The sequence below is a fragment of the Winogradskyella sp. 4-2091 genome, from assembly GCF_045765065.1.
GTDB lineage: Bacteria > Bacteroidota > Bacteroidia > Flavobacteriales > Flavobacteriaceae > Winogradskyella.
Window position 1 is genome coordinate 1 of record NZ_JBJKOD010000016.1, and the last position, 57,671, is coordinate 57,671.

Consider the following 57,671-nt stretch of genomic DNA (forward strand, 5'->3'; position numbering starts at 1 on the left):
AAAAAAAAAAAAAAAAACCTCCATCTTAAAATAAAAGGTTTTAAATTTATAAAACAAGAGTGGGTTTATGAATATTTAGAAGACACTAAAAGTGATTTACTAAATCAACCTCGATTTGATAACAAATAGCATTTTGTTAAATAATGATTGTTATCACTGTATTTACAATAGTTTTTATAATCTTATTTTTCAAATGTCCTAAACGTAGTTTTGAAACACCAGCTTGATAAAGGGCATTTAAGATTAATACATCTTTTTGACTCTCTAACAGCCACTTATAGTCATCTACCGTGAGCTCGCCTGCTTGCAGCAACTTGGTCCAGCGTTCAATTTTAACTTTAGACAGCGTTAAAAACGCTTCCACATCTGCTTTGGTTTCTTTTTTAAAATCACCATAACTTTCTCCCAATACTAAAAGTAATTCGTCCTTTAAAAGCTTTAAAAGTTCTTCTATATCCATTTTATACGATGTATTTGTTTTGGTAACTAGTTTAAAAAGTTAAGAATCTTAGTTTCGTTGGTTTTATTCTTTTGACCCTCATATTTAATAATAAGATCAATAGATTCAGAAACTTGAATTTTTGCCTCATCTATAAATACCTGAGATAATTGATTCTTTTCTTTCCAGCGCTTAAGAAATCCAGCTAATAAGTTTCGCTCTTCATTTGCAATTGATTTCCACATTGCATAACTCACTTCATTGTCTGGCTTGTTCTTTTCATATTCCATAATTTTTTGAAGATCTAATCGTAGTGTTTTAACTTCAGCCGCATGTTGCGTAAAATCATTTACAGCCTCATCCATTAAGTTAAGACCTTCCACTTTTAATGAGATGGCTTGTTGGTAAGAATATTGATCAAAAACTGCTGTTTTAAGACTTTGGCAAGACACTAAAACCATTGCTACGAAAGCAATTCCCACAAAAGATTTTATGGAAATAGATTTCAATACTGTTTTATACTGAAATGATTTGAGGAACTTCATAGGCATCAATTTATTTGACTTAAAGTTATGAAAAGATTTTTACTCAAGGAAGCCCATTCACAAAATCCAAAGCACGTTTTTCGTTATAATACACATTTCCTTTGTCTATAAAACCAACATGACCTCCATGTTTTGGCATTTCTAAATACAAATTAGAATTGTGTTTAGCTTCCTTAACAGGAAAACATTCAGGCGATAAAAACGAATCGTTGAGTGCATTAATAATTAAAGAAGGTACTTTAATATCTGGAAGAAATTGCAAACAACTGGCCTTGTCATAATAATCTAAAGCGCCATTGAATCCATGTGCTTTTGACGTATAGACATCATCAAAATCAATTAAAGTTTTAATTGAATTAAAATCCTTAATTGTAATATTTTGAGGAAATTGCTCTAATTTCGGTTTTAGCTTTTCTTTTAGATGTGCTAAAAACCGAATAGCATAATGTTTATTTCTTAAACTTAGTAAAGCCTCGCAAGATCCTTTTAAATAACATGGTGTTGAAACTGCAATTACAGCTTTTAATTCTTTTGGTAAATCAACTTTTTCTCCTGCATATTTTAAAGCCATATTAGCACCAAGACTAATACCTTTTATATAAATTTCATCGTATTTACTCTTAGATAAAACATGCTGAATAACAGCTTCTAAATCTTCAGTTGCACCAGAATGATAACTTCTAAACAACCGATTTGGTTCACCACTGCAACCTCGAAAATTCACACCAACAGCGTCAATATTATTTTCATTAAATAGTTTTGCTGTTCCTTGAATATATGGTCGCTGAGCACTTCCTTCTAAACCATGTAATAGAACAATTACCTTATTTGATTTTTGTTTAGCGTAGCTCCAATCTAAATCTAAAAAATCTGTATCTGGTAATGTAATTCGTTCCCTTATTTGCTCAACACCTTCAACTCTGCGTGCTAAACCAGAAAACACAGTAGATGTAAAACTCGTTTTTGCCCAAAAGGGTGGTTTATAAGTTGGCTCTATTATTGGCATTATTTATTTGTTCTATTACAACCTTTCAACTGGGCTCGAGGAAACAATTTTATGTTATTTTAAAACAGTAAACTCAATAGCAGAATCATTATAAACCTTATGTGTTTGCTTCTGAAAATCAGATTCCTTTGCTTCAAAAATATTATCGACATACGTTTGTGGATTCGCATCTATATAAGGGAAAAATGTGCTTTGCACTTGTACTTGAATTTTATGTCCTTTTTTAAATGTATGAAACACATCTTGAAGCTTCAAATTAACCGCAGTTTTCTCATTTGGTACAAACGGTTCTGGCTTAGACATACTGTTTCTGAAACGTCCACGCAACACTTCACTCCTTACCATCATATGATAGTTACTCAGTTTTAAATGATCTTGTACGTCTTCTGTGTTTTCCATATCCGACGGAAAAACATCAACTACCTTAACAATCCAGTCGGCTGCTGTTCCTGTTGTAGACACATTCAACTTCGCTAAAATATCACCAGCAAGCGTAATATCGTTTTCTAAAATTTCAGTTTCAAAGGTTAAAACATCTGGTCGTCTCGATGCAAAACGCTGATCGTCTGTCATGAATTTACGTGGTGTAAACCCAACTTTTATATCTTCCGTATAAGGCACAGGCTTTTTAGGATCGCTAATAAAGTCTGAAGTCGCCATCATACGATTAGCGCGTTGCGTTAAACGCTCATTTGGTTGCAAAAAATAACTTTCCTTAACTGTGTTTTCTGGAGGCCAAGACGCAAATGATTCCCATTGCTTTGTACCAGTATTAAACATGCTAGCTTCCGGCAAATCTGTTTTACCATTAGCTTCACCTTTTAGAAAGTGATTAAAAAATTTTGTTTCAACATTTTTTTGAAAACGATCTGAGATACTATCTCCAAAGTGAATGTTTCCAATTACTTGTCGTTCTTTAGTTCTTGACCAATCACCATGACTCCAAGGCCCAAAAACAACGGTGTTATAGTTTTCGCTGTTGTTTTCAATACTTTTATAGGTATTAAATGGCCCATATAAATCTTCAGCATCAAACAAACCACCTACAATCATCGTAGCTGGTTTAATTTCTTTTAAATGCTGAATAATGCCACGCGCTTTCCAAAAATCATCGTACGTGACATGGGTTTTTATTTGCTCCATAAACACATTGTCTTCTCCATAAAAATGATTCAACTTACTTAGTGGCACATGATCTAAAAAGAATTGATGTTGGTCTTCCGTGCCTATATCTGGAAAATTATACCATGGCTCTGTTGTTGGCTGATCTTTCATATAACCAAAAACCGAAGTTACTCTCCAATAGCTTAACAAAAATGCACCATTATGAATAAAATCATCAAAAAAGAAATCTCCAATACAAGCTTGTGGCGAAACCGCTTTTAACGCAGGATGCGAGTCTAACAATGAATATGTTGCATAAAACCCTGGATAAGAAATACCATAAGTACCAACATTGCCATTATTATTATCAACATTATTTACTAACCATTCAATAGTATCATAGGTATCACTAGCTTCATCAAATTGCTTGCCTGTTTTATTAGGTATGTACGCTCGCATATTATCGTAAACACCTTCACTATTCCAACGACCTCTCACATCTTGATACACCATAATATTACCTTCTTCCATAAGATATTTATTTGGTCCAACCTTACTAGGAAATTCATTTTCTCCGTAAGGTCTACAACTGTATGGCGTGCGCTTCATTAAAATCGGATATGTTTTAGACATATCTTTTGGCGAGTAAATGGTTGTATGTAATTTTATACCATCTCGCATTTCTATCATCACCTCTTTCTTAGTATAGTGATCCATTGGACTGTAACGTTCTTCAGCTACAGCCTTAACCTCATTAACTACTTCGTTTGCAGTTTCTAAATTATTATCAGTCGTTTTCAAATTGGATTTACATCCTAATACTGTTAAAAATAAAAGAAGAATTGATATTGTTTTTCTAATAAACATAGTGGTTGTTTTTTATTAAGTGTATTAGGTTAGTTTTTAATAAATTTATACGTCTGTAATTTATTATTTGCAGAAATTTCAGCAAAATATAGTCCTGAATTATAGTCGGAAATATTCAAGGAAGCACTATTACCAATTGACTTAAACGAGTTTAACATTCTTCCGTTTGAATCTAAAATTTTTATATCACTATTATTTTGAAGCCCTTCCAGAAACAACTCAGATGAAGCAGGATTAGGATATAACTTAACTAAAAGTCTGTCTTCTTCAGTCACAGACAACGCATTACCTGTAAAAGCGATTCTATTGATCAATGTACCATCTCCACCAATTGGCGTTAGTGAAAAATAATCTTTAGTACGACCAACGTGTTGCAACTCAAAAACAATATCATCTCCTATGTATGCATCTAAATCTATACTTATCGCAGTAACTGGATCTTGATATCTCGTTATTGGGTTATAACTTGGTCCATATTGCACGCCATTAATTAATATTCTAAACCATGAATTTGCAGGTGTAGAACTATAATGATGTAATTGTCTAAATTCTATATCTACATTACCATCAACTAAAGATGCACCATCAATCTTAAATTTTAAAGCCGTTAAGAAATCCTTATTTTCATTCCAAGCTTGTGATTCTGTTGTTGTCTCTCCTCCAACCCATTCTGCATTAGAATCGCGTTGATGAAGCACCAACCTATCGTACACAGAATAATTCACAAACTCTATCTTAGAGGATTCGCTATGCAATACAGAAAACAAGTCGGTATTAAGCGATGATTCGTCGCTAAAGTAATTATCATAACCTAGTTCTAAATATTCAGGATCTGTAGATGCATAGATTTTTTTCCATGGTGACAGTGAGACTGAACAACTATTTCGAACAAAAAGTTTATATGATGTTGCTGGCGTTAAATTTGAAAACGTATGACTACTATTATCTGAGGAAATATAATCAACTCCAAGAATGTCGTCAAACTCAGCAGCTATGACTTCGTAGTCGTCATCAGCTGTCGCGTCCCAATTTAATGCAATACTATCTAATGCACTAAGTGCTGAGATATTTGCAATGTTCTCACAATCATTTTCTAATAATTGAATATTATCTAAGTACGTTCTATTATTGTTAGATCGACTAACGTTTTCTAATTTTATAGTCACGAGATTACCTACAAATTGCGATAAATCTATAGAAACGGTTTTAAAACTATTATCGTCATACGCTGCATTGAAAACAAAGTCTTCAGCAACACCTGTATACACATTATCATCTGCATAAGCTTTTATTTTAACACGCAAATAAGCACTAGATGTCTGACTAATATCAAATCTTAATACTGGCTCAGTTGTATTTTGAGATAAATCTGCATCAATAGTCACAGTTCTTATAAAATCTAAATTTTCTTCAAACGGATCTCCATACTCATTATAACCAAGGTATTGAGGATAACCAGGACCGTTGAGCATTAAACCATATGCACTTGCATTTGCTGCTTCTCCATTTATTTCCACACCGTAATTTGGCACAGCGTAATCTCTCTCAAATTCAGATTCAAAATCAATGGTATAAGGCACACTTAAAACTTCTGGTCTAGTTTTAAAATAAAAGCTACGATAACCAGATGTAACACCAAAGGCATCACAATCTGTTTTTACATTGACATAATAGTCTTGTGAAGGCAATAGACCAGACACAGAGAATGTTTGATTGTTTGTTATAGTGTAAGTTTCAGGAATATCTTCACCAGCTTCGGTAATGACATATCTGTAATGGTTTGCATCAGGAATATCGCTAAGCGTAAACTCTGCTGTTGTATCTGTTATGTTGTCCATACTGATAACAGAAACAGTTTGACAAATTTGCAAATTGCCATCAAAACGTGTTTTCGCATAAGAATTCTGCAATAACACTGACGTTGAAGTAGAACCATCATCAAATTCCTCTGTTATACTTACACGACTCCTTGTTGGTGGATTATTAAAGTTCTCTGTGCCTTCCCATCCAAACAAAGCACTAGTTGTGTGGCCAGGATTAATATCTTCTACATCGATTACCAAATTATCGGTTCCATTATATGTAAAAGATTCATCAAAAATTAAAATAAACTCATACGCATTTGCATAATATGTTGTGATTCCAATTTCGGTTAAATCCTCATCAGGTATAAAACCATCGCCAGATACAAATTCCTCTTTAGTAGTATGTCCTATTTTAAAAATTAAGCTTGTATTTGGAGTTGGAGATGTTGTACTATTAGAAAATGCCGTAAAAAATCTTAGGCCAGTAATCTCACCATTAAATTTAATTTGCTCAGGATAATAAATGGTTTGTGTACGCGAAAATTTAGCTTGTGGCACATATGGTTGATTTGTATAGTCACCTGCTCCTCCAACTGTCACGCTACTTGTAGACACTAATTGCGCACTACCAATTGCTGTGAACAAAAAAGCCACAGCTAATAGTATATTTTTCATGATTGATGATTTTGTTGCAATTTAATAATTTAATTGCCTAAACATTGTTAAAATTTAAGACACCTCGACAGACGTAAATTCAAATTTCCCACCATTAAAAAGGCCTTTATCGCTTAGTTTTAGCACAGGAATAACCAATAAAGCCATAAAAGACAAACTCATATAAGGCGCATGAAGTTTACTACCTAATTCCTTTGCCATTTTATCTAATTCGGAATAATGCTTACCTATAATTTCTGCATTTTGGTCGCTCATAATACCAGCAACTGGCAACGGAATTACTTTTTCTTCCGTGTCTGAAATCGCACAAATACCACCTTCATTTTCAATTAAAAGGTTAACTGCTTTGCAAATAGCTTCGTCCGAAACACCAATAGCGATTATATTATGCGAATCGTGACCAACAGAACTCGCAATAGCACCTTCTTTTAGTCCGTAGTTTTTAATAAAGGCAATAGCAGGCGCATCATTATTATAACGATTTACAACCGTCATCTTTAAAATATCAGTATCTATATTAGAGACTAAATTTCCCTCTTTAATTGTAGATGCTGCGATAATCTCATTGGTAATTAATTCGCCATCTAAGCATTCTATCACTCTAATTTCCTTAGCCTTTGATGCTAATCTAAAATCTGAAACTTCTTTTTTAGTAGTGTTGAAATTATTAAGGTTTTCAAACTCTACATGTTTCACTTTTGAAACACCATTATCTGAAACCAGTTTGCCATTAATATATGTTTGAAGCGTTTTAAAGCCCTTTAAATCTTCCACAACAATACAATCCGCATTGTCGTCAATATTGAGCAACCCGACATCTAAATTGTAATGCTTAACAGGATTTACACACGCTGCTTGCAAAACTTTAAAAACATCATTGCCTTTAGCTACAGCTCTTGCACATATTTGATTGATATGACCTAATAACAAATCATCTGGATGCTTATCATCACTGCAAAACATCATATTTTTATAATGTTCGTCTAGCAAATCGATTAAAGCTTCAAAATTTTTAGCAGCACTACCTTCTCTAATAATAACTTTCATGCCTTTTTGAAGCTTCTCTAAACCTTCATCAAAAGAGAAACACTCGTGGTCAGTTGAAATTCCTGCAGAGATATACTTTGTTAAATCGTCGCCTCGCAATCCTGGCGCATGTCCATCAATAGGCTTATTATAATGTTTTGCCCATTCTATTTTCTTCAGCACTTCCGCATCATCATAAATAACGCCTGGATAATTCATCATTTCGGCCAAATATTTAATGTCTGGATTTTCCATTAAGGTTTTAATATCATCAGAATCTATAATAGCTCCTGCGGATTCAAAACTTGTTGCTGGCACACAAGAAGGTGCTCCAAAGTTGAATTTAAAAGGGGTTTGTTTTCCGTTTTCTATCATAAACTCCACACCTTTTACACCAAGCACATTGGCAATTTCGTGTGGATCAGAAACGGTAGCAACGGTTCCGTGATTTACCGCAATTTTTGCAAATTCGCTTGGCACTAACATTGAGCTTTCAATATGAATATGTGCATCTATAAAACCTGGTAAAATGAAATGATTCTCTTCACAGTCTTTCTTTTCTACAGCCGCAATCTTTCCATCTTTAATCGTGATTTCTCCTTTGAAGATGTTACGATTCTCAATGTCTACAATGTTTCCTTTTAATTTCAAATTGTTTAATTTATTTCTATTATTTAAATAGACTAATTTTATATCTATTCTATTCTATTACAATCACTTAAGTTTAAAAAACTAAATAATCACTTTAAGTATTGCTTTTGTATTGGTTCTTACTTTAAACCGTTCATCTGCACGTTTACCAACGACCCAAATTACTTTATTTTCTGAAGTTAACACCCAAGTATTTTCCTTTTCTACTAATGATGCTTTTTCGTCTTTTAGGTATTTGCTAATTTTCTTTTTACCTGACATTCCTAACGGTTGAAATGTGTCTCCTTCTTTCCAAAGTCTTAATTCTAACGGAAATTTTAAAAGGTCTTTATCAACGTAAATAATGTGGTTTGAGGTTTCTGAAATTGCTTCAACATTATTAAAATTTATTCTGCCAAAAGGTGTGTTTACATTACTATCACTTTCTTCTATAAAAAGAGATGTTTCACTTTCCTCAAAATCCTTTAATTCTGTTAGAATTAAAAACTCACGATGTTTGATTAAACGATGTGAGTTAGATTTTACCAATTTACCAGATTGCGCATCTAATAAATCCGCTACATCATTCCACTCAGTGAATCCATAATTTTTAAATAGCTCAAATAAATAAGCTTTTGGATTTTTAACGGCTTTAAATTCTGAAATCTTATAGGTAGTTCCTAAATCATCTTCCGAAATAATAGCTCGCTTTTTAAAATCCATTAATTGGTCTTCAACAATCAGTTGTGTATCGTTAAGATGACTCAGCGTATTTTGAAAACTGTCTAATAATTGCGGATTGATTTCTTTTAAAATTGGCACTACTTCGTGCCTTAACTTATTCCTCAGATATTTTCTAGATGCATTACTGGCATCTTCTCGCCAGGTAATTTGATGCGCTTTTGCGAAGGCTTCAATTTGAATTCTAGAAAATGGCAACAATGGTCTTACCACATTATCATTTATCATTGGGATTCCGGTTAAACCATTCAGCCCAGTTCCTCTTGTAAAGTTGATAAGAAAGGTTTCTAGATTATCATCTGCATGATGCGCTGTAAGAATATAATCGAAATTTAGCTGTTCTGCCAATTCCTTAAACCAATCGTAACGCAACTCTCGAGCTGCCATTTGTATAGAACGCTTATGTTCTGTGGCATAAGCTTCTGTATTAAAATTCTGAACAAAAACTTCAACATCAAAATCTTCTGCCATTTCCACAACAAAGGCTTCGTCTTTATCACTTTCCTCTGCTCTTAAATTAAAATTGCAGTGTGCTAGTGAGAAATTCAAATTCAAGTTTTGACATAAATGCGCTAATACCACACTGTCTATTCCACCCGAAATAGCAATGAGTAGTTTGCAGTCATTCAACATGGAAAGCTTATCAATTATATGATTTTTGAAGTCTATTAGCACAGCTCAAAGATATTGAAATTATTCAATCCAAATGAGCCTCTAATCAGCAAAGTTTAATGTTATTTAAGCCAAAATGACTGCTGTTAAAATGACATTTATCATATTGATGTATTTACTTTTTATTTAACTTTAAATGAATTTAAAAATAACAGGTCATGAGTGTATCAGAAGAATTAACATCAGAAACAGCACGAAATGCCTTTGAAAAAAAGGTGCTTTCTGCCATACCACATTTACATCCTTATGTAAAACACAGAATTTATATTGCTGAATCTACAGGCATTTTACCAAAAAATATGTTTTCCTCAAACGGAATTATTGACGAGAGTATTATTGAACTCTATGATAAAGATTTTGACATTGAAGCAGAACCTTTAGCTGTAAAACTTGAGCTATTTAAAATAGTTGATAATTATATGAATGTACTTTTTAAAAACGAAGCGCACCATAAAGAAACGATTAGCACAGATGCTTTGCTAAAAAAAGAACTATCGAAACTTAGTGAAGATTACACTATTGATGGCGATTTTGATTTTATTTTAAACACAGAGCTCAACGATATATCTTACAACCAAAACGAAGGCGAATTATTACAACTGTATTCTGATAAAGAAACCTCTATTTTAAACGCTTTTGAAGTTAAAGATTTATCCACTAAACAATCGCCTAGAGCATTTGATAAACTTTACAACTGGTTACCATTTAATGTCTCTAACATAATGGATTTATACATTTTTGGAAAATTAGATTTTGAATCTATTGCTAAAATTAAAAAAATTGAACAAAAACGTATTGAAGCTATTTTTGATAAGGTTAAGCGCACGTTTAGAAGACATATTGAGTAGCAAATCGTTAATTTCTCTCGCAAAGACGCAGAGTCGCAAAAGAAAGAATCAGTCGCACATGTATTTCTCGTGTATTAGTTTTCCCCCTTTGGGGAATTAAAGGGGCTTCTCCAAGACTTCACGCATCGCTTTGGCTTTAACCAAACATTCTTCATATTCTTTAAGAGGGTCGCTTTTTGCTGTGATGGCTCCTCCTACTGAATATGAAATGTATTTTTTTGATTCGTTATAAAGGATACTTCTAATAATAACATTAAAATCGAAATCGCCATTTGGTGTAAAATAACCAACTGAACCAGAGTATAAACCGCGTTTGGTTTCTTCTAGGTTTTCAATAATTTGCATTGCCGATAATTTTGGAACACCTGTCATGCTTCCCATTGGAAACGTAGTTTTAATAATATCTACTGGATTTGTATCTGATTCTACTTGAGATTGAACCGTAGAAATCATTTGGTGGACTTGCAAAAAGGAATATACTTTGCACAGCTCCTTCACTTCTACACTTCCTTTTATGGCTGTATGCGATAAATCATTTCTTACCAAATCTACAATCATAATGTTTTCGCTTCGCTCTTTTAAATCTTTAGATAAATCGTCTGCGAGTTTTAGGTCTTCTGTTTTATTTGTAGAACGTTTCGCTGTACCTTTTATAGGCTGCGAAATTACTGTTATGCTTTCTTTTTTAATGTAGCGTTCTGGCGAAGCAGACATCATATATTTATCCTCAAACTTTAAAAAACTTGCAAATGGTGGTTTTGAGATTTCGTTAAGTTTCTTAAAGGTTTCAAGTGGATTTATTTCGCTGTTTTCCGCATAGAATTCTTGGCAAAAATTGGCTTCGTAAATATCGCCTCTTTGAATGTGTGCTAGCATTTTAGTGACCTTTTCGAAATAATCGTCTTTATGAATTCTTAGTTTAATTTTTACTGGATTATGAGGATTCTCGACTACGTTAGAAATGACAATAGACTCAATTAATCTTATATCATCTTCAATCTCATCATCAACCATTCTTAAATATTGAATTTCAACTTGATTATCTTTAAACAAAAACAGTTTTTTAGGTTGAAAGAAATACAAATCAGGAAACTCTAAACCATCAAAATTTTGAGACTTTAGGCGTTCTGTGGTATTTTTTAAATCGTAGGTTAAATAGCCAAATATCCAGTCTTTTGTTGATGTTTGATATTCTTTTAAACGTTCAAAGGCATCAAAAAAATCTGTACGAAGAGTTGTAAACGCATCAACTACCAAAACGGCATCGTAATTAGTGTATTGGTCAGTATGGTTGTTAGAATCTAACCACAAAACATCATCGAATTGTTGCGACCAAAGCAATAGATTTTGCTTAAAGCTTTCTAAATTTTTAGGCTGATGAATTTGTGTTGTTCTCAATAGGAAAATAATTGCTGCAAGTTACTGAATTAATATGATTTTCTTAATTGCCATTTTAATGTTTGAGGTATGGAAAAATATTTATTTATTCTGATTTTACACCCCTAAAGTCCCCTCAAGAGGACAATTCTAAATATTTCTTTAAGCACAACAATGAGACTGTCCCCTTGAGGGGACTTTAGGGTTATTTTAAAAGATTAATTTGTATTAATCTGAAGACTAAAGCTAATAATTGTAATTGAAAATTTTGAAGGATAAATATTAATTTTACTAGCGAAAAAATATCAAGAATTGTATATTTCAGAAAAAATAAGAAGATATGTATAGTTTAAAAAATGACTTATTACAAATCAACATAAAATCTAAAGGTGCCGAATTATGTAATATTACTTCAGCAAAAAATGACACTGAATTTTTATGGCAAGCAAACCCTGAATTTTGGGGAAGTCATGCACCAAACTTATTTCCTATAATAGGTTGCATGAAAGACGACAACTATACTTATAATAACAAAACATACCACATGCCTAAGCATGGATTTGTAAGACATAACGATAATTTTGTAGTTAAAAGTCAATCCGATTCTAGTATCACATTTAGTTTATCATCTAATGATAAGCTTTATGAGCTATATCCATTTTTGTTTGAGTTTGAAATTACCTATACACTTACAGAAAATATATTAACCATTAATCATACAGTTACAAATCGTGATAAAAAGACGCTTTATTTCTCCTTAGGCGGACATCCTGCTTTTAATTGTCCATTGACGAAAGATGAAGATTACACTGATTATTTTTTAGATTTTGAACACAACGAAGACAGCGAAACTTATCTATTAAATATGGATAATGGGCTATTAACCAACGAAACAAGACCTGCGTTTTCTGATGGACATAAAATTAATTTAAGACCCGATTTATTTAATGCTGATGCTTTAATTTTTAAAGATTTAAAATCTAGGGTTGTAAGCTTAACACACAAAATAAAAGGCAAAGTTTTAACCGTTAACTTCAGAGGTTTTAAGCAATTAGGTATTTGGGCAAAACCAAATGCACCTTACGTTTGTATTGAGCCTTGGTTGGGTATTGCTGATAATGAAACTACAGACCAAAAACTTGAAAACAAAGAAGGGGTTTTGAGTTTAAAATCTGGTGCCATTTTTGAAGCCGACTATAGCATTGAAATAGAAAAAAACCTTTTATCTTAAGTTGAATAATAAAATGGTAGCTTTGCACAAAACTTTGCAACGTGACTTTTCAAGACCTAAATTTAAACACACCTTTATATAACGCCTTAGATGATTTAGGGTTTACCACACCTACTCCAATTCAGGAAGAATCATTTAGTGTGGTAGCATCTGGTAAAGATGTTGTTGGTATTGCACAAACTGGTACTGGTAAAACATTGGCCTATATGCTACCTATTTTAAGGAATCTAAAATATTCTAGACAAGATAATCCTAGAGTTTTGGTTTTAGTACCAACCAGAGAATTAGTGGTACAAGTGGTTAGTGAGATTGAAAAATTCTCTAAATACATTAACAACCGAGTTTTGGGTGTTTATGGTGGCACCAATATAAATACACAAAAACAAGCTGTTGCACAAGGCCAAGATATTATTGTAGCGACACCAGGACGCTTATACGATTTAGCTGTAAGCAGAGTGTTGCAACTAAAATCTATTCAGAAATTAGTGATTGATGAAGTTGATGTGATGCTAGACTTAGGTTTTAGGCATCAACTGATGAACATTTTTGATATTCTTCCACAACGCAGACAAAACATCATGTTTTCGGCAACGATGACTAAAGATGTTGATGAATTAATTACTGATTTTTTCACTAATCCTACTAAAATATCAATTGCCGTTTCGGGTACACCTTTAGAAAACATTAAACAAGAACGTTATGATGTGCCTAACTTTTACACCAAAGTAAATTTGTTAGAATATTTACTTCATGATAAAGAAGAATTTTCAAGAGTTTTAATCTTTGTGGCTTATAAGAAAATGGCTGACCGATTATTTAATCAACTCGAAGAATTATTCCCAAGTGAATCTTGTGTTATTCACTCTAATAAAACACAAAATTACCGATTACGTAGTATTGAACAATTTAGAGAGGGCGAAAACCGATTGCTTGTTGCCACAGATGTTATGGCAAGAGGTTTAGATATAGAAGGTGTTTCTCATGTTATTAATTTTGATACACCAGATTATCCAGAGAACTACATGCATAGAATTGGTAGAACCGGAAGAGCCGAAAAGCAAGGTCATACCATTTTAATGTCTACTGATAAAGAAAAAGAAGGTTTAGAACGTATTGAGGAATTAATGCAAATGAAAATTGAAACGCTTGAGATTCCTGAAAGTGTTGAAGTTTCTACCGAACTTATTGAAGAAGAACGTCCACAAATTAGAGAGCGTAACAATCCTATAAAACGAAGTGATGCTGATGCTCCAGGACCAGCTTTTCATGAAAAGTCTGAAAAGAATTCAAAAGAAAATTTAGGTGGTTCTTATAAGTTTAAGATAGCAGCAAAATACAAGAAGCCAAAAACACGAGGCGACAAGAATTATAATCGTCGTAATAAAAAGTAGTTGTTGGCTACAGTTTTGTTAACAGAATTTCATTCTACTTTTATTGAAAAATCATCTACAAATAATTCTATATTTCCAGCTGTAGGATTAGCGGTTACACCTACTTGAACACGTTCGTAAGAAGCAGGTTCTTGTAGGGTAAAATCAATACCTTGATTTAGAAAGACATCTATAAAAACTTGTGCATTTGGCATATTCATTCCGGCTTCATTGATAACTTCAGTACCATTAATTGTTAATCGGTTAAGTCCATCTTCATTATCTGACATAGTCATTTCCCATAGTACAGTAACCCATTGATTTCTTGGAAAAGCTAACGTTGTTTGTTGCATTGTAGTTCCAGAAATTTTTCCTCTTTCAATTGACAAATAATCATTACCACCAGACATCATTAATCTAACACCAGGACATTGGTTTTCAGAACCATAATTACTGCCAACATTTGGGTCCCAACAAGAACAACACTCTAAATCAAGGAGCAATAGATTTTCGATAGGTTCAGTGCCAACGATATAAAAGTTAGCGCTTATTTTAACTATATCTCCTACAACAATATTTAACCCATTCTTTTCTATATCTATTTTTGACAAGTCCGAATCTGATTGATAAGCAAGAACACGTAGTGCATTTTGCCCTTCATTGAATTGAGTATTTGAAATTGAAATTTCGTTAGTTGCGTCTGTTGGATCTGTCTGTTGAATTGTGGCCCATCGCATACCATTAGTAGGAAACAACTCCTCCAATAGGTCATTTTGAGTTTCAAACCCATCTTCAAATAAGTAACTCTCTTCTATTGCTTCTTGTGGGTTATTTTCATCATTTTCACAACCCATCAATGTGAAAGCAATAATTACAAAAATTATAAATCCATGAATTTTCATAGTGTTAACGTTTGATCCTCTTTCTCGGATAGTTAATATAAGGATATTCTTAGATGTATTGTTTCTTTTTACACACGTTACATCATAAAAAAAACCCTTATCAAATAAATGAAAAGGGCTTTATAATCTCAAGTACTAGCAGGATCGTATCCCGTGTAAACACAGAATCCATGACCCTAACCTCATAGTTAATCCTGCAATTGTACTTGATTTTCTACTATATCTTTTATAGGAACAATAAGTTTACCTTCTTTATTTTTTAAAATTACAGAAATGCTTTGCACAGCATCAATTGAATATGTTTCATTATTGAAAATAATTTTTTGCCCAACCTCATAGGTTTTACGCGCATAAAAAGTATTTAACAACTTACCTACTACTTCTCTCGCACCTAAACCAAAAGCAATGGCAAAAGCTAATAAAAAAGCAGCAATAATCATATTAATATTGTTAGTAATTATCTCAGTATCAATACCTGCTTGATTTAAAGCTGTAACAGAAATAAAAGTTAACAATAAGAAAAACACAACCTGACTAATCATTTTACCACCAGACAAATCCATAGATTCAAAAAGTGATTTAAGGCCATTCTTAACGAAATTAGCAAATAAAAGACCTACAATAAATACAATAAGTGCGGCAAAAAGTTTTGGCAAGTAAGAAATTAAATCACTAATCTGTTGTGTTATAATATCTAAGCCCATTATATCTGATGCTGTTACCAGCAACACAATATACATTATATACTTTACAGCCTTAGAAACAACTTTTACTGTATTAAAATTAAGCTCCTTACCTTCAATGATTTCTATTTCATTAATCTTTTCATCAAGTTTATGTGTTTTGGCTAATTTTAAAACTTTTTTAATTACTTTTACAATTAACTTAGTAACAATCCAACCTATAATTAACACAATAAGTGCTCCAATAATATTTGGAAATATTTTGGTAATCTCTAACCAAATATTTGTTAGAGACTTCATTGCTACATCTGAAAATTCATTCATTTTTTCCATACTAATAATTTTTTGTTAGGGTTTATTAAGTATCCTATTTTACGCGTTTACTAGTTACACTATCAATGACATGCCCAATATTATACGAAAATAATTCAGCTATTTCCATAAAAAGCTTAGCCATTGCAATATCATGCATAACTTTCCCTTTCAGTTCCGCAGGAACTTCCTTTAAAGGCTGATCTATTTTACTAAATGGATTTTCCATCTTTTGTATAATTTGTGTACTTCTGTACTAGTTTTTCTTTCGCTCTTTTTAATCGCATTTTAACTGCGCTTTCTCCTATATCTAAAGCCGCAGATAATTCTTTTATTGATAAATTATCTTGATATTTTAATAATAAAATCATTTTTTCATCTGGAGATATCAACTCCATAACTTTCTTCAATTGTTCTACTCTCATGTCCGCAAACTCGAGTGTAGAATCAATATCTTCTCCTATATTTTCAATGTCAATAACTTCAGAACTAATAGATTTTTTCTCTAATTTTTTAGCCGTGTTTCTCGTGACATAATTTACACAATGATTATATGTAAATGCATATAACCATGTAGAAAATTTAGAACGTCCTTTAAAACTTGCTAATTTCACAAAGACCCTTAAAAAAACATCTTGTGTTAAATCCTTAGCTTCATCTACTCCATTGGCAAAACCATAACATTTATTATAAACCATACTCGCATATCTGTCGTACAGCACCTCGAACAACATAGTGTCATTGGTTTTCACGATAGCTTCTACAAGCGCTTCATCGGTTAGGCTATGAATAGCGTCTTTTGTCAAGGGAATTTTTGATAAAATTAGTTAGTTATTAGTATTAAGACACCTCTTTATTTAAGACGTCACAATTTATTTATATTTTTTTTTAATTTATTAAATGATCTTCAATATCTACTAAATGATGTTGTAAAGCCTTAGCAGAGATCTGTATTTCCCAAATTAGAAATAACAGTGAAACTATAAGTAGCAATAAGCCTAAACCAAACGCCCAAATAGCTATAACATTAAAATCTATATAAATTAAAAACATGGTAAGCACACAGAATAACAAACTACTTATGCCTGTAATTTGCATATACCTTGTTAATTTTACCCGCAATTTTAAATTATTTATTTGCCTTAAAATAGAAGCACTTTTATGCTCAATATACTTTTCACTTAAATTTCTTATAATAGCAGCATATGCTAAAAATCGATTTGTATAGGCCAGCATAATTAAAGAAATTGCTGAGAACAAAAGCGCTGGTGTTGTGAGGGTTAGTTCTTCCATATTATAATTACAAAATTAATGAAATAATATATGAGATTAAAAAAATAAGAACTGTTTTATAATAGATTAATGCACTCTTAATAGAGTAACGAATATCTATATATTGTAATCCTATCATTACTTTCCCTAGAAGGTAATTTAAATAAATTACCGCAAGTAACTTTAAAGCTGCAGGCATTTAATGATTAATTAAGTTAATACAATTGATAACAAAAGATTTACCATTAATCGAAGTTATTGCTGAGAAGTTTTAAAACAATAATAAAATTATTAACTTTAGATAATTAAAGTCCTAAACCTAACGTTATTATAGCAAATGCTATTGATTGAATAACCTATTAATGAACAAATACCTTCACGAAACAATACCAAATTTAAAACCGTTTAATTATGAGCGTCATCACGATACTTATTTTATAAATCAGCAATGGGTTTTAGTTAATGGAATTTCTAAGAAGAAATCTATTTACACATTTAAGGAAGATAATATTCTTGAAATCTCAAGAAAAGACGATGTCATAAAAACCTCTTGGACTTTAAATATTCTAAATAATTTTACGATTGAAACTGAAGATGGTTTAATTACAGTAGAAGCTTATTTTAAGGACGATGATATTTTGGTTCTTAATAACCAAGAAAAAGAAGAGTTTGCTATGTATATTAATTCTACAAATTACGATGACGAATTAAATTCTGTTGAAGATATACAGACATTCTTAAAGGAAAAATATAAGAAAAAAGTAAGTTCTATTATCTATGATCACGAATTCTATTACATTGAACAATCTAAAGAATTTGGGCCATTTAAAGTTGAAGAATTAGCTGAGAAAGTCAAATCTGGCGAAATAAGCGCATATTGTTTTGTAAAAGATGTTAATGAATATGATTACAGTAAACGCATGCGAATTGAAGATTTAATTCAAGAATTATAATCCTTCTGTGGTTTTTAGTTTATTTTGAATCCTTTTCCATACTAGCAATTCATCTGCACCTAATCTATCTAAATTGTTGCTGACAAAATTGAAAAATTTTTGAGCCTTTTTATTTGAATTTAGAACGGTATGTCCATAATATAAAAAAATAGCGTCAGTTACGGTTTGGCTGTTGGGATATTTAAAATCAACTAAAGGAGTTAACATTTTAATTCCGGCTTCTGTTTTACCTAATTCAATAAGAACAGCACCTCTTGTCCCTTTAAAATAGTAAAAACTAGGCTTAATTGAATAGGCTGTTTTAGACAAAATATCAATCTGACTTGTATCCCCTTTTACCAATTTTAACCAAGCCAATCCATTATTAATGTGGGCAAACATCATTTTATCTTTTTCTTTATCAACTAGATTTAAACAAGACTCTAGCCATGACATCCCTTCATCAATATCTCCTTTCTTAGAATACATTATTCCTGTATTGTAATGAGCTAATACCTTAGTCTCTTCAATATTTATATATTTTTTATAAAGTTGAATTGCCGCATCAAATTCTTTTTCTTCAAACTTTTCTTGGGCTTCAAAAAAGGCATTAAAGTCAACATTACTCGCATTATTTTTTTTAAATGGCAACCTTAATAAAGTTAAACCATCTGTAGGCACTTTTACACCTTGGTATTCAACATGATAAGGAATTAAACTAATTATAGCAATTAGAGAATTGGCAAATATAAATGCTGATGTAAACTGAAATCCATTATCACTAGAAAGAAAAGAAAAACTAAAGTCTATGCACAACAATAATAATCCAGCAACAATCAAATTGGTTAAGCAGCCTCCTGAGCTCAGCAAAAACTGATTGATCTTAGTGTTTTTTTCTGGAGGAAATTCAACAAAAGCAAATCCGCCATTAAAATCCTTATTCAATATAATTTTAATATTAAAAACAGTAAACCGTTTTACTTCATGACTTTTACCTAGTACAATACGTTTAGGATTGCCACCTGCTAATTTACCGAATATTAAATGGCCAAACTCATGGATTACAACTCCTACTTTTATTGAAAATAAAAAAGCAACAAGGTTAAGTAATAAGTATGCAATTTCTACATTAACATTATTAACGAAAACTACAATTCCTATTAATAAGATAAGCCAAAAATAAATTGGAAATATGGCATTTAATATTTTGAACAAGCTAGTAATTTTAAAAATTGAAAAATAAAAAAAGCGAACCCAACTTTAAATTAATGAAGTAATGCGGTTCGCTTTTGTGAATATTATTATGGATTACTCTTGCAATCCAGGTACTGCAACCATTTCATTTACGTCTTTATCGTAATCTATACCTTCAACATTAAAACCAAAAAGGTTGAAAAAATCCGTTTTATAACCTTCTAAATCACCAATATTTGGCAATGTTTCTGTTGTAGCTTGTTTCCAAAGTTCTAACACTTTAGCTTGAATGTCATCTCGCATTTCCCAATCGTCAATACGTATTCTTCCTGCGTCATCTAATTGTAAATCTTCAGCATATAAGCGTTCGTTGAATAATCTTTCAATTTGCTCTATACAACCTTCATGTACACCTTCTTCTTTCATCACTTTATATAGTAATGAAATATATAACGGAATTACAGGAATAGCAGAACTCGCTTGCGTTACTAACGCTTTGTTTACTGAAACGTAGCCTTTACCATTAATATCTTTTAAAGCTTCTGTAATTTTAAATGCAGTAGCTTCTAAATGATCTTTTGCTCTACCAATGGTACCTTTTCTATAAACAGCTTCCGTTAAGGAAGGGCCAATATAAGAATAGGCTACGGTTTTAAAATCTTCTGACAATACGTTTTCTGACTTTAACAAATCAATCCACATTTGCCAATCTTCGCCTCCCATTACAGCTATTGTATTATCAATATCATCTCCAGAACATGGCTCAATAGAAATTTCTTTCACAATACCTGAGTGAAAATCTACCGTATTATTTGTAAATGTATCACCTATGGGTTTCAAAACCGATTTATAACGCTTTCCAGAATCTGGATGCGTTCGCACTGGAGAAGCCAAACTATAGATTAACATATCAATTTTCCCTAAATCGTTTTTAATTAAATTTACGGTTTGTGATTTTACTTCATGAGAAAATGCATCACCATTGATACTTTTAGCATACAAACCATCTTTGTGAGCCTGAGTTTCAAAAGCAGCACTATTGTACCAACCTGGTGAAGCCGGACGACCTTCTGATGGCGGCTTTTCAAAAAACACACCAATTGTTGATGCATTAGATCCGTAAGCACTTGTTATTCTCGATGCCAAACCAAAACCTGTAGATGCACCTATAACTAGCACATTTTTAGGACCATTTTGGGTCGGTTTTGATTTTATATATTCAATCTGATTTAATACATTTTGCTCACAACCTTTTGGATGAGATGTTAAACATATAAATCCTCTTGTTTTTGGTTCTATTATCATATTTAAAATCTAAACGTGTAAAGCTCTGTCGTCTGTTGCGGCTAATGCGGCTTCCTTAATAGCTTCAGCAAATGTTGGATGTGCGTGAGACATACGAGAAATATCTTCTGCAGATGCTCTAAATTCCATAGCTGTTACAGCTTCTGCAATTAAATCCGCGCAACGTGCGCCAATCATATGTACACCTAAAACTTCATCTGTGGTTTTATCAGCTAAGATTTTCACAAAACCGTCTGTATCTCCACTTGCTCTTGCTCTTCCTAAGGCTTTAAAAGGAAATTGTCCCACTTTATAAGCTACATTATCTGCTTTTAATTCTTCTTCTGTTTTCCCAACAGCAGCTACTTCTGGCCACGTGTAAACGACACCAGGAATTAAATTATAATCAATATGTGGTTTTTGTCCTGCAATTGTTTCGGCTACAAAAACACCTTCTTCTTCAGCTTTATGCGCTAACATCGCTCCTTTTACAACATCACCAATTCCATAGATATTAGACACGTTAGTCTGTAAGTGCTCATTGACTTCTACTTGTCCTCTATCTGTCATTTTTACACCTGCAGCTTCAAGATTTAAACCATCTGTATAAGGACGTCTACCAACAGAAACTAAACAATAATCGCCTTTAAACTCAACGAGTTCTCCTTTTTTATTTTCAGCCTTTACAATAACTTCATCGCCATTACGCTCAACAGATTGAACTTTATGAGACAACATCATTTTACATTTTGCTTTCTTAAATACTTTGTTTAATTCTTTTGATAAACCAGCGTCCATTGTAGGTAAGATTCTGTCCATGTATTCTATAACAGTAACCTCTGCTCCTAGACGACGATACACTTGCCCAAGCTCTAAACCAATAACTCCTCCTCCAATGATAATCATATGTTTTGGAATTTCTTTAAGTTTTAAAGCTTCTGTAGATGTAATAATTCGTTCTTTATCTAAGGTAATAAATGGTAAAGTTGATGGCTTAGACCCTGTGGCTATAATGATTTTTTTAGCTTCAATTTCTTGAGCATCTTTACCTTCTATTGTAATATGCGTTGCATCTTTAAAAGATCCTAAACCTTCAAAAACATCGATGTTATTTTTCTTCATTAAGAAATCAATACCTCCTGTAGTTTGATCTACAACAGCCTGCTTACGACCTATCATTTTTTCTAAATTAACTTTGATGTCGCCAGGAATTTCGATGCCATGTTCGCTAAAATGTTTAGTTGCTTCTTCATAATGATGAGAAGAACTCAATAAGGCTTTACTAGGAATACAACCTACGTTTAAGCAAGTTCCTCCAAGAGTAGAATATTTTTCAATAATGGCTGTTTTCATGCCTAATTGTGCGCAACGAATTGCTGCTACATATCCTCCAGGTCCAGAACCTATTACTGCTACGTCGTATGATTTCATGAGTTTGTTTTTTGTGTAATTATTTATATACAAACAAAAATACGACTTAGATTATAATTTACGAACTTTAAATCTAATTATTAGAAAAGTAAATGAATTACTTTTTTTCCTCTATATCCTTTAAAACCCACTCTAATTCAGGGTCAATATTATTTAAACGATCTTGATATGTTGGAATAATTTCAATATCTGGTTTTACACCATAACCTTCTGGTGTTGTTTTGTATGGCGCATCTATAAATGCTAAGCCAATTCTCGCTTTAACTTTGGTATTAGGCAGTTCATATAACTTGTAAAACCCTGCCACTGTTCCGTTATAAGCTCCTCCTGTTTCTTCTCCTACAAAAGTGGCGCGTTTACTACCTTGCAATTGTGTAGATATCAATGATGACGCAGAAAACGAGTTTCCATTAATGAGGACATAAATTTTTCCTTTAAAGTTTAATGGTTGTGCTTCTTTTTCTTTTGCCGAATTAAACCTGTAATATAATTTTCCATCTGTTTTCTTTACCTTTAAGATATCAATCGTTGCAAAAACTGGCGTCAAAACTCCTCCTAATACTTTTAGTCCATTTGGTGTTGTATTACTCATTAAACTTTTTAGTATCGGAAATTTAGTATTTACCTCACTAGTATTTATCATTGTATAATTATTGTCTGTTAAATAACCATACAAATAGGTAATTTCCTTTAATCTACCACCAAAATTATTTCTTAGATCAATAATTAGTGCATCCGTTTTAAGTGAGTCTAATGTTTTGAAGGTTTGGTCATAAAAATCTTCATACTTATTTCTAGAGAATCCTCTTATTTTCAGCAATGCAACAGTACTATCTTTACCTACAAAATTTAAGTTACGTGTGTATTCTTTTCTTAAGTAATTATAACCATGATCACGATTATATTTTCGTTTTGCCTTGCTTTCTAATTTTTTAGCTTTTCGTTCTTCTTTCGTTAATTTTATCTTTTTCTTCAACTTAAGAGAATCTACTTTAATAGAATCTTTTTTTGCAGTGGTTGAATCTTTTCTAAGAACACGTTTGTACTGTTTCACAAAAGTTGAATCTGAATTCTTTAATGTAAAACTGATACTATCAAAACGTCCTTTATCATATACATAGTAAGATAAAAAACGGTTTCCCGATACGCGTTGATGAAATGTTGTATTATATCCATCTGAAGCTATTCGTTTTTTGAATTTATCGAGTAAATCTTGCGTTTTTTCGCCTTCAACCTCTAACACTTGCGCATTGATTAAAACACTATCTTTCCCTCTTGCATTTGCAATAAAAAGTTTGTCTTCTAAATATTCAAAATCCAAATTATTGATATCAAACTTCATTTTATAAAGAGCCTTTCGCTCTTTTCTTTTAAACTGTTTACCTGGTGGCGAAACAGACATATGACCTTGACCTACATATTTAGTGACTTGTGACAACTGCTTGTAAAACGCACGACTATCCATTGGGTTCTGAATAGCACTTTTTAAGCTATCGAACTTAAAATCTAAAACGTCTTTAGATGTAAATTCATATAAGTGTGGATGGTTGCGCTTTAGTTGGGTATATAATTTATCTACGTCCTCTCGTAAATCTGCAACAGAATGTAATTTTGTGACTTGTAAATTGTGTTTTTCAACACTTCCGCAAGATGCCAATAGAACTATAACGCTAAACGTGAGTAGTATTTTTTTGATCATATTCTAAATTTTATATTTATAAATTTTACCATTATACAGATGGTTCTATTTAGATAGACGTAAAAATATTAAGAATGGTTGCTTTATAATTATTTTGAATTAAAAATTTTTAAAATTATGGCATAAAAAAAGTCCAAACCCAAAGTTTATCAATTAAACTCTAAGTATGGACATATTTTCCCTAAGTTGCTAATAGCATGTCAAATATCAATAAACATTTAGTATTCAACAATACTCAATTTGAGTATTTTATATACTTATAACCAATGTTGTTTTGTTTTCAGCATACCTACAAGCTCACCAGTAGAGGATACATTTAGCTTTTTTAATATATTTCTTCGGTGTGTATCTACTGTGTGTGAGCTTATGTTTAGCTTTTCAGAAATTTCTTTACTTGTATGGTTTAAAACTAAGAGCCTAATAATATCGCGTTCTCTATTGCTTATGCCTTCACTGAGTAATTTTTGAGAAAAATTATTAAAATATATGGTTTCATACTCTTGTTTATCATTTAACAATTTTGCAGAAGCCGTAATTTCCATTTTAATATTAGGACTTAAAACCGTGTAATGTGCTAAACCAATAATTGGTTTTTCGGTAGAATCAAAGACTAAAGGTGTTGTGTTTTGTACTATATTAACATAGACACCATCTGCATTTTTAATTCTAAAATTCCATGTGTAATTAGCATCTTTTCTTTTGTTTTCAGGAATTTCACTAAGTGTATATTCCATTAAACCATTTAAGGCTTCTAACCACGCATCTACATCATCTGGATGAATTCTACTCCAAAAATAACGCATGCCTTTTGTTTTTAATTCATTAGGATCAAGACCTAAACAAGCTTTATAATTTTTACTGATATATTCAAAAGACAACTCTTGAGTATTAGTAACACAAAAAAAAGTTGAACTATAAGGAAGAAAAGAATCTAATTCCATAATCTTATTGATATGTTCTTGTAGATATGGCTTGTCGTAAGATTTAAATATAAACTTATATAAGTCCTTTATGTGCGCTGTTCTCATACCCTAATATAATCAATTTAAAGAAATTGCCGTTGTATGTTTTACTTCGTTAATCATAAACATACTGTGTGTACTACCTATATGATCTATTTTGGTAAGTTTTTCAACCATAAATTCCCTAAAAGCTTTCATGTCTTTAACTAAAACCTTTAACAAATAATCATAATCACCACTAAGATGATAACACTCTAACACTTCGTGTAACTGATTAACTTCACGTTCAAATTTAACCACATAATCTTGAGAATGTTGCACCAATTTAACATGGCAAAATGCTACAAAATCCTTCTGAACCTTATTCTTATCGACTAAAGCAACGTATTGCTTAACAATGCCGCTTTTTTCGAGTTTTTTTATACGTTCATAAACAGCAGTTACAGATAAGTTTAACTGCGTAGACAAAGCTTTGTTCGTTTGTTTACTATCAGTTTGAAGCAAATGAAGGAGCTTCCTATCGGTTTCATCAAATATCATACTTGCAATTTTTCGGAATAAATCATATTCAATATAAAAATAATGATTTTAAAACTATAATTAAAACATTTAGCTGATATATTTTCTAAGTTTACATCTATCAGTTGATTATTGTTCTTTTTTTATCGAGATTTGATGAACTTAAACAAATCAAAAAATTATGGCTTATAAACCTGCAAACAATATTCAAGATTTACAATACTTCGGAGAATTCGGAGGCGTAAACCCTTCTATTTCAGACTCATCTACTTACACCTTTTTATCAGCAAAAACCATGTTCGATACTTTTGAAGGCAATGCTGATGGTTGTTATTTATACTCACGTCATTCATCACCTTCTAATTTATATTTAGGTGAAGCTTTAGCAGCTATGGAAGGTACAGAAACCGCAACAGTTACAGCTTCTGGTATGGGAGCAATAACACCAGTTTTGCTTCAACTCTGTGGTTCTGGTGATCATATAGTAAGCAGTAGAACTATTTATGGTGGTACGTATGCATTTCTTAAAAATTTTACACCACGTTTGGGTATAAATACCACGTTTGTAGATATAACGAAATTAGATGTTGTTGAAGCGGCAATTACGCCAAACACAAAAGTTTTGTATTGTGAGTCTGTTAGTAATCCGCTTTTAGAAGTAGCAGATATCAAAGGTTTAGCGGCAATAGCAAAAAAACACAATTTAAAACTTGTAGTAGATAATACGTTTTCTCCACTATCGATTTCTCCTATAAAATTAGGTGCTGATGTCGTTGCCCATAGTTTAACTAAATTTATTAATGGTTCTTCAGATACTGTTGGAGGTGTTGTTTGTGGAACGCAAGAGTTAATTGACGATCTTAGAAACGTTAACAGTGGTGCTGCAATGTTACTAGGCTCTACAATGGATAGTTTACGTTCTGCATCTGTTCTAAAAAACCTAAGAACACTGCACATTAGAATGATGCAACATAGCCACAACGCGACCTTTTTGGCTGAAAAATTTGAAAACGACGGTTTAAAAACAGTGTATCCAGGTTTAGCATCTCATCCATCTCATGAATTATTTAAATCCATGATGAATGAAAAATACGGTTTTGGAGGCATGTTAACCATTGATGTTGGCTCTTTAGATAAAGCCAATGCACTTATGGAATTAATGCAAGAAAGAAACTTAGGTTATCTTGCTGTTAGCTTAGGTTTTTATAAAACCCTTTTTAGTGCACCAGGAAGCTCTACATCTTCTGAAATACCTGAAGATGAACAAAAAGAAATGGGACTAAGCGATGGGTTAATTCGTTTTTCAATTGGTTTAGATGCTGACATTGAACGCACTTATAATAATATGAAAACTTGCATGAAAGAACTGGGTATTTTATAAAGAAATCACGAGACTTTAGGTATAAATGGTTGGGTTCTTTTTCACAAAAAAGGATCTAACCATTTTTTTATTCTTTCGCTCTACTAAGGAATCTATTTGCAATTGACTTAACAAAATCGTAACATTACAAGACCAAACGCAACTAAAATGAAAGACCACGATTCATCTAAAATTGACATCGAAGACCAACAAATTATTGATAATAAAGAACTTAATCTTTTTGAAGCCTTAATTCCTGTTGTTATATTAATGGGTATGCTCGCCTACAATATCTTTTTTGTTGAAGGTAGTGAATGGTTTGGTGCTTATACTAATCAAATAATTTTACTATTAGGAGGTGCAGTAGCAGCCGTTGTTGGTTTTTTTAATAAAACCTCACTTAACACCATGCTTAAAGAGGTTTGGGAAAATTTAAAAAGTGTATTTGTGCCTATAATTATACTGTTTTTAGTTGGCGCATTGGCTGGCACATGGTTGGTCAGTGGCGTAATACCAGCTATGGTTTATTATGGTTTACAAGTATTAAGTCCAGAAATATTTTTACCTGCTTCGGTAATTATTGCAGCTGTAATTTCTATTGCTACAGGTAGTTCATGGACCACTTCTGCAACTGTTGGTATTGCTTTAGTTGGCATTGGTACAGCATTAGGTATAAACCCAGGAATGATTGCAGGTGCTGTAATATCTGGCGCTTACTTTGGTGATAAAATGTCGCCTTTAAGTGACACTACCAATTTGGCACCAGCAATGGCAGGAACCGATTTGTTTTCGCATATAAAGTACATGACGATAACAACTGTACCCACAATTTTAGTCACTTTAGTTGTTTTTGGAATAATCAGTGCATCAATAGACACCTCAGGAAATACAGATATATCTCAAATACTAGAAACGATTGATGCTACTTTTAATATTACACCATGGTTATTTTTAGTCCCTGTCGTTGTAGTAGCTTTAATTTTATTAAAAACGAAACCTTTAATTGCATTAGGCTCAGGCGTTGTATTAGCAATTATTTTTGCCCTTATTTTTCAGCCAAACGTTTTAGAGAGTGTATCAAGTTCTAAATCTACAACCATTGTTAATTCTATTTTAACGGATACTAATATTCCTATTGACGATTCTTCATATATGGCAACATTAAATTCTGAAGATATAGAAGCCATTAATAACAATCCACATCTAGAAACGCTCTTTACAGATGGAGGCATTGAAAAAAACTTTTCAAATTTAGAATTAGAACAAGTCTTTACGCCATCTAATTACGATAAAAGCACTCTTGCAACAAAAACTGATAGTCTTAGTAGACTTTTAACTATAGATAAGTTAAAACAATTGTTTGGTTCTGGTGGAATGAATGGCATGCTATGGACCATCTATCTTATTATTTGTGCGATGGTTTTTGGTGGAATTATGGATGGTATTGGAGCATTATCTCGAATAACCAAAGCACTACTCTCTGTTGCGACTACTATTTTTGGATTATTTACAAGCACTGTGCTAAGTTGTTTAGGATTAAACGTCATTGCTTCCGATCAATATTTGGCCATAGTGATTCCAGGAAAAATGTTTAAACAAGCTTATGAAGATAAAAATCTTGCTCCCGAAAACTTATCTAGAACACTTGAAGACTCTGGTACAGTAACTTCCGTTCTTATCCCTTGGAATACATGTGGTGCCTACCAAAGTGGTGTGTTAGGCGTTGGCGTTGGCGAATACTTTATGTATGCCATATTTAATTGGCTAAGTCCATTTACAACTTTACTTTTTGCAGCATTAAGAATTAAAATAAAAATGTTAACAAAAAAATAATAGCGACCCACTCAGGCTTTTTCCTTATAAATTATCAAGTTGATATATTAATGCTTCAGATATTATCAAAATGACAATAAAACGACTTGTTTTTTGTTGCCATATACACTTGCTATTTCACTATTCTTTATGATAATCAATTCCTATTAAAAAGTACAAAACGCCTTACTAAATTTGCCTTAGAAATTAATTAACAATTAAATTATAAAACACATGGCATTAGTAGGAAGACAATTTCCAGATTTAAACGTAAACGCAATGAATGATCTAGGCGACACTTTTAAAGTGAACGTTTTAGAGGAAGCAAAAAACAACAACAAAAAAGTAGTTTTATTCTGGTACCCAAAAGATTTCACTTTTGTTTGTCCAACAGAATTACACGCTTTTCAAGCTGCTTTAGGTGAGTTCGAAAAAAGAAACACAATTGTAATTGGTGCGTCTTGTGATACTGCAGAAGTTCACTTTGCATGGTTAAGCACAGCAAAAGATAATGGTGGAATTGAAGGTGTTACATACCCAATCTTAGCAGACTCTAACCGTAACTTAGCTTCAGCGTTAGGTATCTTAGATACGTTTAATGAAACGTTTGATGAAGAAACAGGCTTAGTAACTGTAGAAGGTGACAACGTAACATATAGAGCAACTTACATCATTGATGAAGAAGGCACTATACAACACGAGAGCGTTAACAACATGCCATTAGGTAGAAACGTTAACGAATACCTTAGAATTATCGATGCTTTAACGCACGTACAAGAAAAAGGTGAAGTTTGTCCTGCAAACTGGGAAGAAGGAAAAGAAGCAATGAATGCTAATGCAAAAGCAACAGCTGAGTATTTAGCTGCACAAGCAAACTAATATATTATGGTTACAGAATTAAACGAAGATAACTTACAGAGCTATATCGCGGATAACGATACAGTTGTAGTACAGTATTCAGCAACATGGTGTGGCAACTGTCGTATAATGAAACCAAAAGTTAAGAAACTAGCTTCTGAGTTAGAAAACATAACTTTTGTTATCGCTGATGCCGAGAAATTTCCGGAAAGTAGAAAGCTTGCCACTGTTGATAATTTACCAACATTCGCCACTTTTAAAAACGGGGAATTTGTAAACCAAGTACAAACTAACAAGTTTGATGTTTTAAAAGATCTTGTTAATGAAGTTGCTTAATTAATAATTGTCTGGCTGAGCGCATTTTAAAACTAGGACTTTTAGTTTGGGCTGAAGACGATAAAAATGTATATCACAATGAAATTACCAGTAATAAAACATTTAACACAATTTATTGAAGACAACGATGAGGATTTTGTTGTTGAAACTATTGAAACATTAGAAGCCTTAACAGAAGTATCTTCTTTAAAAGATGAAGAATTAGATGTTATTGGTGAGCTAATTTCAAATATGTATGGAGCCATTGAAGTAAACAAAATGATACAAAATGGTAAACCTAAGAAAGAAGCCGTAAATGAGTTTATGCAGCGTGTTCTCGGTTCTATTGACAAATAGAAATTAATATACATCCTTTATAAAACCACTTTGTGAAAGCAAGGTGGTTTTTTATTTTTTAGCTATTATATATTAAGTATTAGTTATTTCGTTTCATAGTAATTTATTTTTTTAGAATAGACAGTTTTAGCTTAACTTTTGATCTCGAAATCTTTATGTAACTTTACAAATAGATATATTAATAAAAATATTTAACTTCGTTTTAATCACTATTTATAGTTTAATATTCTGGTTTATTAACGGGATATGGTTAATAAAAGTTATTATATAAGGAGTTGGCAAACATTAAAAACCGAAAATAAACTAAATGGGATTTGGATTTAATCTTGGAATGATTTTCATAATACTTCCTATTACTTTAATACTTTTTTTATTAGGAGCATTCACGAAAAAAGAAGGATTTTTTAAAGCTATTGGCTGCATTTGGATTCCAATATTATGTCTTATTGGACTTTCTTTAATTATGAGTATTTTACCTGACACAAGTGTTCTTGAAAAAGAAGATTATTACGGAGAATATATAATTGATCGAAACTTTTTCAAAGGAAAACAAGCTGATTGGCAATACAATCATTTTAGAATGGAAATAACTGAAAATGATTCTATATTTCTTTACACAATGGAAAATGAAGAAATCATTTCTGTCAACAAAGGAAAAATATCGACTGTTAAACCATACAGTTCTGAAAGACTCGTTCTAAAAATGAATGAACCTAATCATCATATTACTGAAACAAATCCAACTACTTACAGAAAAAGTTGGTGGAATTTTTACTTAGTATTTAAATCTAAAAAATTTCATAATATGTATTTTAGAAAAGGAAAGTGGGAAAAAATAAAAGAATGAATAAAAACGATTTGCCAACACCGTATATAATTTATTGCTGGCTTCTTGCTTACTTACGAAAGTCCTCGCGGACTTTCTTGGTTGGTAATTATTTACTAAATTAGTTGCTTGAAACACGCAACAAACCATATACAACAACGTTGGCAATAATATCGAAAATTAAATGGAAGAATATTTTAACACTTTGAATTTTGATAAAACAATAGGTCTAATTGGTTTTGTCTTAACATTTTTAAGTCTATTATATGCCTTTTTTGAAAGTAAAAGGAATAAAACTAAGAAAATTATAAAACTAAATCATGGACAAACATTTTCCATATTTAAGAATAACCCATCATTAAAGACTGATGAACTAAAATTAGTATGGAACAATAAAGAAGTTGGAAACCTTTTCCTCTTGGATATTTATTTGAAAAATAGTGGAAATACTTCTTTAAAAAAAGAAGATTTTTTAAAACCAATAGAGATATCATTCGAAGAGGATATTGAAATACTTAAAACTAAAATATTTTCTTCATCCGAATACACTCAGCTAGAATGGAAAAGTAACAAGAACGGCATTAAAATTGAATTAAGTCGACTTGAAAAAAAGAAATTACTTAAGGCCGAAATCATTTACACAAATGAATCAATATCACCAGTGAATATTGATGTAGCAATTTTAGATGGAAATATTGAAACAGTAGAACTAAAAACACAAGGAAGAGAAAATACTGATAGAGAAATGGATGCAAAACTTTATAGTATTACCGAATATTATGTTAGAGTTTTTATTTATTTAATTTTACCATTTTTTGTTTTGGCTGGAGGGAATAGAATATTGGAAAACTATGGTTATTTTACTTCGACTATGACTAAGATAATGATAGCTGCACCTATAGGAATTCTTAGCTTATACAGTATCTTTAAATATTATGGAGAAAGTATGAGTTTTAGAGCTGTAGAAAGTTGGATTGAATATGAGCAAAATAAATAAACAAATACTATTGCCAACACCGTGTATAATTCATTGCTAGTTATAGCGTACTTACGAAAGTCCTCGTGGACTTTCTATCTGTGATTTATTTGTTAACTTTAGTGCTTAATCACGCAATTAAACATAAACAAACGCGTTGGCACAAATATGAAAAAACGTATCCTGACAATATTAACTATTCTGATTTCAGCTATCACTTTTGCTTGTGGTTGTGGTATACCAAAGCCTATACTTGAATTTGAATCTGCTGAGTATGTTTTTGAAGGAAAAGTTATTTCTAAAATTTATGCGAATGATTCTTTGACTTACACTGTTACATTTAAAATTTCAAAGCATTATAAAAAAGGGGATAATCCCGCAACAATAGAATTCACTTTTAAATCTGAAGGAAAATATACTGGCGAATGGACTTCGTGCGACTGGAGTGTTAATAAAGAGGAATTTTGGCTTGTATATGCCGACTTGTGGAAAGAAAAACTGACTTTCGGATACTTTTGTTCCAACTCAAAACCATTGGATAGAAAAACTATATCTGAAAAAGAACAGAACGTATTAAATAATGGAAATTCGTTTAAATTGGAAAATTACATTTATCAATCCGAAACTGAATTTAATTTTACTAAACCTATTTCTAATATCGATTCAATTTTAAAACTGGACAAATAAAAGATTATAAGCGCACTTTTACTATCCTAAAATTATATATCGACAAAAGAGGTAATCTTATTTCTGTCTCAAATCGATTTGGCTATCAATTTAAAATTGACTCAATCTTTAATCTTCCAACTGAATTTAAAACAAAGTTTGACAAACCAATTCCTGAATTCGAAAAAGACGCGATTGAACTTGTCGAGAAGATTCGAAAATGGGAAATAAAACACCACAATAAATCAAATATTCCAGTTAATTATGTAAGAAGTCTAATAATTACATATGATAAAGAGAAAAAGGAATGGCAATATGAACTATAAAAAATACTCGTGCTGCAACGCCGTATATAGTTTATTAAATCCTAAGAGCTTACGATTTAAAATTCCTGTGGTTTTTTTTACAAGTTCTTAAAAGTTAACTAAATTAGTTACTAAAAACACATAAATAACTATACACAAAACCGATTTGTAAAATAAAATAAAGATGAACAATAATCTAGAAAAACCTATCACAGTTCCTCAACAAGCCATTTGGAATCCATCACAAAATGAATGGGAACTTGGAGCAAAAAATGAACAAGGCAATTATGTTGGCGAATGGAAATGGTGGCTAGCACCAAATGGACATCTGTGTTGCCATACGTTCTTTGATGACAATGGACAAATACTAAGTTTCAAAAGGTTTCATCCAAATGGCGAAGTTTCTAGATACGGAACTTTTGAAAATGGAGTACAAATAGAAGATGTTTATTTAAAATCATCAGAACCTACTTCAGAAGTATTTGCATTTGGAAATTCGGAAGACAAAGTTTTTAAAGCAGTAAAGAAAGCTGGATCTCCAGTTCGTTTTGATTACTATGACAAGAATGGAATACATTTAAATCCTACTATCGTACAAAAAGAATTAATTTCAGTAGAAGATGAAAACATTTCAGAATCTGAAATTACAAATATCTTTGAAACCATTTTTGAAAACGGTAAAAGTTTTTTGAGAGGGCAATTTGATAAGCAGTTTATTAATGAAACTATCATTCCAATCCTATCAAAAAAAACGAATGAAAAAACAATAAATATAACAGATGTAGGTGGCATATTTATGCATTTAGCCAAACAAGCTATAGATACAAAAAAAGATATTGTTTTTCATGATGGAGATTTACATTTAAGTAATTTACATTGTTTAGAACAATTGGAAATAGGAGTATTTATAGTGCATGGAAATTTAATAATTGATGGCAGTATTTCTATATCAGATGATCTAATGCAATTACTCTTTGTTACTGGTAATGTAACAGCAAACAATGTAGTTACTAGCGGAATGCTTTTTATCTTTGGAGACTTAACTGTTCACAATTGCCTTTTGGGAGATTATAATGATGGGTCTGCTATGATTGGTAGTAATTTAATAGCTAAATTCTTTTTCCCAGAAGATTACTTTTTTGAAGTTTTAGGTTCGGTTAACTTTACGTACGCATTTGGTAATTCATGGCGATTAAACCAAGACGAATTGCCCGAAGTATTTAATTATAATGAGAAAAAATTATCAGAATTTATTCCATTATTGCATGATAATATTCATGAAGCTTCTTCTTTTAAGGAAAACAAGAGTTTATTAGATAATAATTGTTCTGAAAGTGACTTATTTGAATACATAGACTATAATGAATTTAAGAGTTATGTAAGAGCGAATAAACCTGTTTTTAAAGTTTAAATACAATTCCCAACACAGAAAACAATCTATTACTAACTTTTTGAATAATTCAAACCATATAACATACTAAAATTATATTATATATATATATAATATAGGTCAGTGATCACTAGGCTCAGAATTTTTGTTAGCAATAAAACCCGTTGCTATTATTATTTTGGAACAGTCATTTCAAATAACATAGAAAGCCTCAATCATACATTTGTTTGAGGCTTTTTGGTTTAAAATAAGTACAACTGTAGAGGAATTTGTCACTCCGAACGAAGCATGAGAAATATTCACATCCTATTTTTCTGAAGAACTACTCATAAAATTACAAGAGCATCAAATTGGTTTAATAGAAAAGGACATCACGGAAATAGTACCTATGTATTTACTTTAACAATGCTATAATTTCAGTAAACCCTTTTAATTCCGCATGATCGAGTGCTGTTTTTCCTTCAACATCTTTAACAGTAGTATCTGCATTATGATCTAATAACAATTTTACAACAGCGGGTTTGTTGTACTGCGAAGCAAAATTCAATGCTGTTGTTTTATTATTATTTACAGCATTTACATCTGCACCATTAGCCAACAACGTTGTTGCTAAAGCCATATTCCCTTTAAAACTCACACCTATTAATGCAGTATTACCAGAACCATCTTTTTCATTAATGTCTGCCTTATTTTCAATAAGAATGTTCGTCGCTTCTTCATTATCAAAGTAAGTAGCTAAAATAAGTGGCGTAAAACCTCTTGCATCTTTCTCATTAACTAAATTAGGATTAATACACATCAACGCTTTTAGCCGGTCCATGTCTCCTACTCTTATCGCTTCAAAAAAAACATCTGTATCCTTTTTCATTTTCAAAAATTTTTAAAATAAAAAGGAACGTCCATTAGTCCATTCCTTTTTAAATCAATGTTTATAATAGTTTATATATCAAAACGATTAGCGTTCATCACTTTGGTCCAAGCCGCAACAAAATCTGTTACAAACTTTTCTTTACTATCATCTTGCGCATAAAATTCTGAATACGCACGAAGAATAGAATTAGATCCGAATACTAAATCTACACGTGTAGCTGTGTACTTAACTTCGCCTGTATGACGGTTTTTAATTTCGTAAGTACCATTATCTAGTGATTTCCATTCGTAAATCATATCTGTAAGATTCACAAAGAAATCGTTAGTAAGAGCGCCTTCGTTTTCAGTAAACACACCATGTTTTGTTCCACCATAATTGGTTCCCATTACACGCATTCCTCCTATTAAAACTGTCATTTCTGCTGCTGTTAATCCGAGTAACTGCGTTCTATCTAATAACATTTCTTCTGGACTCACAACGTACTCTTCTTTCTGGTAATTTCTATAACCATCTGCCAAAGGTTCTAATGATTCAAACGACTCAACATCTGTCATCTCTTGTGAAGCATCTCCTCTACCTGGTGCAAAAGGCACATTGATGTCCAATCCAGCATTTTTAATAGCTCTTTCTACTCCAACATTTCCAGCTAATACGATAGTATCTGCAACACTTATTCCAAATTCTGAAGCAATTGGTTCTAAAATAGATAATACGTTTTGTAATTGAGCAGGCTCGTTTCCTTCCCAAGCATTTTGAGGTTCTAGTCGAATGCGCGCACCATTAGATCCACCTCTAAAATCTGATCCTCTATACGTTCTCGCACTATCCCAAGCTGTAGACACTAACTCAGAAATTGTTAAATCTGTACTGGCAATTTTTGCTTTTACCGCATTTACATCGTAATTGTAATTTCCTTTAGGAATAGGATCTTGCCAAATTAAATCTTCTTGAGGTACATCTGGTCCAAACCAACGGTCTTTTGGTCCCAAATCACGATGCGTTAACTTAAACCAAGCACGAGCAAAAGTATCAGAGAAATATTCGAAATCATTCATGAATTTTAATGAAATCTCCCTATAAATAGGATCCATTTTCATGGCCATATCTGCATCTGTCATCATTGGATTATGCTTAGTTGTTAAATCTTCAACATCTACAGGCTTATCCTCTTCTTTAATGCTTACTGGTTCCCACTGATTTGCTCCTGCAGGACTTTTTCTAGATTCCCACTCATGGTTAAATAACATTTCAAAAAAGCCATTATCCCATTTTGTCGGATGCGTTGTCCAAGCACCTTCTAAACCACTCGTTACTGTATATCTCCCTTTACCAGATTTTGTAGGATTTGCCCAACCCATACCTTGAGCTTCAACATCAGCACTTTCTGGATCTGGTCCCAAAATACTTGCATCGCCATTTCCATGTGTTTTACCTACTGTATGTCCACCAGCTGTTAAAGCAACAGTTTCTTCATCGTTCATTGCCATACGTTTAAAGGTTTCACGTACTTGCTTAGCTGTCTTTAATGGATCTTGTTTACCATTAACACCTTCTGGATTCACATAGATTAATCCCATTTGCACAGCAGCTAAAGGGTTTTCCATAGTATCTGGCTTATCAACGTTACCATAACGCTCATCACTTGGCGCTAGCCATTCTTTTTCTGCGCCCCAATATACATCCTTTTCTGGGTGCCAAATATCTTGACGACCAAAAGCAAAACCGTAAGTTTTTAGTCCCATACTTTCGTAAGCGATTGTACCAGCTAAGATGATTAAATCAGCCCAACTTACTTTATTGCCATATTTTTTCTTAATAGGCCATAATAAACGTTTCGCTTTATCTAAACTTACATTATCTGGCCAAGAATTTAATGGTGCAAAACGCAGGTTACCTGTTCCACCACCACCACGTCCATCAGCTAATCTATAAGATCCTGCTGAGTGCCAAGCCATTCTAATCATTAGTCCTCCATAATGTCCCCAATCTGCAGGCCACCAATCTTGAGAATCGGTCATAAACTCATGTAAATCCTTTTTAAGAGCATCTACATCTAATTTTTTTAATTCTTCGTGATAATCAAAATCTGCACCTAAAGGATTCGTTTTTGAATCGTGCTGATGTAAAATATCAAGATTTAATGTATTTGGCCACCAATCTGTAACCGTCTTTTCAGTAGTTGTAATTGCCCCTTGCATAAAAGGACATTGACTAATATCTGAACCGTTATGGTGGTTTGCTTCTTGATTTTCCGCATGTATAGGATCAGCAGAATCGTGGGATGATTTTTCCATATTTTATATTTTTTACTGTGTTTCTTCGATAAAAATATAAAATAATGTCCGATGAGTTAAATTTATCATATGATAATATCCAATATTTCAATAGCCAAAAACTATTGACATTTAAAAAATCATAGTTTAACGCGATAAAATTGTGATGTTTTTAAGAGTGTATGTCAATATATTTTTGTAACTTTTCTTAAACATTAAATACTAATAAATATGAGCACTTCAGAATATACAAAAGTTTATCACGGGAATTTTATTTTAGCAACTCGCATAAAAGATGAGTTGGAAGTTGGAGGTATTGTACCAATTATTAAAGACGAAGGCGAATCGCAACGATTAGGTGGCCAAGGATCAATTAGTAATGGTATACAAGAGATTTATGTACACAATGATGAATTAGAAAAAGCACAGGCTATAGTTACTCGTGTGGAAGCTGATATGGAAGCTTCGGCTTCGTAAATGCAACAATTAAGAAATAAAAAAAGCTAGTGTTCTATAACACTAGCTTTTTTTATGATCAATTTGTAAAATGACATTATGCATTCACTGCATACATCTTTTCACGTTGTTCTTTTATTTTCTTATCATTCATGTATTCATCAAACGTCATGTAACGATCAATAACGCCATTTGGAGTTAATTCTATAATTCTATTACCAACGGTTTGTGCAAACTCATGATCGTGTGTTGTTAATAATAAAGTCCCTTTAAAGTTCTTTAATGAATTGTTAAACGCCGTAATACTTTCTAAATCTAAGTGATTAGTAGGTTCGTCTAACATTAACACATTAGCTCTCATCATCATCATTCGGCTCAACATACAACGTACTTTTTCGCCTCCTGATAACACATCTGAAGTTTTTAAAGCTTCTTCTCCACTAAAAATCATTTTTCCTAAAAATCCTCTAATGTTTACTTCTTCGCGTTCTTCTTCAGTTTGTGCCCATTGACGTAACCAATCTACTAATGATAACTTATTGTTGAAAAACTCACTGTTATCTAAAGGTAAATACGATTGGGTTGTTGTAACTCCCCAAGCAAATTTACCCGAATCAGCTTCTTCGTAACCATTTAAAATTTGATAGAATGCACTTGTTGCTCTAGAATCTTTTGAGTAAACGACGACCTTATCTCCTTTATTAAGATTAATATCAATATTTTTAAATAAAACATCGCCTTCTAAACTTGCCGTTAAACCCTCAACATTTAAAATTTGATCTCCAGCTTCACGATCGCGCTCAAAAATAATCGCAGGATAACGACGACTAGAGCGTTTAATTTCAGAAATATTTAATTTATCAATCATCTTCTTTCTACTCGTTGCTTGCTTAGACTTAGCAACGTTAGCAGAGAATCTTCTAATAAAGTCTTCTAATTCTTTTTTCTTTTCTTCAGCTTTTTTGTTTTGTTGTGCGTGTTGTCTTGCTGCTAACTGAGACGACTCATACCAAAACGTATAATTACCTGAGAAATGATTAATTTTTCCGAAATCTATATCTGAAATATGTGTACAAACAGCATCTAAGAAGTGCCTATCGTGAGAAACAACAATAACACAATTATCATAATTGGCCAAGAAGTTTTCTAACCAAGAAATGGTTTCATAATCTAAATCATTGGTAGGCTCATCCATGATTAATAAATCTGGATTTCCAAATAAAGCTTGTGCTAATAATACACGTACTTTTTGCTTACCATCTAAATCTTTCATTAAGGTATAATGGTAATCTTCCTTAATACCTAAGTTAGATAACATGGCTGCAGCATCGCTATCTGCATTCCAACCATTCATTTCTTCAAACTGAACTTGTAATTCTCCAATTTTTTCTGCGTTTTCATCTGTATAATCTGCATAAAGTGCATCAATCTGAGATTTCAAATTATAAAGTGGAATATTACCTTTTAATACGGTTTCTAAAACAGTATCATCATCATGTTTATTATGGTTTTGCTCTAAAACAGACATGCGTTTACCAGGCTCTAAATGAACACTTCCCGAAGTCGGATCCATTTTGCCTGCAATAATTTTTAAAAACGTCGATTTTCCGGCACCATTAGCACCAATAATTCCATAGCAATTACCATTATTAAATGTAGTACTTACTTCATCAAAAAGTACGCGTTTTCCGAATTGGACCGAAAGATTAGAAACTGATAACATAATTTATAACTTTATTCTGTTGACCTTAGAAATATTAAGGTGTTTTTTGAATTTGCAAAAGTAGAAAATTAAACACAAATTCTGCCATATTACATTACTAGGAATCATAAATAATGTAAAATTCTATCATTTTAGATATTAATTGATAACAAAAACTATTAAGGACAAAGTTTTAACAAGCTTTAACCTGAACCTTTAACGACACAAAAACCTGATTAAAAGCTATTTATGCCTCACGCAATTACCTAAAGTTAAGTTTTAACGAGGTATTAACAAGACTTAATGACATCAACCTATATTTTTGTTAGACTTAATAATTCATATTTTTATGCTAACTCGAAATATTGCAATTGCTATAATATTGTTGTCTGTCACTTTTGGATGTCATTTTAAAGGTGGAAGCAATAGTGAGCATGCTTATATTGGTGGCGAAATTATTAATCCAAAAAATAAGAGTGTCGTACTTTTTAATACCAAAGGCGAGATCGTAGATTCCATTACATTAGATAAAAACAACAGATTTCTTTACAAAGTTGATAACCTAAAATCAGGACTTCATTCCATTACGCACGGTGGCGAATATCAAATGCTATTGTTAGAACCTAACGACAGTATGATGATTCGTTTAAACACGTATGATTTTGATGAGTCTCTTGTATTTACTGGTAAAGGTGCAAAAAAGAATAATTACCTAATAAAGACCTATTTATCGAATGAAGAAGAGGCAAAAAAACTGGTAAAATATTCTAAAATGGAACCAGAAGACTTCTTTGATTTTGTTGAGAATAGAAGAGAGAATCAATTGAAAGAGTTTCATGAGTTTTTACTTGATAATGACGAAACAGAATTCTTTAAATCTATTGTAGAAGCGAATATCAATTACAATACTTATGCTGATAAGGAAATTTATCCATTCGCTTATTTTGGGAGTAATAAAATGATTCACATTAAGGATCTACCTGAAAATTTCTTTAATCATAGAAAGAATATAGACTATAACGCTAATTACTTAAGTCACTTTTTTGCATATAATAGATTTCTATTTTCTAACATAGATAATCTTGCCATTTGTAAATACTATGAAGCCAACCCTTACCATAGCAAGTTTAATAGACACGCTATGGAATACAATAAAACGAAGCTAGATTTAATAGATAGTATCATTACAGATACAACCATAAAAAATAACTTACTAAAATATAAAGCAAGAGAGTATATTAGCAACAATCACACAGAGGATGAAGCTGATGAGTTATTACATTATTATTTAGCAAAAACGACAAATAAGAAAGACAAAACATATATGAAAGAGTTGGTGTCTTCCTTAAAACTGCTAAGACAAGGTAATATGCTACCTAATATTGAATTAGTTGGTTACAATGACACGCATCATAATATCGATTCTATTATAAAAAAACCTTCGATTATTTATTTTTGGGCATCTAATTCTAAAGCGCAATATAGAAATAGCCATCATGTTGTAGAGAAATTGAAATCGAAATATCCTAATATGGATTTTATTTCAATTAACGTAAATGATAATGACGATAAATTTTGGAAAAAAATCATAGATAATTACAACTTCTCAACAGAAAACGAATTTAAATTTAAAAATTCTAAAGCAGCTAGAAAAAAATTAGCCGTGAATTACCTTAACAAATCTATAATTGTTGATGAAAAGGGCATTATACTTCATCCAAACACTAATATTTTTAGCCCAGAGTTTGAAAGTACCCTCGACAATTTATTACAAAAAAAACATCTTGTCGCTAAACAAGATGCATTTTAAACTGTTATAAAAATAAGTTTAGTTTCCTTTGTTATAATCAGCTAAGAATTTAGCTAATCCTGCATCTGTTAATGGATGCTTTAGTAAGCCTGTGATAGAACTTAATGGTCCTGTCATTACATCTGCACCTAACTTTGCACAGTCAATTACATGCATCGTATGACGTACTGATGCAGCTAAAATTTCAGTTTCAAAAGCATAGTTATCATAAATATGACGGATTTCTGCAATTAGATTTAATCCATCTGTAGAAATATCATCTAAACGTCCAATAAAAGGTGAAACATATGTTGCACCTGCTTTTGCTGCTAATAAAGCTTGACCAGGAGAAAATACCAAAGTAACGTTTGTCTTTATACCTCTATCAGAAAAATACTTACATGCCTTAATGCCATCTTTTATCATTGGCAATTTAATTACGATCTGGTCATGCAACTCTGCTAAAGCCTCACCTTCTCTTACCATGCCTTCAAAATCCGTAGAAATAACTTCTGCAGAAACATCACCTTCAACAATATTACAAATATCAACGTAGTGCTTTAATATATTGTTAGTACCAGTAATACCTTCTTTTGCCATTAATGATGGGTTCGTTGTAACACCATCTAAAATACCCATATCTTGAGCTTCTTTAATTTGCTCTAGGTTCGCAGTATCGATAAAAAATTTCATGTTATGTTGTTTTATATTATTATAAAATAAGTTGCTGCGAATTTACAACTTAAAGCCTAATTTACAGAAATGATTTTCGAAATATATTAAAAAGAAACTATTAGGAATTCATCATTGTGACTCAACTATCAACAAATAGCTTTTAGTGGTACTATAATTACATAGAATTTCAGAATCATCTTGGAAATCTCTAAAAGGACCATCAACATCTAAATATACCGTAATTCTATAAGTGCCTGGTACTTCTGGTATGCCTTGTAATTTTAAAGTTCTGTAATTAACGACGTATTCCATACCTAGAGGTAAACCTTTAACATCAAAATAATAATCGTAATCATCATCTCGTGGTTCATTATTTATTTCAGCCTTAAGAGATGTGTAGAAATAACTATCTACTGTTGTAATAGGAAATGATTTATTAGGAAGCTCTGGTTCTCTTGGAATAATACAACTTAAGGTGTCATCACAACCAAAAAATAAAATACAGAATAATAACGGAAGAATGTAATTTGATTTCATAATAGCTTATTTGAAAACCTAAGTCACAATAAACATACCAAATCTACAACTTATAATGATTCATCAACATCTTTTCGTAAACCGTATCTGGAAGAATTCGTTTTAAAACGATTGAAAATTTCTGCATAAAAACACCGACCTTATAATGAATTTTAGGTTTTTTAGTTTCTATAATCTTATAGATTGCTTCTGCCATTTGTTTAGGATCACTACCACTATCTACGTGCTCATCCATCATACTTAAAGTATTACCATAAGTAGCTTTGTAAGGCGAACTTTCTAAAACTGGCGCATGGTAACGACCTGCTGCTATATTAGTGGCAAAATCGCCAGGTGCAACATTAGTCATGTTAATATTAAAACCTTTTAATTCCATTCTAAAGGCTTCCGTTATTAACTCTAATGCACCTTTGCTTGCACTGTAAACACCTCGATAAGGTAATCCCATATAACCTGCAATTGAAGTCACATTTATAATTAAGCCCGATTTTTGTTTGCGCATCGCTGGTAAAACAGCTTTAATTACATTAATTGGACCAAAGAAGTTGGTTTCGAAATTTCGCTTTATTTCTTCGTCTGGTATTTCTTCAATTGGACCTGTAATTCCTGCACCTGCATTATTAATAAGCACATCAATTTTAGATTCTATAGAAAGCACATCAAAAACACATTTAGAAATTGTTTCTGGTTGAGTAACATCTAAAGCTACAATAGGAAATTTACTATTAGGATAATTATTTGGATTTCTACTAGTACCATAAACTTTAAATCCTTTGGTTTGAAGAAACTCACCAACCGATTTTCCTATTCCAGAAGAACCACCTGTTATTAACACAACTTTAGACATAATGCTTTTTAAATTACAAATTCGAAAATACGAATTCCAAAATTACTATAGATTAAAAAGGCGCTTCATTGTCATATAAAGCGTTACTTAGAAAACTTATAACCCTATATTAAATAAAAAATTTTAAACTATTTGTAAAACAAAAAAATCTCAACAGCCAAGGCTTTTAAGATTTGAGTTTAGGATACAAAAAAAGGCAAGCTACCTACATCACACCGCTACAACCGTTTACCTTTGCTGCGTTCCCGCCCTGGAGGATTCAACAGGAGCTGGTTGTGTAGGACTTGCCGGCTGCAAAGATACAACCTTTTCAAACTTACGCAACGATTTATTTAGATTTTTAAACTGAATTTAATTTAATAACTTGCTAAAAAATAATAACCAACTTATGTGCGCATCTAAATATTTCATTCTCTTTACTTTAACAATATTAGTATTAGGTTGTGGAGAAAATAATTCTTCAAATAAATCTAGTTTATCTATAAAAACGAATGAAAAATCATTGATGTCTGGCGACACATTAAAATTATCTATAGATAACCCAGAAAAATTAGAGATTTCGAAGGTTAGTTATCAACTAGATGGTCTGCCAATTGAAAACAATATAGTTTTAAATGGTGTAACTTTAGGTAGTAAAACCATTACCGCGAATGTAAAAATTGGTGACAAATCAGAAACCATAACAAAACCTGTTGTTGTTTACAATAATGTAATCCCAACAATATATACTTATGAGATTGTAAATACATTTCCTCATGACATTACTTCTTACACACAAGGACTAGAATTTTTTAATGGCGATTTATACGAAAGTACTGGTCAAAAAACAGAATCTAAACTTAGAAAAGTAAATTTTGAAACAGGAGAGGTTTTAAAAAACATCAATTTAGAAGACCAATATTTTGGAGAAGGCTTAACAGTTTTAGACGATAAAATCTATCAACTAACATGGCAATCTCAAAGAGGTTTCGTTTACGATGTAAAAAGCTTTGAGAAACTGAGTACATTTAATTACGGAACAAGTAAAGAAGGTTGGGGAATTTGTAATGACGGAAAAACGTTATATAAATCTGACGGAACAGAAAAAATATATTTACTAGATCCTGAAAATCTTACTGAAAAAGGACACATTGAAGTTTATACCGAAAAAGGTAAAATCCCTAGAATCAATGAGCTAGAATGGATTGATGGTAAAATATTTGCCAATATCTATCAAAGAAATGGTGTTGCTATTATAAACCCAAAAACAGGTGGTGTTGATGGTGTTATAAACTTTAAACCGCTAAAAGCGCTCGTAAAACAACATCCAGATTTAGATGTGTTAAACGGAATTGCCTATCATCCTGAGCGTAAAACAATTTTTGTAACAGGAAAAAACTGGGATAAACTTTTTGAAGTAAAAATTACTGCGCAATAATTATTAGACTTCACTCACTGAAAAGACGACTTTACTCATTGTAAGTTTTATATAACGACTAACTTTTGGTTCTTTGATGTAAATCATAGAAACCATGAGAAAAGTTATTACCATTAGTATACCAGAGCCTTGCCACGAGGATTGGAATAAAATGACACCTAAAGATAAAGGACGTCATTGTGCTGTATGCGATAAAACTGTTGTAGATTTTTCAAAACAAACAGATGAGCAAATCATTAAATCATTAGAATTTAAAGGCAACCTGTGCGGAAGGTTTAAAACCGAACAAGTCGATAGAGATATTGTATTAGCCAGAAAGAATAAAAATAATTATTTGTCTTGGGCAGCTTCTGGCCTATTTGCATTTTTGGCAATAGGGAACCAATATATGTATGCGCAAGGCGCACCAAAATCTATTAGAACAGAAACAACAATAAACCCAGTGATTAATGGTAGAATAGCTACCTCTATATTAGCCAAGCACAAAATTTACGGCAAAGTTACGGAAGCGGATTTAGGGACACCTATGGCAGGTGTTTCTATCGTCGTAAAAAGTACTAACCAAAAAATTGAAACTGATTTTGATGGAAAATACACCATTGAAGTAAAAAAAGGCGAAATACTTATCTTTAGTTATTTGGGTTTCATCTCACAAGAAATAAAAGTTGAAAACACAAAGCATATCGATATTAAGCTTCAAACAAATGAAATGGAAATTCTAGGTGAAGTAAGTGTAGTTGTTGGTGGTATTAAAGTTTATAACCATAATACTCCTACAGATCCGATTTCTATTAATAATCAATTAACAAACGATTCAAAAAAAAGAACCACAATAGGCAAATTCTTTTACAGAATAAAAAGGTTATTTGACAAGAAATAATATCTTTAAGCATCAAAAACTGAAGATGCAAATATTTGAAAAAACCATAACGGTTTCAGAAGATGATATAGATGACCTTAACCATGTAAATAACGTTCGTTATGTACAATGGATTCAAGACATAGCAAAGGATCATTGGCTTGCATTTGCTACACAAGATATCCTAGCATCTTACTCCTGGTTTTTAGTAAATCACTTTATTGAATATAAAAGTCAGGCATTGTTAGGCGATACAATACATTTAAAAACTTATGTTCCTTTAGTTGAAGGCGTATCTACCATAAGACATGTAGAAATCACTAATGCAAACACCAAAAAATTGATAGTAAAATCTAAAGCAAAATGGTGTTTAATAGATAATAAAACGCAAAGACCAACACGTATAACTCCAGAAATTGGCGAACTTTTTAATTAACATTTTATTAGGTTAAAGTTTATTTAACGCTAAGTATAGTTTCGATTAATTCACTTTTCTTTAAGGCATCAATCAACTATAATATGCAAAAAACTACTTTCCTCCTCTTTCTGTTATGCCTTCCTTTATTACATAATGCCCAAACTTTAAAAGGCAAAGTATACGACTCAAAAGGCACTATAAAAAACATTAAAGTTTATAATAACACTCAAAATCGGTTAACGCTAACCAATGAAGAAGGCGATTTTAGTATTACTGCTAAGGTCGCAGACAGCATTACATTTGAGTCCTTATTCTATCATAAAAAGACTATAGTTTTAGAAGACATTCATTTTAAAGGAACTTTCGTTTTCGAACTTAAAGAAATTTTAAATGAACTAGACGAAGTTGAAATTAAAGCAGAACCTGAGCAACCCGTATTTACAGAAGAAACTTATAATAATGACCTTCAAAACATATTAAAAGAGGATATTAAAAACAATCCACATTTATACCAACCATGCAATGCTAATGGTTCTGTAAACATTTTAGCGGTTATTGATTTAGTTGCCAAACTATTCAAAAATGATGATAAATATGTTGCTCCTGTTTATCAACCCATCACTTATACACAAATGGATTCTTTATTTAACAAAAGTGATTTTTTTAATAAAGACTTAATGACCAAAGATTTAAAAATTCCTGAAGATAAAACCTATCTATTTTACGATTTCTGCGAAGCAAAACAAATAAGTACTAAGTTATTAAAAGACGAAAATAAAATGCAGTTGCTTGAAGAGTTAGTACTAAATAGTCAACTATTTTTAATATTATTAGAGCAATACAGTGAGGAAGCCCTTACCAAAGATTAGAAAAATCTAGAAGTAGATAATAAAACCTAACTTCAAAAGTTATATTTTTAAGCCTTAATTATATAAACCACTTTATGAAGCGATTGCTCTCATTTTTACTTTGTTTCGGAATATTAATATTTTGGAGTTCTTGTCGTGATGATTTTGAATTCTCTCCTAACACTGGTAATTTACAATTCGCCAAAGACACTATTTATTTAGACACCGTTTTCTCAACAATTGGTTCTAGCACGTACAATCTAAAAGTGTATAATCGTAGTGATACAGATATTGTAATCCCAACGATTCAGTTAGAGAATGGAGAAAACTCACTTTACAGAATGAATATAGATGGTTCTGCGGGTGTACAAAATGATGAGCAGATCGGAAAGTTTTTTGAAGATGTAGAGTTGTTAGCAAATGATAGCTTGTTTATATTTATTGAAACTACTATCGATATTAATTCTCCCCATTTAGGTGCATTAGAAAATCAATTTTTATATACAGATAAAATTCTTTTTGATTCAGGAAGTATTCAGCAAGACGTCGACGTTGTTACTTTGGTAAAAGATGCTGTGTTTATTTATCCTAATAGAGAATTGAATGAAGAAGATAACACCTATATCATAGAAACGCTAACTTTTGATGTTGATGGCGACGGAACACCAGACGAAACTGCTCTACAAGGCAGATTTCTAACAGATGAGGAACTCACGTTTACCAACGAAAAACCATATGTGATTTATGGTTATGCTGGTGTTGATGCTGGTAAAACATTAATCATGGAAGCTGGGGCACGTGTGCATTTTCATGCGGATTCTGGCATAATTGTTACTGATGGTGCTACTTTAAATATCAATGGCGACTTAAGTGCAGATCAAGACACTTTAGAAAACGAAGTTATATTACAAGGTGACAGATTAGAACCTTTATATGAAGATATTCCCGGACAATGGGGAACTATTTGGTTTTATAACGGAAGCGAAAACAACTCTATTAATTATGCGACCATAAAAAATGCTACTATTGGCATATTATCTGAAGGCAATCAAAACGCGATAAACGATAAATTAACCATTACAAATTCTCAAATTTATAATGTGAGTAGCTTTGGTATTTTAGGAAGAGCAACATCTATAAAAGCAGAAAATTTAGTTATCAATAATTGTGGCCAATCTTCTTTTGCAGGCACATTTGGAGGTAAATACAACTTTACACATTGTACTATCGCTAACTATTGGAATACAAGCTTTAGGGATTATACAGCCTTGCTTCTAAATGATTTTTTAGTGGATGAAAACAATACCGTATTTACAAATGAGTTATCAGAAGCCAATTTTAATAATTGTATAATTTATGGTAATGATAATCCTGAATTAACTATTGAAAATGAAGGCAGTGTATTTAATTTTAAATTTAATAATTGCTTAATCCGTTTTGATAATGACATTCTTGAGAACACTGGAAATTACGTCTTCAATGACACTAATTTCTTTGAAGGAAACATTTTCAACCAACTACCTGATTTTGAAGATCCGTACGAAAACTTAATGCGTATTGGTTTTGAATCTGGCGCCAAGGGTATTGGTAGTTCTGATTATTTAATAAATTTAGATATTCTAGGAGACGTAAGATCTTCAAGTGCTATTGATGCTGGTGCATATATTCATACTACTTTTGAAGATTAACACCTAGAGATGAAAACGAAACTCAATTATTCAAAATTTGCTATTGAAATTATAAAGTATTTATGGCTAACTTTTAATTGCTTAGCTGCAATTCCTTTTGTTGTAGCCGTTGTGGAAAAGATAAGACGACCAGGTTTTAAAAATCTATCAACGCAAAACTTAATCGTAATAGGTATTGTTATTGCTATTTCACTCACATTAAATCTTATTTTAATTTATAAAAAAAGCCCTTTAAAATAAATTGAAAGGCTTTTTTTTATAGAAATTATAGTATGTTTTATACTGAGATTCTGAAACAAGTTCAGTATGACAGCGTGAAAATATTAAGCATTAAACAAAGCACGTCCACCCATTAAAGCATTCACTTTTTCTGCAACACCAGCTAAAACAGTTTCGTCTTGGTAGTTTGTTAAAACTTCGTCAATTAAATCTACAACGTAAGGCATATCAGTTTCTTTTAAACCTCTTGTCGTAATTGCAGGTGTACCAACTCTAATTCCAGACGTTACAAAAGGAGATTCTGTATCAAAAGGCACCATGTTTTTGTTCACTGTAATATCTGCTTTTACCAAGGCGTTCTCCGCATCTTTACCAGTAATATTTTTATTTCTAAGGTCAATTAACATCATATGGTTATCCGTTCCTCCAGAAATTAAGTTATAATCTTTAGCTACAAATGCTTTTGCCATAGCATCAGCATTGTGCTTCACTTGTAACATATAATGTAAAAACTCATCCGTTAAAGCTTCGCCAAAAGCAATTGCTTTAGCTGCAATAATATGCTCTAATGGTCCACCTTGATTTCCTGGGAAAACACCAGAATCTAATAAACCAGACATTTTACGTAGTTTACCGTTCTTTAAAGTAATTCCAAATGGGTTATCAATATTTTCACCCATCATAATCATTCCTCCTCTTGGTCCACGTAACGTTTTGTGTGTTGTAGTAGTTACAATATGACAGTGAGGCATTGGGTCATTTAAAATCCCTTTCGCAATTAAACCTGCAGGATGCGAAATATCAGCTAGTAAAACAGCACCAACACTATCAGCAACTTCTCTAAACTTAGCAAAATCGATATCTCTCGAATATGCAGAAGCACCAGCAATAATTAATTTTGGTTGCTCTTTTTGAGCTTGGTCAGCCAACATATCGTAATCAATATAACCCGTATCTTTTTTTACACCATAAAATGTAGGATTATATAATTTACCAGAAAAATTAACTGGCGAACCATGTGTTAAGTGTCCACCATGAGACAAATCGAAACCTAATATTGTATCACCAGGTTTTAAACATGCATGAAAAACAGCTGTGTTTGCCTGACTACCTGAATGCGGTTGAACGTTAGCATACGCAGCGCCAAACAATGTTTTTGCTCTGTCAATTGCAATGTTTTCTACCTCATCAACCACTTCACAACCTCCATAATAACGCTTACCAGGATAACCTTCTGCATATTTGTTAGTTAATACAGAACCTGCAGCTTCCATGACCTGGTCGCTAACAAAGTTTTCTGATGCTATTAATTCTATACCATCAATCTGGCGTTCGTTTTCTGCTTTTATAAGTTCAAAAATTTGTTCGTCGCGTTGCATATATAATGTGTTTGTTAAATCAGTACAAAAATAGTGAATACATTAGTTTAAATATCAAAAATTATGTAGGTTTGAATAGAAATTAATGAACATTTAATCAACAATAGCAATATGCCATTATCAGCCAATAATCCAGATAGAACGTCATGGTTACATGTCGGTAAAACTTCAGATTTCCCAATTCAGAATATTCCTTTCGGTGTTTTCTTAACCAGAGACGACATTATTACTATTGGAACCAGAATTGGAGATACTGCGATAGACCTTGGCGCTTTGCATCAGTTGGGTTATTTTGAAGGTATTCCGTTAACAGACGATATCTTTTTACAAGATACTTTGAATGATTTTATTGCAGATGGTAGAAAAACTTGGCGTTTAGTAAGAAATAGAATTGCTGAAATTTTTGATGCCGAAAATGATACCTTAAAAAATAATGTTCCTCATAAAGAAACCATTTTATTTCGTTTAGATGAAATTGAAATGCAATTACCAATACAAGTTGGCGATTACACAGATTTCTATGCAAGTAAAGAGCATGCAACTAACGTAGGTGCTATGTTTAGAGACCCAGAAAATGCGTTATTACCAAATTGGGTACATATGCCAGTTGGGTATCATGGTAGAAGCTCATCTATTATACCATCAGGAATTCCTATTCATCGTCCACAAGGACAAACGTTAGCAGCAGATGCTGACCAACCTGTTTTTGGGCCTTCTAAATTGGTAGATTTTGAATTAGAAATGGCTTTTATTACAACCGATGCTAATGATTTAGGAGAACCAATTCCTATTGAAGAAGCTGAAGAATATATCTTTGGATTGGTATTATTTAATGATTGGTCTGCACGCGATATTCAGAAATGGGAATACGTGCCACTTGGACCCTTCTTAGGTAAAAACTTTGCCTCCTCTATGTCGCCTTGGATTGTAACTCTAGATGCTTTAGAACCTTTTAGAACGGAAAGTCCAAAGCAAAACCCTAAGCCTTTGGAGTATCTTCAAACTAAAGGAAAAAAGAGTTTCGATATTAACTTAGAAGTAGGTATTCAGCCAAAAGGTGCTAAAGAAACAACGGTTGCAAAATCGAACTTTAAATATATGTACTGGAATATGTCTCAACAATTAGCACACCATACTATTAATGGTTGTCCTATTAACTCTGGAGATATGATGGGAAGTGGAACAATTTCTGGTCCAACACCAGATTCTTACGGTTCTATGTTAGAATTAAGTTGGAAAGGCACAAAACCTGTAAAACTAAAAGATGGCACCGAACGTAAATTCATCAATGATCACGATACAGTTATTATGAGAGGATATTGCGAAAAAGATGATATTAGAATTGGTTTTGGTTCTGTAAAAACGAAATTATTACCTGTTTTTGATTCTAAGAAAAAGAAGAAATAAGCAGTTTGCAGTTTCCTAAAAATTATTGAAAGAAGATTAGAGTGAAATAACTTTAATCTTCTTTTTTATTAAACATATTTCAACAAACACTAGAACTCTATACGTTTTACTAATCACAAGTCTCTTTTAACTTTACACTTTACACTTTCTACTTTTTACTGTACACTTTCTACTACCAACTGAAAGCTGAGACTGTGACTGAAAACTGTGACTGAGAACTGCAAACTAAAAAGGAGCCTCACAACTAAAACTAACCCACTCTTTTTTAACAGGATGCTCAAAACTCAACGTTTCTGCATGAAGATGTAATCGGTTTGAAATTGTTCCGTATAAATCATCGCCAATAATAGGCATATTTAAACCTTTGTGATGCGCTGCATGTACACGCAACTGATGTGTTCTTCCTGAAATCGGATAAAAATGTATTCTTGTTTTATTATCTATAATCTCAACAACTTCAAATTTAGTTGTAGCTTTTTTTCCGTGCTCATAACAAACTAATTGCCTTGGTCTGTTGTTTAAATCTACTCTTAAAGGTAAATCAATAATGCCTTGCTTGACATTTAAAATTCCATCTAACAAGGCTACATAGCGCTTTTTTATAGTACGTTCTATAAACTGTTTTTGAAGTTTTTTATGTGTTCTTTCATTTTTAGCAACCAATAATAATCCTGAAGTGGACATATCTAAACGATGCAACAACAATGGTCCTGTAGCATTTGGCAAATACGCTTGTATTCTTGTTAAAACAGAATCTTTAATGATTTTACCAGGAACGGATAAAAACTCATGAGGCTTATTAACCAGTAATAAATAATCGTCTTCGTAGATTATTTCTAGTTCGCCATTAAACACACCAGCCAATTCTATAGGATTTGGTTCTACGTCTAAACCTTGCATCATATGACCTAAAATAGGCTCGCATCGTCCTCTACAAGATGGATAAAATTGTCCGTGTTTTCTAACTTCTTTTGTTGGCGAAATTCCCCAATAAAATTCGGCCATTGCAATAGGCTTTAACTTATTTTGATAAGCATACTGAAACAATTTAGGTGCAGCACATTCGCCAGCTGCTGCAGGTGGTTTTCCTAAATCTGTACTATTAAAAATTGCGATTAAATCTTTAGTATCGCCTTTAGCATTTAGAAATTTATAATGTTCATGAATTTCCTTTTGCAAACGCGCAGACAATGTTTTTCGTTCTAATTTTAAAGCTTCAATTGGATTTTGTAATTCGGCTACATCATTTTCTGCTTTTTTCAGCGCATCTTCAAGATGAAGTTTTAAATATTTTAAATCTATATTACTCTGAATACTTTGTTGCTTTAAATCTTCAAAAAATAGTGCTTTTTCTGTATCTGAAAGATGTTGCTCTGCTTCTACTCTACGCTGTTTCCTTTTTTGTTTTTCGGCTTTTGCCTTAGTTTTAAAATCTTCAAGTTTTTGAATATTTTCAAGCTTTAAACTCTTTAATTTTTTTAAGGCTTTTTCAATTTCAGGATTTTGTTCTAATTGTTCTATTTCAGCTGTTAAATCATTTAAATGTGCTTCATTTTGCTTGTAAAAACCATCCTTGTTTAAAGTATCATAAACAGGTGGTACAAATCCTTTTAAATGATTGCTTTCTGCTAATTTTCCTGAAAATGCTGTGAGGTAACCTAGTTGTCCTTCTGAAGTTTCAACTAACATTACACCAAACATTTTTCCGAGTTTTAAACATTTTTTTGATTCGTCTAGACCAAAATTATGTTCAAAATCTTGCTGTGTAGTTAAATATGTTTTTACCGCATTTGCAGCTTTAATACAAAGTGGATGTGGTGTGTAATAAAACGGAAATGTAAAATGTTTCGGAAGTTTTTCCGAATGTGATTCTAAAGGATGAAAACAACCGTTTTCCGTATTAAACATAGTACTTTCAATTGATTTGCAAAGAAACGAAAATATATTCTATTCGTCAGTTCAAGTGACATACAATTATAAATTGAAACCATACGTCAGTTCGAGTGAAATTGCTTCTTTTTAGCAATTTTGTATCGAGAACAATATGTTTAAAAAAGCTTCTCGATACAATTTGTTCGTGCCTCACAAATCACTCGAAGTGACGTTCAATTTAAAGTTTGGCACCATAATTGAAATTACTAATGACATAACCAATAAAACCTAACATTATGAAAAGATTTTTACTTTTAACAGTCCTTGTTTCAGTACTAGTATCTTGTAGTGCTAAAAAACAAATTGAAAGCGCCATTAGCAATGGAAATTATGACGAAGCTATTTCTGAAGCGTTAAGAAAACTTGAAAACAATAAAGACAAAAACCGAAAGCAAGATTATATTGTGATGCTTGAGGATGCCTACTATAAAGTTTTAGAAGAAAATTTAAATGATGTGGCTCATCTTAAAAAAGATGGGAACCCAGAACAATTTAAAACGATTTATTCTATATATGTAGATTTAGAAGAAAGACAAAATGCTATTAAGCGTGTGATGCCTTTGCAGATAAATGGCAAAACACTGAACTTAGATTTTAATGATTACAGTTCAGAAATTGTTGATTACAGATACAAAACCTCTGAGTATTTAATTGGCCAAGGGATTACATTATTAGATTCTGGCGATAAGTATAATGCAAGACAAGCGCATGGTATTTTCAGTTATATTGAAGAAATTAATCCTAATTTTGAAGAAAACAGAAGCTTAATTACCGAAGCGCATGAAGCTGGTATGGATTACGTACATGTTTCTGTGCAAAACCAAACACAACAGTTTATTCCGCAGCAATTAGAAGCCGATTTAATTGATTTTAACACCTATGGTTTAAATGATTTTTGGACAACATATCACGCCAACACTAGCGAAACTATAGATTATGATTTTGCCATGGAATTGCAATTGCAGAAAATAAACATTTCGCCAGAGCGTATTAACGAAACTCAGATTTTAAGACAAAAACAAATTGTTGATGGTTGGGAATACCAATTAGACAGAAACGGAAACGTGAAAAAAGACAGTTTAGGTAACGACATTAAAATCGATAAAACTGTAAACGTTAAGGCCAGATTTACTGAAGTTCTACAAACAAAATCGGTACAAGTTATTGCAGATGTGGTTTATAAAGATTTAAAACAAAACCAAATTATTGATTCGTTTGCCATAGATAGTGGATTTGCATTTGAGAATGTATTTGGAACATACACAGGCGATAAAAGAGCTTTAAACAAAAATGATATTACACTTGTAAACCAAAGACAAATGCGTTTCCCAACAGACGAACAAATGGTCTATGATACAGGTGAAGATTTAAAACTAAAACTTAAGGATATCATTGGTTCTTATGCGTTTAGACGAAGTTAAAATATAAATAACGGATTAAAAAAACTCTTACTTAGGTAGGAGTTTTTTGTTTTTAACTGTTATAATAATAGTTATTAAACCAATCCATCATGAAAAAATTATCACTTCTATTTCTATTTGTTTTTTATTCCATATTTAGTTTTGCTCAAGACCCAACAGTCTATATTACCAATGGCGGAAGCGGCTATTCTGTAATTGAAGGTAATACGTATACTTTTACCGTTAGCATGTATAGCGTAACTACAACTGATGTGGTTGTAGATGTATCAACACTTGCAAACACGGCTGACAATAGTGATTATACACCTCTTAATACAACAATTACTATTCCTGCAGGTCAATTAAGTAGTAGCGCATTAAGTATACCAACAAATAATGATTCTACGATTGAAGATAATTATGAATATTTTTATATTGAAGCTAATGTAACGTCTGGCAACACCAATAACTCTGAAATTTCTACAATTATATATCTTTATGATAATGATACTACGCCAACGATTAACACTACTACTACCCGAAATATAATTGAAGGACAAACGACATATCATTCTTTTATCCTTAGTAATTATTATAGTTCTGATGTCACTTTAAATGTAGTTAGTAGTGATGGTACTACAGATTCTTCAGACTACGACGCAATATCAACAGCATTAACTATTCCTGCAGGAGAACGTTCTATTTATATACCTGTTGTTTCGTTACAAGATGCAGCAACAGAAGCCGATGAAATATTCAATATAACAGCAACTATAACCTCTGGAAATACTACAAATAATACTATTGATATTGTTTATACCATTTTAGATGATGATACAACACCAACCCTAATGATGTCCTCTTATGGCAATACAACAGAAGGTAATACGGCCTATGTCTATGCTAATTTAGATAGAGTATTTAATTCTGATGTTAGTGTACAAATCACAACGTCTAATGGAACGGCTGATAACTCTGATTATACAAGTCTTACTCAAACAAAAACTATTGAAGCAGGAGATATTGGTGTAAACTTCCAAATTTATACAACGGACGACACCTTAGATGAACCAGTAGAATCATTTAATTACACAGGAACTGTGATGTCTGGAAACACCACAAATACTTCTGAAACTGGGTCTTTAACTATAATTGATAATGACGGCATGCCAGATTTTAGTATTCAGCCTTATTATGGTAATGATAACCAACCATATGCAGATAGTATCGCAGCAGAAGAAGGATTTGACCTTAAATTTACACCAAGATTAACGCATCCAAGTACTGTAGATACTGAAATTGAAGTTACTACTACTAATGGTACAGCTGATAATTCTGATTATACAACCTCAACTATAAATATTACAATTCCTGCAGGTCAATATTACAATTATAATGAGGTTTATAGTTATCCTACAGTTTTAGACCAGCTAGATGAAGATGATGAAAATTTATTCATTGTTGCCGTTGTAACCTCAGGAAATATATATAATAGCAATTATTCCGTTGAAGCCATTATTATAGATAATTATGCTATAAATGCACAAGCAGACCCAATAACTTCAGTTTTAGAAGTTGGCACGTCTTTAAATGTATTAGATAATGATACTTTTGAAGGATTACCTGTAAATTTAGCTGATATAAGCTTAACAATGCTTAGTAACAATTCTTTTGGCTTTACCCTAGATTCTAGCGGACTTTTAACTGTACCTTCTAGTGTGCCGATTGGCTATTACAATTTAGAATATCAAATTTGTGAGACTGCAAACCCTATAAGTTGCGACACAGCTTGGATAACTATTATTGTTGAATCTCCTTTAGAAGTCAACTATACTGTAACGTATGTAGATTTTAATGGCGATGGTTATACCAGTGTTGGAGATACTGTTGAATATGAATATACAGTAACCAATAACGGTAACGCTGCAATTACCAATATAGATGCAGAAGTACCTTATCAAGACCTTGATATTGTGGGTGGACCATTAGCAAGCTTAGGAGCAGGCCTTTCTGATACAACAACGTTTACAGCATTACATATCATTACACAAGATGATATTAATTTTGGGTATTTCGATGGTAATTTAGAAGGTGCACATTTTTACGGTACCTATTACGGAGATGAACATCTAGAGTATTTATACGATCAATCTCAGAACTTCAGTTTACAACAATCAGATGGTATTGAACTGAATGCTTTTGTAGATAGCAACGGTAACGGAACACAAGAAACTAATGAAATTAATTATCCATTAGGTCAGTTTAATTATGAAGTTAATAATGATGGTATTATGCATGATTTGTTTGTATCGCCACATTATTTATATGAATCTAATCCAACAACGACATATAATTTAGCTTACACTGTAGATTCAGATTATGCTGCTTACAATTCTACAACTACAAATTATTCCAATATCTCGGTTCCTGTAGGTTCCGGAATTACAACTTATGATTTTCCTATTACAGCAACCCCATATAACGATTTGTCTATTGATGTGTCGGCATCTTGGAGTCCACCTGTGCCAGGTTTTTATTATTGGAATTATGTGAGTTACACTAA

At 32.1% G+C, this 57,671-nt stretch carries 51 protein-coding genes and 1 other RNA gene (1 of these 52 running past the window's edge); 24 read left to right on the plus strand and 28 right to left on the minus strand.

Annotated features, from left to right (window positions below; genetic code table 11):
* Window positions 1-136 precede the first annotated feature (136 nt).
* From ACJBCC_RS15530 to tilS, 7 genes are all read right to left on the minus strand, one after another.
* Window positions 137-460 (minus strand): hypothetical protein, encoded by a 324-nt coding sequence (locus ACJBCC_RS15530; protein ID WP_407557696.1) that lies wholly within the window; start codon window positions 458-460, stop codon window positions 137-139.
* A gap of 26 nt (window positions 461-486) precedes the next feature.
* Window positions 487-984, minus strand: coding sequence for a hypothetical protein (locus ACJBCC_RS15535; protein WP_407557697.1), 498 nt, complete (start codon window positions 982-984; stop codon window positions 487-489).
* Window positions 985-1,027: 43 nt separating this feature from the next.
* Entirely contained in the window at window positions 1,028-1,990 is a 963-nt protein-coding gene (locus tag ACJBCC_RS15540; protein WP_299103471.1) for a YheT family hydrolase, read from the minus strand.
* A 54-nt stretch (window positions 1,991-2,044) separates the two neighbouring features.
* A complete protein-coding gene (locus tag ACJBCC_RS15545; protein WP_407557739.1) occupies window positions 2,045-3,811 on the minus strand; it encodes a CocE/NonD family hydrolase in 1,767 nt (588 codons plus the stop codon).
* Between the two features lie 179 nt (window positions 3,812-3,990).
* Window positions 3,991-6,441: a T9SS type A sorting domain-containing protein gene (locus ACJBCC_RS15550; RefSeq protein ID WP_407557698.1), complete on the minus strand. Its 2,451-nt coding sequence runs from the start codon at window positions 6,439-6,441 to the stop codon at window positions 3,991-3,993.
* Between the two features lie 54 nt (window positions 6,442-6,495).
* Window positions 6,496-8,118, minus strand: coding sequence for an adenine deaminase (gene ade / locus ACJBCC_RS15555; protein WP_407557699.1), 1,623 nt, complete (start codon window positions 8,116-8,118; stop codon window positions 6,496-6,498).
* 81 nt (window positions 8,119-8,199) lie between these two features.
* Entirely contained in the window at window positions 8,200-9,471 is a 1,272-nt protein-coding gene (gene tilS, locus ACJBCC_RS15560) for a tRNA lysidine(34) synthetase TilS (protein WP_407557740.1), read from the minus strand.
* A gap of 197 nt (window positions 9,472-9,668) precedes the next feature.
* Between tilS and ACJBCC_RS15565 the strand changes: the two genes are divergently transcribed.
* The gene (locus ACJBCC_RS15565; protein ID WP_407557700.1) at window positions 9,669-10,358 is read left to right on the plus strand and encodes a hypothetical protein; all 690 of its coding nucleotides are present in this window, start codon (window positions 9,669-9,671) and stop codon (window positions 10,356-10,358) included.
* Between the two features lie 96 nt (window positions 10,359-10,454).
* Here ACJBCC_RS15565 and ACJBCC_RS15570 read toward each other — a convergent pair whose 3' ends face one another.
* Entirely contained in the window at window positions 10,455-11,756 is a 1,302-nt protein-coding gene (locus tag ACJBCC_RS15570) for an anthranilate synthase component I family protein (RefSeq protein WP_407557701.1), read from the minus strand.
* A gap of 319 nt (window positions 11,757-12,075) precedes the next feature.
* Here ACJBCC_RS15570 and ACJBCC_RS15575 point away from each other — a divergent pair, with 319 nt between their 5' ends.
* Both ACJBCC_RS15575 and ACJBCC_RS15580 read left to right on the plus strand, forming a co-directional pair.
* Window positions 12,076-12,966, plus strand: coding sequence for an aldose 1-epimerase family protein (locus ACJBCC_RS15575; RefSeq protein ID WP_407557702.1), 891 nt, complete (start codon window positions 12,076-12,078; stop codon window positions 12,964-12,966).
* Between the two features lie 41 nt (window positions 12,967-13,007).
* Window positions 13,008-14,357 (plus strand): DEAD/DEAH box helicase, encoded by a 1,350-nt coding sequence (locus tag ACJBCC_RS15580; protein ID WP_299103462.1) that lies wholly within the window; start codon window positions 13,008-13,010, stop codon window positions 14,355-14,357.
* 29 nt (window positions 14,358-14,386) lie between these two features.
* Here ACJBCC_RS15580 and ACJBCC_RS15585 read toward each other — a convergent pair whose 3' ends face one another.
* The 5 genes from ACJBCC_RS15585 to ACJBCC_RS15605 all read right to left on the minus strand — a co-directional run bounded on the left by ACJBCC_RS15585 (window position 14,387) and on the right by ACJBCC_RS15605 (window position 17,526).
* The gene (locus ACJBCC_RS15585) at window positions 14,387-15,238 is read right to left on the minus strand and encodes a hypothetical protein (RefSeq protein ID WP_407557703.1); all 852 of its coding nucleotides are present in this window, start codon (window positions 15,236-15,238) and stop codon (window positions 14,387-14,389) included.
* A gap of 188 nt (window positions 15,239-15,426) precedes the next feature.
* Window positions 15,427-16,254: a mechanosensitive ion channel family protein gene (locus ACJBCC_RS15590; RefSeq protein ID WP_407557704.1), complete on the minus strand. Its 828-nt coding sequence runs from the start codon at window positions 16,252-16,254 to the stop codon at window positions 15,427-15,429.
* 34 nt (window positions 16,255-16,288) lie between these two features.
* Entirely contained in the window at window positions 16,289-16,462 is a 174-nt protein-coding gene (locus ACJBCC_RS15595; RefSeq protein WP_407557705.1) for a hypothetical protein, read from the minus strand.
* A complete protein-coding gene (locus ACJBCC_RS15600; RefSeq protein WP_407557706.1) occupies window positions 16,446-17,039 on the minus strand; it encodes an RNA polymerase sigma factor in 594 nt (197 codons plus the stop codon). Before ACJBCC_RS15600 ends, ACJBCC_RS15595 begins: the two co-directional genes overlap by 17 nt.
* An 82-nt stretch (window positions 17,040-17,121) precedes the next feature.
* On the minus strand, window positions 17,122-17,526 hold the full coding sequence (locus ACJBCC_RS15605) for a DUF2721 domain-containing protein (protein ID WP_407557707.1): 405 nt from the start codon (window positions 17,524-17,526) through the stop codon (window positions 17,122-17,124).
* A gap of 341 nt (window positions 17,527-17,867) precedes the next feature.
* On the opposite strand from ACJBCC_RS15605, the gene ACJBCC_RS15610 reads away from it, so the two are divergent.
* Window positions 17,868-18,458: a hypothetical protein gene (locus ACJBCC_RS15610; RefSeq protein WP_407557708.1), complete on the plus strand. Its 591-nt coding sequence runs from the start codon at window positions 17,868-17,870 to the stop codon at window positions 18,456-18,458.
* On the opposite strand, the gene ACJBCC_RS15615 is transcribed toward ACJBCC_RS15610, so the two are convergent.
* The 6 genes from ACJBCC_RS15615 to ACJBCC_RS15640 form a co-directional block, all read right to left on the minus strand.
* Window positions 18,453-19,652 carry a site-2 protease family protein gene (locus tag ACJBCC_RS15615; RefSeq protein WP_407557709.1) on the minus strand — a complete coding sequence of 400 codons (1,200 nt, stop codon included), beginning with the start codon at window positions 19,650-19,652 and terminating at the stop codon, window positions 18,453-18,455. The genes ACJBCC_RS15610 and ACJBCC_RS15615 overlap by 6 nt on opposite strands.
* Before the next feature lie 93 nt (window positions 19,653-19,745).
* A complete protein-coding gene (fabV, locus tag ACJBCC_RS15620) occupies window positions 19,746-20,936 on the minus strand; it encodes an enoyl-ACP reductase FabV (RefSeq protein WP_407557710.1) in 1,191 nt (396 codons plus the stop codon).
* A gap of 9 nt (window positions 20,937-20,945) precedes the next feature.
* Window positions 20,946-22,346: a dihydrolipoyl dehydrogenase gene (gene lpdA, locus ACJBCC_RS15625; protein ID WP_407557711.1), complete on the minus strand. Its 1,401-nt coding sequence runs from the start codon at window positions 22,344-22,346 to the stop codon at window positions 20,946-20,948.
* Between the two features lie 97 nt (window positions 22,347-22,443).
* Window positions 22,444-24,045 (minus strand): S41 family peptidase, encoded by a 1,602-nt coding sequence (locus tag ACJBCC_RS15630; RefSeq protein WP_407557712.1) that lies wholly within the window; start codon window positions 24,043-24,045, stop codon window positions 22,444-22,446.
* 257 nt (window positions 24,046-24,302) lie between these two features.
* Window positions 24,303-25,073, minus strand: a complete 771-nt coding sequence (locus ACJBCC_RS15635; protein ID WP_407557713.1) for a LuxR C-terminal-related transcriptional regulator — start codon at window positions 25,071-25,073, stop codon at window positions 24,303-24,305.
* A 12-nt stretch (window positions 25,074-25,085) separates the two neighbouring features.
* Window positions 25,086-25,547, minus strand: a complete 462-nt coding sequence (locus ACJBCC_RS15640) for an Lrp/AsnC family transcriptional regulator (RefSeq protein ID WP_407557714.1) — start codon at window positions 25,545-25,547, stop codon at window positions 25,086-25,088.
* A gap of 160 nt (window positions 25,548-25,707) precedes the next feature.
* Here ACJBCC_RS15640 and ACJBCC_RS15645 point away from each other — a divergent pair, with 160 nt between their 5' ends.
* From ACJBCC_RS15645 to ACJBCC_RS15685, 9 genes are all read left to right on the plus strand, one after another.
* A complete protein-coding gene (locus tag ACJBCC_RS15645; protein ID WP_407557715.1) occupies window positions 25,708-26,907 on the plus strand; it encodes an aminotransferase class I/II-fold pyridoxal phosphate-dependent enzyme in 1,200 nt (399 codons plus the stop codon).
* A 147-nt stretch (window positions 26,908-27,054) separates the two neighbouring features.
* Window positions 27,055-28,719 carry a Na+/H+ antiporter NhaC family protein gene (locus ACJBCC_RS15650; protein WP_407557716.1) on the plus strand — a complete coding sequence of 555 codons (1,665 nt, stop codon included), beginning with the start codon at window positions 27,055-27,057 and terminating at the stop codon, window positions 28,717-28,719.
* A gap of 213 nt (window positions 28,720-28,932) precedes the next feature.
* Window positions 28,933-29,577 carry a peroxiredoxin gene (locus tag ACJBCC_RS15655; RefSeq protein ID WP_299103447.1) on the plus strand — a complete coding sequence of 215 codons (645 nt, stop codon included), beginning with the start codon at window positions 28,933-28,935 and terminating at the stop codon, window positions 29,575-29,577.
* A 6-nt stretch (window positions 29,578-29,583) separates the two neighbouring features.
* Entirely contained in the window at window positions 29,584-29,892 is a 309-nt protein-coding gene (locus tag ACJBCC_RS15660) for a co-chaperone YbbN (RefSeq protein ID WP_299103446.1), read from the plus strand.
* Window positions 29,893-29,970: 78 nt separating this feature from the next.
* Window positions 29,971-30,228 (plus strand): DUF6952 family protein, encoded by a 258-nt coding sequence (locus ACJBCC_RS15665; protein ID WP_407557717.1) that lies wholly within the window; start codon window positions 29,971-29,973, stop codon window positions 30,226-30,228.
* Between the two features lie 463 nt (window positions 30,229-30,691).
* A complete protein-coding gene (locus ACJBCC_RS15670; protein WP_407557718.1) occupies window positions 30,692-31,075 on the plus strand; it encodes a hypothetical protein in 384 nt (127 codons plus the stop codon).
* Between the two features lie 163 nt (window positions 31,076-31,238).
* The gene (locus tag ACJBCC_RS15675; protein ID WP_407557719.1) at window positions 31,239-32,051 is read left to right on the plus strand and encodes a hypothetical protein; all 813 of its coding nucleotides are present in this window, start codon (window positions 31,239-31,241) and stop codon (window positions 32,049-32,051) included.
* 147 nt (window positions 32,052-32,198) lie between these two features.
* Window positions 32,199-32,717 (plus strand): hypothetical protein, encoded by a 519-nt coding sequence (locus ACJBCC_RS15680; protein WP_407557720.1) that lies wholly within the window; start codon window positions 32,199-32,201, stop codon window positions 32,715-32,717.
* A gap of 468 nt (window positions 32,718-33,185) precedes the next feature.
* A complete protein-coding gene (locus tag ACJBCC_RS15685) occupies window positions 33,186-34,412 on the plus strand; it encodes a hypothetical protein (protein ID WP_407557721.1) in 1,227 nt (408 codons plus the stop codon).
* 373 nt (window positions 34,413-34,785) lie between these two features.
* Here the strand turns inward: ACJBCC_RS15685 and ACJBCC_RS15690 are convergent, their stop codons facing one another.
* Window positions 34,786-35,259: an ankyrin repeat domain-containing protein gene (locus ACJBCC_RS15690; protein ID WP_407557722.1), complete on the minus strand. Its 474-nt coding sequence runs from the start codon at window positions 35,257-35,259 to the stop codon at window positions 34,786-34,788.
* Between the two features lie 71 nt (window positions 35,260-35,330).
* Window positions 35,331-37,556 (minus strand): catalase/peroxidase HPI, encoded by a 2,226-nt coding sequence (gene katG / locus ACJBCC_RS15695; RefSeq protein ID WP_407557723.1) that lies wholly within the window; start codon window positions 37,554-37,556, stop codon window positions 35,331-35,333.
* 210 nt (window positions 37,557-37,766) lie between these two features.
* On the opposite strand from katG, the gene ACJBCC_RS15700 reads away from it, so the two are divergent.
* Complete coding sequence (locus ACJBCC_RS15700) at window positions 37,767-38,012, plus strand: DUF2007 domain-containing protein (RefSeq protein ID WP_299103493.1); 246 nt, start codon at window positions 37,767-37,769, stop codon at window positions 38,010-38,012.
* A 76-nt stretch (window positions 38,013-38,088) separates the two neighbouring features.
* On the opposite strand, the gene ACJBCC_RS15705 is transcribed toward ACJBCC_RS15700, so the two are convergent.
* Window positions 38,089-39,714: an ABC-F family ATP-binding cassette domain-containing protein gene (locus ACJBCC_RS15705; protein WP_407557724.1), complete on the minus strand. Its 1,626-nt coding sequence runs from the start codon at window positions 39,712-39,714 to the stop codon at window positions 38,089-38,091.
* A gap of 301 nt (window positions 39,715-40,015) precedes the next feature.
* Here ACJBCC_RS15705 and ACJBCC_RS15710 point away from each other — a divergent pair, with 301 nt between their 5' ends.
* Window positions 40,016-41,503: a TlpA family protein disulfide reductase gene (locus ACJBCC_RS15710; protein ID WP_407557725.1), complete on the plus strand. Its 1,488-nt coding sequence runs from the start codon at window positions 40,016-40,018 to the stop codon at window positions 41,501-41,503.
* Window positions 41,504-41,521: 18 nt separating this feature from the next.
* Here the strand turns inward: ACJBCC_RS15710 and fsa are convergent, their stop codons facing one another.
* From fsa to ffs, 4 genes are all read right to left on the minus strand, one after another.
* Window positions 41,522-42,175 (minus strand): fructose-6-phosphate aldolase, encoded by a 654-nt coding sequence (gene fsa / locus ACJBCC_RS15715; protein WP_299103490.1) that lies wholly within the window; start codon window positions 42,173-42,175, stop codon window positions 41,522-41,524.
* A gap of 111 nt (window positions 42,176-42,286) precedes the next feature.
* Complete coding sequence (locus tag ACJBCC_RS15720; RefSeq protein ID WP_407557726.1) at window positions 42,287-42,694, minus strand: hypothetical protein; 408 nt, start codon at window positions 42,692-42,694, stop codon at window positions 42,287-42,289.
* Between the two features lie 43 nt (window positions 42,695-42,737).
* Window positions 42,738-43,541 carry an SDR family oxidoreductase gene (locus tag ACJBCC_RS15725; RefSeq protein ID WP_407557727.1) on the minus strand — a complete coding sequence of 268 codons (804 nt, stop codon included), beginning with the start codon at window positions 43,539-43,541 and terminating at the stop codon, window positions 42,738-42,740.
* Window positions 43,542-43,732: 191 nt separating this feature from the next.
* An RNA gene (gene ffs, locus ACJBCC_RS15730) (signal recognition particle sRNA small type) lies at window positions 43,733-43,831 on the minus strand.
* A 98-nt stretch (window positions 43,832-43,929) separates the two neighbouring features.
* Here ffs and ACJBCC_RS15735 point away from each other — a divergent pair.
* From ACJBCC_RS15735 to ACJBCC_RS15760, 6 genes are all read left to right on the plus strand, one after another.
* Entirely contained in the window at window positions 43,930-44,958 is a 1,029-nt protein-coding gene (locus ACJBCC_RS15735; RefSeq protein ID WP_407557728.1) for a glutaminyl-peptide cyclotransferase, read from the plus strand.
* A 94-nt stretch (window positions 44,959-45,052) separates the two neighbouring features.
* Window positions 45,053-45,838: a carboxypeptidase-like regulatory domain-containing protein gene (locus ACJBCC_RS15740; RefSeq protein ID WP_407557729.1), complete on the plus strand. Its 786-nt coding sequence runs from the start codon at window positions 45,053-45,055 to the stop codon at window positions 45,836-45,838.
* Between the two features lie 25 nt (window positions 45,839-45,863).
* Window positions 45,864-46,253, plus strand: coding sequence for an acyl-CoA thioesterase (locus tag ACJBCC_RS15745; protein ID WP_407557730.1), 390 nt, complete (start codon window positions 45,864-45,866; stop codon window positions 46,251-46,253).
* A gap of 83 nt (window positions 46,254-46,336) precedes the next feature.
* Entirely contained in the window at window positions 46,337-47,104 is a 768-nt protein-coding gene (locus tag ACJBCC_RS15750; RefSeq protein WP_407557731.1) for a hypothetical protein, read from the plus strand.
* Between the two features lie 74 nt (window positions 47,105-47,178).
* A complete protein-coding gene (locus tag ACJBCC_RS15755) occupies window positions 47,179-48,771 on the plus strand; it encodes a right-handed parallel beta-helix repeat-containing protein (protein WP_407557732.1) in 1,593 nt (530 codons plus the stop codon).
* A gap of 9 nt (window positions 48,772-48,780) precedes the next feature.
* Entirely contained in the window at window positions 48,781-49,011 is a 231-nt protein-coding gene (locus tag ACJBCC_RS15760; protein ID WP_407557733.1) for a hypothetical protein, read from the plus strand.
* A gap of 83 nt (window positions 49,012-49,094) precedes the next feature.
* On the opposite strand, the gene glyA is transcribed toward ACJBCC_RS15760, so the two are convergent.
* Window positions 49,095-50,369 (minus strand): serine hydroxymethyltransferase, encoded by a 1,275-nt coding sequence (glyA, locus tag ACJBCC_RS15765; protein WP_407557734.1) that lies wholly within the window; start codon window positions 50,367-50,369, stop codon window positions 49,095-49,097.
* Window positions 50,370-50,480: 111 nt separating this feature from the next.
* Between glyA and fahA the strand changes: the two genes are divergently transcribed.
* Window positions 50,481-51,776 (plus strand): fumarylacetoacetase, encoded by a 1,296-nt coding sequence (gene fahA, locus ACJBCC_RS15770; protein ID WP_407557735.1) that lies wholly within the window; start codon window positions 50,481-50,483, stop codon window positions 51,774-51,776.
* 225 nt (window positions 51,777-52,001) lie between these two features.
* On the opposite strand, the gene ACJBCC_RS15775 is transcribed toward fahA, so the two are convergent.
* Complete coding sequence (locus ACJBCC_RS15775; RefSeq protein ID WP_407557736.1) at window positions 52,002-53,684, minus strand: pseudouridine synthase; 1,683 nt, start codon at window positions 53,682-53,684, stop codon at window positions 52,002-52,004.
* Window positions 53,685-53,944: 260 nt separating this feature from the next.
* Between ACJBCC_RS15775 and ACJBCC_RS15780 the strand changes: the two genes are divergently transcribed.
* Window positions 53,945-55,129: a hypothetical protein gene (locus ACJBCC_RS15780; protein WP_407557737.1), complete on the plus strand. Its 1,185-nt coding sequence runs from the start codon at window positions 53,945-53,947 to the stop codon at window positions 55,127-55,129.
* 89 nt (window positions 55,130-55,218) lie between these two features.
* On the plus strand, window positions 55,219-57,671 hold part of the coding region annotated (locus tag ACJBCC_RS15785) for a Calx-beta domain-containing protein (RefSeq protein ID WP_407557738.1) (this coding region is incomplete at its 3' end). The annotated region continues 863 nt past the right edge of the window; 2,453 of 3,316 annotated nt are visible.

Coding starts and splice junctions, on each gene's coding strand:
- ACJBCC_RS15745 (WP_407557730.1), top strand. CDS start 45,864: ATGCAAATATTTGAAAAAACCATAACGGTTTCAGAAGATGATATAGAT.
- ACJBCC_RS15750 (WP_407557731.1), top strand. CDS start 46,337: ATGCAAAAAACTACTTTCCTCCTCTTTCTGTTATGCCTTCCTTTATTA.
- ACJBCC_RS15720 (WP_407557726.1), bottom strand. CDS start 42,694: ATGAAATCAAATTACATTCTTCCGTTATTATTCTGTATTTTATTTTTT.
- ACJBCC_RS15565 (WP_407557700.1), top strand. CDS start 9,669: ATGAGTGTATCAGAAGAATTAACATCAGAAACAGCACGAAATGCCTTT.
- ACJBCC_RS15540 (WP_299103471.1), bottom strand. CDS start 1,990: ATGCCAATAATAGAGCCAACTTATAAACCACCCTTTTGGGCAAAAACG.
- ACJBCC_RS15530 (WP_407557696.1), bottom strand. CDS start 460: ATGGATATAGAAGAACTTTTAAAGCTTTTAAAGGACGAATTACTTTTA.
- ACJBCC_RS15645 (WP_407557715.1), top strand. CDS start 25,708: ATGGCTTATAAACCTGCAAACAATATTCAAGATTTACAATACTTCGGA.
- ACJBCC_RS15605 (WP_407557707.1), bottom strand. CDS start 17,526: ATGGAAGAACTAACCCTCACAACACCAGCGCTTTTGTTCTCAGCAATT.
- ACJBCC_RS15545 (WP_407557739.1), bottom strand. CDS start 3,811: ATGGATCACTATACTAAGAAAGAGGTGATGATAGAAATGCGAGATGGT.
- ACJBCC_RS15775 (WP_407557736.1), bottom strand. CDS start 53,684: ATGTTTAATACGGAAAACGGTTGTTTTCATCCTTTAGAATCACATTCG.
- ACJBCC_RS15635 (WP_407557713.1), bottom strand. CDS start 25,073: ATGAGAACAGCGCACATAAAGGACTTATATAAGTTTATATTTAAATCT.
- ACJBCC_RS15670 (WP_407557718.1), top strand. CDS start 30,692: ATGAGTATTTTACCTGACACAAGTGTTCTTGAAAAAGAAGATTATTAC.
- ACJBCC_RS15665 (WP_407557717.1), top strand. CDS start 29,971: ATGAAATTACCAGTAATAAAACATTTAACACAATTTATTGAAGACAAC.
- ACJBCC_RS15725 (WP_407557727.1), bottom strand. CDS start 43,541: ATGTCTAAAGTTGTGTTAATAACAGGTGGTTCTTCTGGAATAGGAAAA.
- ACJBCC_RS15685 (WP_407557721.1), top strand. CDS start 33,186: ATGAACAATAATCTAGAAAAACCTATCACAGTTCCTCAACAAGCCATT.
- ACJBCC_RS15585 (WP_407557703.1), bottom strand. CDS start 15,238: ATGAAAATTCATGGATTTATAATTTTTGTAATTATTGCTTTCACATTG.
- ACJBCC_RS15680 (WP_407557720.1), top strand. CDS start 32,199: ATGAAAAAACGTATCCTGACAATATTAACTATTCTGATTTCAGCTATC.
- ACJBCC_RS15705 (WP_407557724.1), bottom strand. CDS start 39,714: ATGTTATCAGTTTCTAATCTTTCGGTCCAATTCGGAAAACGCGTACTT.
- ACJBCC_RS15595 (WP_407557705.1), bottom strand. CDS start 16,462: ATGGAAAATCCATTTAGTAAAATAGATCAGCCTTTAAAGGAAGTTCCT.
- ACJBCC_RS15740 (WP_407557729.1), top strand. CDS start 45,053: ATGAGAAAAGTTATTACCATTAGTATACCAGAGCCTTGCCACGAGGAT.
- ACJBCC_RS15735 (WP_407557728.1), top strand. CDS start 43,930: ATGTGCGCATCTAAATATTTCATTCTCTTTACTTTAACAATATTAGTA.
- ACJBCC_RS15550 (WP_407557698.1), bottom strand. CDS start 6,441: ATGAAAAATATACTATTAGCTGTGGCTTTTTTGTTCACAGCAATTGGT.
- fabV (WP_407557710.1), bottom strand. CDS start 20,936: ATGATAATAGAACCAAAAACAAGAGGATTTATATGTTTAACATCTCAT.
- ACJBCC_RS15780 (WP_407557737.1), top strand. CDS start 53,945: ATGAAAAGATTTTTACTTTTAACAGTCCTTGTTTCAGTACTAGTATCT.
- ACJBCC_RS15535 (WP_407557697.1), bottom strand. CDS start 984: ATGAAGTTCCTCAAATCATTTCAGTATAAAACAGTATTGAAATCTATT.
- ACJBCC_RS15655 (WP_299103447.1), top strand. CDS start 28,933: ATGGCATTAGTAGGAAGACAATTTCCAGATTTAAACGTAAACGCAATG.
- ACJBCC_RS15610 (WP_407557708.1), top strand. CDS start 17,868: ATGAACAAATACCTTCACGAAACAATACCAAATTTAAAACCGTTTAAT.
- ACJBCC_RS15755 (WP_407557732.1), top strand. CDS start 47,179: ATGAAGCGATTGCTCTCATTTTTACTTTGTTTCGGAATATTAATATTT.
- ACJBCC_RS15760 (WP_407557733.1), top strand. CDS start 48,781: ATGAAAACGAAACTCAATTATTCAAAATTTGCTATTGAAATTATAAAG.
- ACJBCC_RS15630 (WP_407557712.1), bottom strand. CDS start 24,045: ATGATCAAAAAAATACTACTCACGTTTAGCGTTATAGTTCTATTGGCA.
- tilS (WP_407557740.1), bottom strand. CDS start 9,471: ATGTTGAATGACTGCAAACTACTCATTGCTATTTCGGGTGGAATAGAC.
- ACJBCC_RS15660 (WP_299103446.1), top strand. CDS start 29,584: ATGGTTACAGAATTAAACGAAGATAACTTACAGAGCTATATCGCGGAT.
- katG (WP_407557723.1), bottom strand. CDS start 37,556: ATGGAAAAATCATCCCACGATTCTGCTGATCCTATACATGCGGAAAAT.
- ACJBCC_RS15650 (WP_407557716.1), top strand. CDS start 27,055: ATGAAAGACCACGATTCATCTAAAATTGACATCGAAGACCAACAAATT.
- ACJBCC_RS15590 (WP_407557704.1), bottom strand. CDS start 16,254: ATGGAAAAAATGAATGAATTTTCAGATGTAGCAATGAAGTCTCTAACA.
- glyA (WP_407557734.1), bottom strand. CDS start 50,369: ATGCAACGCGACGAACAAATTTTTGAACTTATAAAAGCAGAAAACGAA.
- ACJBCC_RS15575 (WP_407557702.1), top strand. CDS start 12,076: ATGTATAGTTTAAAAAATGACTTATTACAAATCAACATAAAATCTAAA.
- ACJBCC_RS15675 (WP_407557719.1), top strand. CDS start 31,239: ATGGAAGAATATTTTAACACTTTGAATTTTGATAAAACAATAGGTCTA.
- fsa (WP_299103490.1), bottom strand. CDS start 42,175: ATGAAATTTTTTATCGATACTGCGAACCTAGAGCAAATTAAAGAAGCT.
- lpdA (WP_407557711.1), bottom strand. CDS start 22,346: ATGAAATCATACGACGTAGCAGTAATAGGTTCTGGACCTGGAGGATAT.
- ACJBCC_RS15700 (WP_299103493.1), top strand. CDS start 37,767: ATGAGCACTTCAGAATATACAAAAGTTTATCACGGGAATTTTATTTTA.
- fahA (WP_407557735.1), top strand. CDS start 50,481: ATGCCATTATCAGCCAATAATCCAGATAGAACGTCATGGTTACATGTC.
- ACJBCC_RS15690 (WP_407557722.1), bottom strand. CDS start 35,259: ATGAAAAAGGATACAGATGTTTTTTTTGAAGCGATAAGAGTAGGAGAC.
- ACJBCC_RS15640 (WP_407557714.1), bottom strand. CDS start 25,547: ATGATATTTGATGAAACCGATAGGAAGCTCCTTCATTTGCTTCAAACT.